The sequence below is a fragment of the Amycolatopsis sp. NPDC089917 genome (assembly GCF_040684635.1).
GTDB lineage: Bacteria > Actinomycetota > Actinomycetes > Mycobacteriales > Pseudonocardiaceae > Amycolatopsis.
On the sequence record NZ_JBFBGL010000069.1, the window covers coordinates 1 to 41,228 of the forward strand.

Below are 41,228 nucleotides of genomic sequence, written 5' to 3' on the forward strand. Positions count from 1 at the left end.
CCTCGACAGATCAGTACGCTACCAACGACTGACCAAACAGAAACTGTTCACGAAGTCCTGAAACACATCTGTTCACGAAGTCCTGAAACATGACACGACGTCAGAACGACACTTACCACTCACGACAGCCGTCAGTCGAACAGCGCGGGGAGCGTCTTCTCCCAGGTTTCGCGGAGCTCGTCCAGCGTGAACTCCGTGATGCCCTGGAGTTCCAGCGAGCCCGACTCCGGGTCCACCACACCGGTCTTGCGCCACGGCAGGCCGCGCGCGGTGAGCATCTCGGTGAACCGCAGTTCCTCGGTACGCGGCACGGCGACCAGCACCCGGCCCGCGGATTCGGAGAACAGCTGCACGAACGGGTCCTGCTCAGAGTCGAGGAAGACGCGGGCGCCGCACTGTCCGATGAGGACGGTCTCGACGAGCGTCTGGATCAGGCCGCCGTCGGAGACGTCGTGCGCGGCGGAGATCATGCCGTCGCGCGAACCGGCGATGAGGATGTCGGCGAGCAGCTTCTCGCGCGCCAGATCCACGCGAGGCGGGCGTCCGCCGAGGTGGCCGTGCAGTTCGCGCGCCCAGGCGGAACCGTCCAGCTCGTCGTGGGTCTCGCCCAGCAGCAGCAGGGTTTCCCCGGCCTCCGCGCCGATCCCGGTCGGGATGCGGCGGGTGACGTCGTCGATCACGCCGAGCACGCCGACCACCGGCGTCGGCAGGATCGCCACGTCACCGGTCTGATTGAAGAAGCTGACGTTGCCGCCGGTGACCGGGATGCCGAGCTCGACGCAGCCGTCGGCGAGACCGTGGACGGCCCGCTCGAACTGCCACATCACACCCGGGTCGGTCGGCGCGCCGAAGTTCAGGCAGTCCGACACCGCGACCGGCTTCGCGCCGCTGGTGGCGACGTTGCGGTACGCCTCGGCCAGCGCGAGCTTCGCGCCCTCGTACGGGTCGAGGTAGACGAACTTGCTGTTGCAGTCGGTCGAGACGGCCACGCCGCGGCCGGTCGACTCGTCGATCCGGATGACACCGGAGTCCGACGGCTGCGCGGACACGGTGTTGCCGCGCACGTAGCGGTCGTACTGGGAGGTCACCCATTCCTTCGACGCCTGGTTCGGCGACGAGATCAGCTTGAGCACGTCGGCGCGCAGTTCGTCCGAAGTGGACGGACGCGGCAGCTTGTCCGAGGTGTCGGCCTGCAGGGCGTCCTGTGTGGACGGTCGCTGGATCGGCCGGTCGTACACCGGACCCTGGTGCGCCACGGTGTGCGCCGGGACGTCGACGACGACCTCGTCGTTCCAGGTGATGACCAGGTGCTCGCCGTCGGTGACCTCGCCGATGTCCGTGGCGATGACGTCCCACTTCTCGCAGACCTTCAGGAACGCCTCGACGTTCTCCGGCGCGACGACCGCGCACATGCGCTCCTGCGACTCGCTGGAGAGCACCTCCGCCGGGGTCATCCCGGTGGCGCGCAACGGAACCCGGTCGAGGTAGATGTGCATGCCGCCGTCACCGGCGGCCGCGAGCTCCGACGTCGCGCAGGAGAGCCCGGCGCCGCCGAGATCCTGGATGCCGACGACGAGCTTCTGCGCGAACAGTTCGAGGCAGCACTCGATGAGCACCTTCTCGGTGAACGGGTCGCCGACCTGGACGCTGGGCAGCTTCTTGCGGCCGCCCGAGCTTTCGTCACCCGAGAACGTGTCGCTCGCTAGCACGGACACACCGCCGATCCCGTCGAGGCCGGTGCGCGCGCCGAACAGGATGATCTTGTTGCCCTTGCCGGAGGCGAAGGCCAGGTGCAGGTCCTCGACGCGCATCGCGCCCACGCACAGGGCGTTGACCAGCGGGTTTCCGGAGTAGCTCTGGTCGAACACGAGCTCGCCGCCGATGTTCGGCAGGCCGAGGCAGTTGCCGTAGCCGCCGACGCCGGCGACCACACCGGGCAGCACACGGCGGGTGTCGGGCGCGTCCGCCGGGCCGAAGCGCAGCGCGTCCGCCACCGCGAGCGGGCGCGCGCCCATCGCCATGATGTCGCGCACGATGCCGCCGACGCCGGTCGCGGCGCCCTGGTACGGCTCCACGTAGGACGGGTGGTTGTGGCTCTCGACCTTGAAGGTGACCGCCCAGCCCTCGCCGATGTCGACGACGCCCGCGTTCTCGCCGATGCCGGCGAGCATCTTCTCCTTCATCTCGGGAGTGGCGGTCTCGCCGAAGTAGCGCAGGTGCTTCTTCGAGGACTTGTACGAGCAGTGCTCGCTCCACATCACCGAGTACATCGCCAGTTCGGCGTCGGTCGGACGGCGGCCGAGGATCTCCCGGATCCGGGCGTACTCGTCGTCGGCGAGGCCGAGCTCGACATACGGCTGGGTCTGCTCGGGGGTCGCCTCGGCGTGTTGAGTGGTGTCAACGGTGCTGGTCACGGTGTCCGCATCAGGGTTCGCCACGGCCCCAAGAATAGGCGAGGGGTCTGTTCACCCTGCTTTCACCCACGGATAAATCGGTCGCGCCCGCGACGGTGATCCGCTTACCGTCGACAATCGTGCTTTCCGCCACATATCCCCTTCCGCGACTGCGGCTGCCCGCCAAGCCGACCGCCTGGCGGTACCTGGTCGCGATGATGCTCGCGCGGCCGGGACTGCTCGTCGTCTCGGCGATCAGCGGCGCGCTGTGGTCGTTGCCGATCGCCCTGCTGCCGGTCGCGATCGGCCGCGGCATCGACGCGATCGGCCGCGGTGACGGCGACTCCGTCTGGCTGTGGGGCCTCGCGGCCGCCGGGCTCGGGATCGCGCAGACGCTCGCGGGCACGGTGCAGCACTTCGCGTCCTACGGCTGCTGGATCCACGGTGCCGGGGTCACCCAGCGCCTGGCCACCGAGCACGCCGCGAAACTGGGCGCGAACCTGCGGGACACGACCACCACCGGTGACGTCGTCGCGATCACCACCAGCGACATCAACCCGATCGGGGACTCCTTCGAGGTGCTCGGCCGGGCCTTCGGTTCGCTGATCGCGTTCGTCGTGTGCGCGACGGCGCTGCTGACGACGTCCCCGCTGCTCGGCGTGGTCGCGCTGGTCGGCGTGCCGCTGGCGGTGGTCGGCATCGGCCCGCTGCTGAAGCCGCTGGAGAAGCGCCAGACCAAGCAGCGCGAGGAGCGGACCGACGTCAACGCGCTGGCCGCGGACATCGTCTCCGGCCTGCGGATCCTTCGCGGCGTCGGCGGCGAGAAGCAGTTCCTCGACCGCTTCCGCCGCTCCAGCCAGCGGGTCCGGACGGCCGGTGTCCAGGTCGGCCGCAGCGAGGCGTGGCTTTCGGCCGCGGAGGTCGCGCTGCCGGGACTGGTCACGGTGGTGATCACCTGGCTGGGCGCGCAGCTGGCGATGAACGGCACCATCGGCGTCGGCGAGCTGATCACGTTCTACGGCGTCTCGGTGTTCCTCGTGGTCCCGGTGACGACGGCGACCGAGTTCGCGGGCGTGCTGAGCGCCGCGCTGGTTTCGGCGCGGAAGGTGTGCAAACTGCTGTCCACCGAGCGCACCCTCGCCGAACCGGAGAACCCGCTGCCGCTGCCGGATGGCCCGCTGGACCTGTACGACGAGACGTCCGGGATCAGGGCCGGGGCCGGGAAGCTGACCGTCATCGACGTCGGGGCCGACGCCGAGGCGGTGGCGTCGCGGATGGCGCGGTTCACCGACCCGGACGAACCCGCGCTCGCCGGCGGGGTCCCGGTGGACCGGGTCGCGCTCGACGAGCTGCGGCGCCGGGTGGTCTACGCGCACAACCAGGACATCTGGTTCTCCGGGGTGCTGCGCGAGCAGGTCGCCCCCGCCGAATCCGGCGACGTCGAGATCGCCGAAGCGCTGTGCGCGGCGGACGCCGAGGACATCGTGGACGCGCTGCCGAACGGCGTCGACGAGGTGATCGGCGAACGCGGACGTGAGGTCTCCGGTGGTCAGCGGCAGCGGCTGAACCTGGCCCGCGCGCTGGCGACCGACGCCGACGTCCTGCTGCTCGACGAGCCGACCTCGGCCGTCGACGCGCATACCGAAGCCCGCATAACCGAACGCGTCGCGAAGCTGCGGCGCGGCAAGACCACCGTCGTGTTCAGTCAGAGTCCACTGTGGACGCATGTGGCCGACGAGGTCGTGAGTACGAAAGTGCCCGCATGAAGAAGCTGCCGCTGGCAGACCGGAAAGACGTTCGACGATGGATAAGGGAGACCGCGCGGGACAACAAGCGCGAGTTCTCCGTGATGCTCGGGCTGTTCTGCGTCGCGACCGCGATCGGGCTGGCCGGGCCGCGGCTGCTGGGCGCGCTGGTGGACCAGGTCGTCGAAGGCACGACGATCACCACGATCACGCTCCTGGCGATCGCGTTCGTGGTCGTGCTGGGCGCGCAGGCCTGGTTCAAGGGGCTGGCGCGGCTGCGCGCGCGGGTGTTCGGCGAGCGGATCCTGGCGAACAACCGCGAGGAGTTCGTCGGGAACGCGCTGAACCTGCCGCTCGGGACGGTCGAGGCGGCGGGCACCGGTGACCTGCTCAGCCGGGCGACCACCGACGTCAGCCGTATCGACCACGCGGTGCGGTTCGGCGCGCCGGAGATCCTGATCGCCGCCGTCACCGTGGTGTTCACGGTGGTGGCGATGGTGCTCACGTCGCCGTTCCTGGCGCTGGGCCTGCTGGTCGCGCTGCCGCTGCTGGTGCCGGTGAACCTCTGGTACCAGCGGCGGGTGCCGGACGTGATGCGGCGGATGCTGGACCGGTGGGCCGAGTTGCAGTCCACCACGCACGAGACCGCCGAGGGCGCGCGGACGGCCGAGGCGCTGAACCTGACCGGCCGCCGGATCCGGGCCGGGAACGACGGTCTCGACGCGGCGATGCTGGGCGAGCGCAGGATCCGAGCGCTGCAGATGCGGTGGATCCCGTCGCTGGAGATCAGCTACGTGCTGCCGGTGCCGGTGATGCTCGGGCTGGGCCTGCTCGCCTACTCGAACGGCTGGGAAGGGCTCGGCACGATCACCGCGATGCTGCTGTATTCGCAGGTCATGACGGGTCCGCTGAACGAGGCGCTGTTCTGGCTCGCGGACATGCAGGTCGCCGGGGCCTCACTGCGGCGGCTGCTGGGCGTGCGGTCCGCTCCGTCTTCGGGTGAGACCTCGGAGGCTCCGCGCGGCCAGGACATCGAGGTCCGCGACGTGCGTTTCGGCTACAACGCGGAGCGCGAAGTGCTGCACGGGATCGACCTGCGGGTGCCCGCCGGTGAGCGGCTGGCGATCGTCGGGCCGTCCGGGGCCGGCAAGTCGACGCTGGGACGGCTGCTGGCCGGGATGTCCGCGCCGACGTCGGGTTCGGTGCGGATCGGCGGGGCCGAGGTGTCGACGCTGCCGGACGACGTCCTGCGCGGCGAGGTCCTGCTGCTGACCCAGGAACAGCACGTCTTCTCGGGGACGCTGCGGGACAACCTCACGCTGCCCGCCGGGGACTGGACCGACTCCCGGTTGCTCGACGCGCTGGCTTCGGTCGGCGCTTCGGAGTGGGTGGCGACCCTGCCGGACGGGCTGGACACGAAGGTCGGGGCCGGGGCGGTCGCCGTCCCGGCGGCGATGGCGCAGCAGCTGGCGCTGGCGCGGGTGGTGCTGGCCGACCCGCACACGCTGGTGCTGGACGAGGCGACGTCACTGCTGGACACGGGCTCGGCGCGGGAGCTGGAGAAGTCGTTGAGCGCGGTGCTGGAGGGGCGGACGGTGATCGCGATCGCGCACCGGCTGCACACGGCGGCCGCGGCGGACCGGGTCGCCGTCATCGAGGGCGGCCGGGTGACCGAGCTGGGTTCGCACGCTGAGCTGCTTGCCGCCGGTGGGCCTTACTCGGCCCTGGTGGCCGCTGCCTCTTGAGATGTCATGAAAGGGTCGTTCAGGACGAAAGATGTCCTGAACGACCCTTTCATGACACTTGGGTCAGGCGGAGACGAGCGCGTCCACGGCGCTGTAGAACATGCCGAGGCCGTCATCGGAAGGCCCGGTCAGGGCGTCGATGGCGTGCTCCGGGTGCGGCATGAGCCCGACGACGCGGCCGTTCTCGCTGCGGATCCCGGCGATGTCGTTGCGCGAGCCGTTCGGGTTGCCGCCGACGTAGCGGAACACCACGCGGCCCTCACCCTCCAGCTCGTCGAGGGTGGCCTGCTCGGCGACGAAGCAACCGTCGATGTTCTTCATCGGGACGATGATCTCGGCGCCCTTGTCGTACCGGGTGGTCCACGCGGTGTCGTTGTTCTCGACGCGCAGCCACTGGTCGCGGCAGATGAAGTGCAGGCCCGCGTTGCGGATCATCGCGCCCGGCAGCAGCCCTGCCTCGCACAGGATCTGGAAGCCGTTGCAGATGCCCAGCACCGGCATGCCCTTGCGGGCGGCCTCGATCACCGAGGTCATCACCGGCGCGAACCGGGCGATGACGCCGGCGCGCAGGTAGTCGCCGTAGGAGAAGCCACCGGGGACGACGACGGCGTCGACGCCCTTGAGGTCCTCGTCCGCGTGCCACAGCGGGACAGCCTCGGCGTCGGCGTAACGGACCGCGCGGGCCGCGTCACCGTCGTCGAGCGTGCCGGGGAAGGTGATGACCCCGATACGGGCGCTCACGCGTCAACCCGCTTGATGGTCCACTGCTCGATGACCGGGTTCGCGAGGAATCCTTCGGCGATCTTTTCGAGCGTCTCGTCGTCGACGGAGTCGTCGACCTCGATCTCGAAGTGCTTGCCCTGACGGATCCCGGTGATCCCGGTGAAGCCGAGACGACCGGCCGCACGGAGCGCGGCTTGGCCCTGCGGGTCGAGGATTTCGGGCTTGGGCATGACGTCGACGACGACTCGGGCCACGGCAGGCTGCTCCTTATTCACGCAGGTCGTGGGTACCGCCCGAGCCTACTTCACTACGGTTGCCGCATGACCTACGGGCAACCGCAGTACGGGTACACCCCTCCGCCGAAGAAGTCGAAGGCCTGGCTGTGGATCACGCTGACGCTGGTCGTGGTCCTGATCGCGGGTGGTGTCGCGTTCACCGGGTTCGTCACGCCGGGGTTCTTCAAGTCCGAGTCCGACACCACTTCGCGCGCGACGCCGGAGCAGCTGAGCCAGTCGTTCGTGAACGGCGTCGGCGAAGACCGCGTCAGTGAGCTCTGGTGCACGATCCGCTCGAAGCGGTCCTACACGTTCGAGCAACTGATGGCCGTCTCCGAAGGCGCACAGCTCAGCACGCCCGCGCACCAGCGTGCGGCGCAGGAGTACTCGGCCGCGTTCACCACCGGGGGTCAGACCGTCGGGATCGCGATGATCCCCGGCGAAGGCGGCTGGTGCGTGCGTGACGCCAAGATCGGCGGCGAGCCCGAGCCGCTTCCGAGCGTCGAAACGCGCCCGGCGCCGCGCCCCGGCGTCAAGACCGGGGAAGAGGCGGGCGCCAAGTTCGTCGACGCGATCAACGCGCGCGACATCCCGGCGGCGTTGTCCGTGCTGTGCGAAAAGGTGCCCGACACGACCCGCGAAGGCGTCCAGCAGATCATCCACGGCGAAGCCCGCTACACCGTCGCGAAGACCGACGTGCTGACCACCGCGAAGCAGACGATCCTGCACCTCGACGGCGAGATCGACGGCAGCCGGGCACCGGGCCGGGTGGAGACCTCGGACGACGGCGAAGGCGGCCCTTGCGTGGCTTCGTTCGCCCCCGACTCCGACTGAGCTCGCACCGATCCTTCGACTGGGGGATGCTCGGAGCGCGGCGTTGGGCCAAGATGAGCCCATTGGCGGGGCGTCAACACCGGGCGAGCAGCAGGAGGCACCGTGGCCGATCAGGACTCCTTCGACTACGTGATCGTCGGCGCGGGCAGCGCGGGATGCGTACTGGCGAACCGGCTGAGCGAGGATCCGTCCGCGCGGGTGCTCCTGCTCGAAGCGGGCGGCGAGGACGACGCCGACGAGATCCACATCCCCGCCGCGTTCCCCGGTCTGTTCAAGACCAAATACGACTGGAACTACGAGACGGTCGAGCAGAAGCACACCGGCAACACGCTGTACTGGCCGCGGGGGAAGACGCTCGGCGGCTGTTCGTCGATCAACGCGATGATCTACATCCGCGGCAACCGCGCCGATTACGACGGCTGGCGCGACGCGCACGGCGCCGAGGGCTGGGGTTTCGACGACGTCCTGCCCTACTTCAAGCGGGCGGAAGGGAATCAGCGGCTCGGCGGGCCGCTGCACGGCACCGACGGGCCGCTGAATGTCGAAGACCGGCGCTTCACCCACGAGCTTTCGCACGCCTGGGTGGATTCCGCGGTCGCCTGGGGCCTCAAGCGCACCGACGACTTCAACGGCGCGTCCCAGGAAGGCGCCGGCGTCTACCAGGTGACGTGCAAGAAGGGCCGTCGCTGGTCGACGGCCGACGCGTACCTGCGGCCCGCGCTGACCCGCCCGAACCTCACCGTGCGGACCCACGCGCAGGCCACCCGCGTGGTCTTCGAAGGCACCCGCGCGGTCGGTGTGTCCTATTTGGACAAAGGTGTCGAGACGACGGTCCGCGCGTCGGCCGAAGTCCTCCTGAGCGGCGGCGCGGTGAACTCGCCGCAGCTGCTGATGCTGTCCGGCGTCGGTCCGGCGGAACACCTGCGGGAACACGGGATCGACGTCGTGGCCGCGCTTCCCGGCGTCGGTGACAACCTGCACGACCACCCGGCCTGCGGGATCATCTGGTCGACCCGCGGCAGCACGGACCTGGTGGACGCGGCGACGCCGGGCGGCCTGGTGCGCTACCAGCTCACCAAACGCGGTCCACTGGCCTCGAACATCGGCGAGGCGGGCGCGTTCTTCCCCGCCGCGGACGGTGTCTCGCCGCCGGACATGCAGATCCACGTCGCGCCGACGTTGTTCTACGACAACGGGATGCGCGAGCCGACGACGCCGGGCTTCACCTCCGCGGCGACACTGGTCGACGTCGCGAGCCGGGGGCGGTTGCGGCTGAAGTCGGGCAATCCCTTGTGGAAACCCGAAATCGACCCGGCTTACTACGCGGAGTCCGTGGACATGGAGAAGATGCTGGCCGGGATGCGCGCCCTGGTGGAGATCGGGAAGTCCGGTCCGCTGGCGCGATATCTGGACAAGCCCTTCCTGCCGGAGCGCCACGACCTGACCGACAGCGAACTGGCCGACTACGTGCGCGAGAAGACGCAGACGCTGTACCACCCCGTGGGGACCTGCTCGATGGGGACGGGAGAGAACGCCGTCGTCGACCCGTCGCTGAAGGTGCGCGGGGTGGACGGGCTGCGGGTGGTGGACGCGTCGGTGATGCCCGTGGTGCCGCGGGGGAACACGAACGCGCCGACGATCATGGTCGCGGAAAAGGCGGCGGATCTCATCCGGGGCGAGTAGCGCTCGGATGTCATGAAAGGGTCGTTCCTGACGAAAAACGTCAGGAACGACCCTTTCATGACATCCGCGAGGCGGGCGGGTCAGCGTTTCCCGTGCAGGACGGTGATCAGCTTCGCCACCAGAGCGTCGGTCTTTTCCTTGCGGGAGAACGAAGTCAGCACGATCGGCGCGGTGAACCGCTGGCGCGCGACAGCCTTCGGGCGGGCGAACTCGCGCAGGCCTTCCGGACCGTGGATCCGGCCGAAGCCCGAATCGCCGACGCCGCCGAAGGGCAGCGAAGCGATACCGGCGAAGGAAAGCGGCGCGTTGATCGACGTCATGCCGGTGCGCAGGCGGGCGGCCAGTTCGAGGCCGCGCGACTTCGAGAACACCGTCGAACCGAGTCCGTACTTCGTGTCGTTGGCCTTCTCGACGGCCTCGTCCATGTCGCGGACCTTGGCGATGGTGACGGTCGGGCCGAACGTCTCCTCCTTGACCGCGCTGGAGTCCTCCGGCACGTCGACCAGCACCGTCGGCTGGACGTAGCGGTCGCCGACCGCGTCGACGCCGCCGACCAGCGCCTTGCCGCCGCGCTCGATGGCATCCGCGATGTGGCGCTTGATCACCGCGAGCTGCGAAGGCATCGTCACCGGGCCGTACTGCGCGGCCTCGTCCGAACCGGCGCGCACGTCCTTCGACTTCTCGACGACCTTCGCGACGAACTCGTCGTGCACACGCTCGTGGACGTACACGCGCTCGACGCCGATGCAGGTCTGGCCCGAGTTGGAGAACGCGCCCCACACGGTCGCGTCGGCGGCGGCTTCGAGGTCGGCGTCGGCGTCGACCAGGACCGCGTCCTTGCCGCCCGCCTCGATGATCACCGGCGTCAGCGTCTCGGCGGCCGCGGCCATGATCTTCTTGCCGGTTCCGGTCGAACCGGTGAAGGCGATCTTGTCGACGTTGGCGCCGACGAGGGCCGCGCCCGTCTCGCCGAATCCGGTGATCAGCTGGAGCACCGGCCACTCGGGGACGACCTCGTTGAAGGCGTCGACCAGCCATTTCCCGACGCCGGGCGTGTACTCGCTCGGCTTGAAGACGACGGTGTTGCCGGCGGCGAGGGCGTAGGCGATGGAGCCGAGCGGGGTGAACACGGGGTAGTTCCAGGGGCCGATCACGCCGACGACGCCGAGCGGCTGGTACTCGACCGTCGCCGCCTGGTTCGACATCATCAGCCCGGCCGCGCGGCGCTGCTTGCCGAGGATCTTGCGCGCGTTCTTGCCCGCCCATGCGATGTGCTCGATGGCGAGGACGCTCTCCAGCTGCGCGTCGGCGATGGGCTTGCCGGTCTCGTCGCGGACGACCTGGCACAGCTGCGGCAGCCTGCGGGTGATGACGCCCTTCCAGCGGCGCAGCCGCTCGGCGCGACCGTCGTAGCCGAGCCCGGCCCACCATTCGGCGGCGTCCTTCGCGCGGGCGACGGCGGCGCGGACGTCCTCCCTCGTGTGCACCGGGTAGGTGCCGACGACCTCGTCGGTCGCCGGGCTGAGGGAATCGAAGGTCTCCCCCACGCTGTGCGCGGTCGGCTTCGGCTGGACTGCGGTCATCGACTTCTCCCGTGTCTCGGCTCAAAGCCCAGGCTACGACGTTACTGACGGCGTGCCAATAGCTCGCCTGGGGCGTGCCACCAGCATTACACAGGAGACGAGAGCCGCAAGGACTCCGAGAAGCGGGGCCAGCCAGATCGGCAGCGCTCCGATCGCCAGCGAGCCCAGCCCGAACCCTGAGGCCTGCACGGTGAAAGCCAGCGAGAAGCCTTCCGAGCGACGACGTTCCGGCAGCAGTTTCTGCAGGTTGACCGACGAAACGGCCATCAGCGGGCCAGTGCAGAGCCCGATCAGCGCGACCCCGGCGAGCAGTCCGGCCCAGCCGAATCCGGCCGAAACCACGATCCCGCCGAGCACGAAACCCGCCAGGAACAGCCGCGGATCACCGACCTTCCCCCGCGCGGCGTAGAGCGCGCTCCCGGTGATGCTGGCGGCGCACAGCACGACGATGACGATCGCCGTCGCCGAATCGGGGGCGCCGAGGCGCTGCACGAGCGGCAGCAAGCCGACCTCGATGGACGACAGCAAGAGCCCCACGGTGAACAAGCCCATCAGCCACGGAACACAAGCGGCGACGGGGATCTTCTGCCGCTCGACTGTCCCTTGTGGATCACGGGTGACGGTCCGCCTCGGCACGAGCAGGGCCGCGAGCAGGGCGACGACGGCCATCGCGAGCACCGGGACGACCGGGCCGGACGTCGCCAGGAGCGCCACCAGCAGCGGTCCGCCGACGATGACGCCTTCCATGATCATCGCGTCGACCGAAACGGCGCGCGGCAGTTCGTCTTCGGTCACGGTCGCGGCGAGCAGCGTCCGGAAGCCGCCGTTCAGCCCGCCCGCGACCAGGCCCGGCGGGATCGCCAGCGCGAGCAGCACCAGGTCCGGGACGCCGGCCGAGGCGACCGCCGCCAGCAGGAACAGTCCCGCGGCGACCAGCGGCAGCAGGACGACGAGACCGCGCGCGGGGCCGACGCGGTCGAGCAGGCGTCCGGTCGGCACGGCGCCGACCATCTCGGCGGCGACGAAGACGGCCATCATGATCCCGCCGAGCCGGTACGAACCGGTCGTCGCGGTGGTCAGCACGGTGAAGGCCAGCGGCGCCATAGTGGCGGGCAGCCGGTTCAGCTGAACCCCCGCCGACCAGCGCCAATACCCGGAATTGCGGAGCAACGTCATGTCAGGAGACGCTGCCGGAGCGACCCTGGCCGGACCAGTGATTAGGGAATAGCCTAATCCGATGCTCGAACTGGTCCTGACCGCGGAGAGCGCCCACCGCGTCCGCTTCGGCATCTCGCCGCTCGACGAGACCATGGGCGCGATGCAGACCCTGCTCGGACGGCGCGGGCATCCGAGCCATCTGCCGTGGCTGCGGGAGGCCGCCGCGAAACTGCCGGACCTCCCCATCGACGGGTTCGCCCGGGTGATGAGCGCGCGGCACTACATCACCGACTTCCTCAGCCCGCCGCCGACCGGACCGGAGACCACCGCGTCGGCCCAGCTCGCCGAGATCCGCCGCACACCGCCGGACCAGGTCGCCCGTGAACTGTCCAAAGTGGACGCCGATCTGAGCGGACTCCCCGGAGACCCGGCCGTGGCGCGGGACCTGCTGGCCGAGCAGATGGAGATCGCCTGGACCGAACTGGTCGAGCCGCATTGGCCGCGGATGCGCCGGTTCCTCGTCGCCGACATCGAGGAACGCTCGCGGCGGCTGGCCGCCGGCGGGATCGCGCTGGTGCTGGAGGACATCCACCCGCGCGTGCGGCTCGTCGACGACGTCCTGGCGATCGAGATGACCGAACGCGGCCGCGTCCACCTCGACCGACGCGGGCTACTGCTGATCCCCGGCGTCTTCGCGTGGCCGTCGGTCGGGGTGATCACGATGGAGCCGTGGCAGCCTTCGCTGCTCTACCCGGCTCGCGGTGTCGCCGAGCTGTGGACGGATCCCGAGCGCCCGCCCGACGCGCTCGCGGGAGTGCTCGGCCGGACGAAAGCCGCGCTGCTCACGACGCTCAACGAGCCCGCGAGCACCACGGAGCTGGCGCGCAGGCTCGGCTTCTCCGCGCCGACGGTGTCGCGGCATCTGACCGCGATGCGGGCGGCGGGCCTGCTGGACGCACGGCGGCGCGGCCGCGAGATGCGTTACCGGCGCACCGAACTTGGCGACGCCCTGCTCCGGGCATAGGCTGGAAAACGATCTACCGTGAAGGAGAGCACCGATGCGTATTGTCCACTTTGGACATGCTTGCACACTTCTGGAGACCGAGGGCGCGCGGATCCTGATCGACCCCGGCACCTTCTCGACGGGGTTCGAAGGTGAGCGTGAACTGGACGCCATCCTGATCACCCACCAGCATTTCGACCACCTCGACGCGGACCGGCTGCCCGCGTTGCTGGAGGCGAACCCCGGCGCGCGGCTGATCGTCGACCCGGGTTCCGCCGAAACCGTGGGGAAGATCGGCGCCGAGTTCCAGGTCGCGAACCCCGGTGACGCCTTCGACATCGGCTCCAGCGGCGTCAACGTCGTCGGCGGCGAGCACGCCGTGATCCACGACGACATCCCGACGATCCCGAACGTCGGCTACATCGTCGATCACGGCGCCTTCTACCACCCGGGCGACTCGTTCTTCGTGCCGGAACAGAAGATCGACGTCCTCGGCCTGCCCACCGGCGCTCCGTGGCTCAAGGCAGGCGAAGCCGTCGACTATCTGCGCTCCGTCTCGCCGCGCGTCGCCGTCCCGATCCACGAAGCCGTCCTCGCGCGGCCGCAGATGCACTACGGCCTGTTCGCCAACCTCGCCCCGGAAGGCACGGAGGTGAAGGTGCTCGACGTCGGGGAGCACGTGAAGCTTTAGGCGCGGTAGGCGAGCTTGCGCACCAGGATCTCCGCAGGTCCCCGATAGGACTTGCGGTGCATCCAGTACGCGACGACGACCGAAAGCAGCCACACGCCGAGCCCGCAGGCGGCCGCTACGAACGTCGGATCCTTCTCCTGGCCGCCGAGGCCCAGCATGAACGGGGGCGCCAGGATCAGCCACGCCACCGACTGGAACAGGTAGGCGCTCAGCGTGCGCTGCCCGAGGGCGGAGATCGCGGTGACGACGAGGCCGCGGCGTTTCTTGCCGACCGCCATGCCGATGAGGCCGAACAGGCTGAGGTAGCCGATCGCGCCGAACACGCCCGCGCCCTCGTACAGCAGCTTGGCGAACCCGGCGGTATCGGCGTCGAACCCGAGGTAGTCGCCGGCGAAGAGGCCCATCGGCAGGGCGCCGGCGATCGCGACACCGAATCCTCCGAACAGGCCGACGAGGAGGATCTTCCGGTTCGGCTCCTCCAGGAAGCGCTTCTTCGCGGCCCAGGCGCCCACCCAGACGAAGAGGATCGACGGCAGCAGGACCATCGTGATGGACGGCCATTCCACCAGGCGCTCTCCCAGAGCCTCGCCGTACGTCGGCGCCAGGGAGGACTTGTCCTCGGGGGACGGCACTGGCGCGCTCCCGGAGTTCCCGCTGAGCACCAGGTACATCAGCACGGAGAGGTAGCAGAGGGCGAAAACCAGGTAAAAGGCCGGAAGCCGGTAGAAACCCTTGCCACGTCGCAGAAGCAGCAGGGTGAACACGACCCCGATGACGCCGTACGCGCCGAGCACGTCACCGGAGAAGAACAGAACTCCGTCGACCGCGCCGAAGACCAGCAGCCACGCGTGCCTCCGGAGCAGGACCCCGCGTGTCCGGGGCCAGGACTCTCCCAGCGCCTGCTGGCGATCCGCGAACTGCACCATCCCGTAGCCGAGCATCATGCCGAACAGCGGCAACGCGCACGCGTGCACGAAGACGAACAGCAGCACGAAGTACGGCCGTTCCAAGCCCTGCGGCGTCTGGTCGACCCCCGGCGAGTTCCCCAGGAAGATGCTCGCGGTATGCGCCAGCGCCACCAGCAGTAGCGCGAAACCCCTGGCCAGATCCGGTGCGAGCACCCGCTCACTGGTCGGCAACGACTTCATTGTTCCCCCTCGGACGCCTTTAGTATCCAACGTACACTAATTAATGTCCGACGGATACTAAAGCACGGGCGGCCGGTCGTCAGTTCGCGGCGATGAGAGCGGCGACGCCGTTGAGGACGACGTCGAGGCCGAAAGCGAATTCGGGGTCGTCGGCCTGGTCGGGCGCGCTCAGTCCGGAAGTCAGAAAGCCCACCGCGTCGGGGAAACGCTCCGGATCGATCAGCTCGGCGAGCCCCTTGCCGTACGCCTGCTCGGCCTGCGCCTGGCTCAGCCCGCTGCCCTTCCTGCCTTCCGCGAGCTGGATGGCCTGCGCGCACGCGAGCCGGACATAACCGCTGATCAGGACGAGTACGCCGCCCTTGGTGCCCCAGTCGAGCCCGGTGTCGCGCAGCGTGCGCAGGATGGCGTCCATCCAGGCGACCGCGTGCGGGCCGGCGGGCGGACCGGACAGCGGCAGCTCGACCAGCCACGGGTGCCGCATCAGCACGTCGCGATTGGCCTCGGCCAGCGTGGTCAGCTCGGCGCGCCAGTCACCGGAGGGCTCCACCGTCGGCGGGTCGCCGATGGCGGAGTCGGCCATCAGTTCCAGCAGTTCCGCCTTCGAACCGATGTGGCGATACAGCGACATCTTCGTGACGCTCAAGTCCTTCGCCACGTTCGCCAGCGTCACGTTCGCGACGCCTTCGCGATCGGCGAGGGCCACCGCGGCCGCGACGACGCTGTCGATGTCGAGCACCGACGGCCTGCCGCGCGTCGCGCGTTCCGACCGGCGCCAGAGCCGCAGCAACGTCGCCTGTGCGTCACCGCGGTCGGCGTCGTCGGTCATCCCGTCAATCTAGTTGCAGCGACTTCGGCCGGGAGAGCGAGCCGTAGGTGGTCCCGAAGGCGCGGTTCTCCAGCGAGACGTCGACGGCGTCGAGGAACGCCTGCCGCAGCCCAGGCCGGGCGAGGTCGGCGGCGTCGATGCCGAGCCGGACGAGCCCGCCGCGGCGCGCGGTCCTGGCTGCGGCCAGCACCAGCGCGAAACACCGGACGGTCTCGGTCCGGTGCGACGGGCCGCCGAACTCCTGCACCCTGGCGCGCCGGACCTCGCCGGACACCAGGTCCCGCACCGAGACCAGGTCCGCGCACAGCTTGAACCCGTGCTCGCGCAGAGCCTGGACGGTGCCCTCCGACGCGATCCAGCGCGGCGGCGCGAAACCGTCGACGGCCATGCCGTTGGCGTCGAGCGCCGCCTTCGCCGCGATCAGCCGCAACCGCGCCTCGTGCGCGGGCAACGCCGCGAACTCGGCGCGTTTGCCCAGGTGGACCGCGCGGTGGGTGGGGGTGATCCGGTGGTCGTAACCGTGCAGGAGGACGGAGTCGCCGTGAGCACGGCGCGTCCGGACCCACTCGGTCACCGGTCCCTCACCGGTCCGGGCCGCGTAGAGCACGGACAACGGGACCTTGCGCCTGTCGAGCTCGGCCGCGAGGTCGGCACAGCGGTGCAACGTCCGGGTGGTCACGCCGGACAGGGAAACCAGCAAACGTGCGTCCACGTTCCTGATTGAGCCAGACCGGCCTTGCGCCGGACTGACGACGGAGTGAACGACGCAGGTCAGCCGGGCGAATCAGGCAGGCCAGTCGTCGAGTGAGCAGCCGGTTATGCGCTCGTAGGCATCGATGTACCTCGCCCGGGTGGCGGTGACGATCTCGTCGGGCAGCGGTGGTGGCTCCGGTCTCTCCAGCCGGTGCCAGCCCGACGCGGGACCGGTCAGCCAGTCGCGCAGCGGCTGCTTGTCGAACGACGGGAGCGGGCTGTCCGGGGTGCGCCCGGCCGCCGGCCAGTAGCGGGAGGAGTCCGGCGTCAGGACCTCGTCGGCGAGCACGAGGTTCCCCTCGGGGTCGACGCCGAATTCGAGTTTCGTGTCCGCGAGCAGGATGCCGCGTTCGGCGGCGTACTCCGCGCCGCGGCGGTACACCGCCAGCGTCGCCTCGCGGACCTCTTCCGCCCGCTCGCGGCCGAGCTGCCCGACGACGTCGGAGAACGCGATGTTCTCGTCGTGCGAACCGTGATCGGCCTTGGTCGCGGGGGTGAAGATCGGTTCGGGGAGACGGGAGGATTCGGTCAGGCCGGGGGGAAGTTCGACACCGCAGACCATGCCGGTGGCGCGGTAGTCGGCGAGCCCGGTGCCGGTGAGATAGCCGCGGGCGACGGCTTCGAGAGGCAGCATCGCCAGGCGCCGCACCAGAAGCGCGCGGCCGCGGACCTCGGCGGGGATACGTTCGTCGTCGTAGGAGACCAGGTGGTTGGGGAGGACATCGGAGAGCAGGGAGAACCAGAACACGCTCATCGCGGTGAGCACCCGACCCTTGTCCGGGATGGGGGTGTTGAAGATGACGTCGTAGGCCGAGATCCTGTCCGAAGTGACGAGCAGCAGATGCTCGTCATCGACGGCGTAGAGCTCACGGACCTTGCCGGCGGCGATCTTCGGGTATTCGAGCGTCGTCACGGCTGCACCCTAGCGAGCAAGGATGATGGCTGGTCATGCCGATCCACTGCGTTTCGTTCACGACCGATTACGGCCTGAGTGACGGTTTCGTGGCCGCTTGCCACGGGGTGATCGCGCGGATCGCGCCGTCCGTCCGGGTGTTCGACGTGACCCACGAGATCCCTCCACAGCAGGTCAGGACCGGGGCCGAGGTGCTCGCCCAGACGGTGCCGTATCTGCCGGAGGGCGTCCATCTCGCCGTCGTCGACCCCGGCGTCGGCACGGCACGGCGCGGTGTCGTGGTGGTGACCGAACGCGGAATCCTCGTCGGCCCGGACAACGGGCTCCTCATTCCCGCCGCCGAAACACTCACGGGGGTGATAGCGGCGTACGAACTCACGGCCCCGGAGTACCGCCTTCCGGTGACGTCTTCGACGTTCCACGGACGCGACATCTTCGCGCCCGCCGCGGCGCATCTCGCGCTCGGCGTCGCCCCCGAGGAGTTCGGGCCGCGCGTCGACGACCTCGTGCGCCTGCCGGACCCGTTCGTCGCGGTGTTCCCCGGCAAACTCGTGACGGAAGTGCTCACGGTCGACCACTTCGGCAACGTCCAACTGGCCGCGAGCCCCGCCGACCTCGACCTGGCCGGGCTGGCGGGCACGGTCTCGGTCAGCAGCGAACACGTCCTGGTGAAAGCGCTGGTCGGCGACACCTTCGGCACGGTCCCGCCGGGATGGAACGTGCTCTACACGGACTCGGCGGGACGGCTCGCGGTCGCCGTGAACGGCGGTTCGGCCGCCGACGTGCTCGGGCTGGGACCCGCCCAGGAGTGCACGATCACCTCGTCGCCGACGGCCAGCTGACCCGGCCCGGTCACCGCCATCTTGATCCCGAACGAGACCCCGCCCTCGGGTTCGCGCCGGTAGTCGGCGAGCGACCGGATCGGCTCGGGACCGGCCTTCTCGCCGGTCTCCTGATCGACCATCGGCACCGTGCAGCGGATGCAGACCTTGGCGTACCCCAGGTCCAGGCCGCCGGCGGTGAGCGCGCGGACGTCGTCCTCGCGATGCGGCTCCGGCCAGCCGGAGACGACGATGTTGGGCCGGAAGCGATCCATCGGCACGGCCTCGGCGCCGCGCGACGCGATGCGCTCGTTCAGACCGTCCAAAGAGGACTCGGAGGTGAGCAGGATCGCGTGCGCGTCGGCGAAGGCCGCGGTGCCCGGGATCTCGCCGTTGGTGACGCGCTCGTGCTCCGGCGCGAGCCCGACGAACACCGACGGCAGGCCCAGGACGCCGGAGAACCACTCGGCGGCCTCGTCACCCTGGTGGACGCCCTTGCCCTGCCAGGTGAACGTCGCCGCGGGGTGCCGCGGCCCGTCCGTGACCGTCTCGACCAGCAGGTCTTCGGCGCCGGGAGCGGTGAGCCGCAGCCGGGCGCCGTCGTCGGTCACCTCGGCCCCGATCGCGGCCATCACCGGATGCTTGCGCTGGCTGCGGAACTCGCCCTCCGGCGACACGACCATCCAGGCCCGGTCGAACCGCAGGCCCGCGGGGGTGACGTCGGCCGTTTCGACCGACGTCCCCGCGCAGCCCTTGACCGGGTAATAGACCAGCTTCGCCACTCTCGCCATGGCCGCAGATTACGCGTGTCGTCCGTCCTCTCGGGTGCCCAAGTCCGTGACCGGCTGAGCGCGAGGGCTGAGCGCGCGGCCAGGCGTCAGAGCACCTGCGACAGGAAGCGCTGCAGCCGCTCGCTCTTCGGAGCGTCGAAGATCGCCTCCGGAGCGTCGTGTTCGACGATCTTCCCGGCGTCCATGAACGCGACCTCGTCGGCGACGCTACGCGCGAACCCCATCTCGTGGGTGACCACAAGCAGCGTCAACCCGCGTTCGGCCAGCCCTGCCATGAGGGTGAGGACGCCCTTGACCAGCTCCGGGTCCAGTGCGCTGGTCGCCTCGTCGAACAGCATGACCTCGGGCTCCATCGCGAGCGCCCGCGCGATCGCGACCCGCTGCTGCTGCCCGCCGGAGAGCGCGCTCGGCCGGTACGGCGCCTTGTCGGCGAGGCCGACCTCGGCGAGGCGGGCGTGCGCGATCTCCGCCGCCTCCTCCTTGCCGAGCTTGCGCACGCTGCGCAGCGGCAGCGTGATGTTGTCCAGCACGCTGCGGTGCCCGAACAGGTTGAAGTGCTGGAACACCATCCCGACCCGCTGGCGCAGCACGTCCGGGTCGGAGGAGATGACGCTCTCGCCGCCGAGCAGCAGGTCGCCCGAGTCGGGCTCCTGGAGGCGGTTCACACAGCGCAGCAGCGTCGACTTGCCGGAGCCGGACGGTCCGACGATGCAGGTCGTGCGGCCCTTTTCGACCTTGAGGTTCACGCCCTTGAGCACTTCGAGGGTGCCGAAGGAGACGTGGACGTCGCGGAGTTCGACGCTGGAAGAACGGGTGGCGGCGGTCATGACATCGGCACCTTTCCGGCGTTCAGCAGTTCCAGATCGCCGCCGTCGTCCTCGGCCCGGACCTTCTTGCCGGTGCGCAGCTTCTTGTCGATGAAGTTCACCAGATGCGTCAGCGGGACGGTGATCACCAGGTAGACGACACCGGCCGCGACCAGCGGCGACAGGTTCCCGGTGTTCGCCGCGAGGTCCTGCCCGATGCGGAACAGGTCGCGCTGCTCGGCGAGGAAGCCGAGGAAGTACACCAGGCTGGAGTCCTTGACCAGCGCGATGAACTGGTTCACCAGCGCGGGCAGCACACGCCGCACGCCCTGCGGGATGACGACGAGCGTCATCGCCTTGGTGTAGGTCATGCCCAGCGCGCGGCTGGCCTCCATCTGTCCTTTTTCGACACTCTGGATGCCGGCACGGAAGATCTCGCCGATGTACGCGGCGGCGATCAGGCTCAGCGCCAGGATGCCCAGCGGGTACGGGTTCCGCGACAGCGACGGGATGAGGATCCCGCCGCCCTGCCCGATCACCAGGATGGTCAGGATCGCGGGCAGGCCGCGGAAGATGTCGGTGTACACCCGGGCGGGCCAGCGCAGCCACGCCTTGCTCGACAGGCCCATCGTGGCCAGCAGCATGCCAAGCACGGTGCCGATCAGCGCCGAGAACACCGACAGGATCAGCGTGTTCAGCAGGCCGGTCCCGAGGAGGTCGGGGAAGACCTCCCAGATGTACTCCCAGTTCAGGAAGGTGTTGAGGAAGTCGTTCACTTACTTCTGCCCGGCCTTGAACTCCGCGGGCACCGGCGCGTTCGGTTCGAACCGCTGGTGCACCTTTTCCCATGTCCCATCGGCGATGACCGCCTTGAGCCCGGCGTTGATCTTGCCTGCCAGCTCGGTGTTGCCCTTCTTGACCGCGAAACCGTGCGGGATCGTCGTGGTGATCGCCTTGACCACCTTGAGTTTCGCGTCCGGGTTCTTCGCCGCGTAGTCCTCGGCGGTCGCCTGGTCGAAGATCGCGCCGTCGATCGCGCCCGATTTCAGCGCGGCGAGGGTGGCGGCGTCCTGCGGGAACCTCACGGCCTGCGCGGTGGGCGCGTTGGCCGCCAGCCAGTTGTCCGAAACCGTGCCCTGGACGACGCCGATCCGCTTGCCCGCCAGGGAGTTCTCGTCGGTGATGGCGACGCCTTCGCGGGTCTCGATGCCGAGCGACTGGTAGTTGTACGGCAACGAGAAGTCGACGGTCTTGCGGCGTTCGTCGGTCTGCGAGATCGCCGAGCTGCCGATGTCGAACCGGCCGTTGGCGACCTGGCTCAGCAGCGTGGCGAACTCGGTGGAGACGAACTCGAGCTTCAGGTTCTGGTTCGCGGCGATGGCCTTCAGCAGCTCGTTGTCGAACCCGGTGAACACGCCGTTCTCCTGATAGGCGTTGGGTTTCGAGTCGCTCAGGGTGCCGACACGCAAAGTGCCCGCGCCGGCGTCTCCACCGCCGCCGCACGCCGCCAGCACTGCCACCAGGACAGCACCGACGACGGCGGCGAGTGACTTCTTCATCGTGATCCTCACGCCTTGAACTGGTCCGGGACCGGCGCCGTCGGCAGGAACTTCTCGTGCAGCTTGACCCAGGTGCCGTCGGCGATGACCTGCTTCAGGCCCTCGTTGATCTTCGTCTGGAGTTCGGTGTTGCCCTTCTTCACCGCGAAGCCGTGAGGCACGTCGGTGGTGAAGGACTTGACGACCTTGAGCTTCGTGTCGGTGCTCTCCTTGACGTTCGTCTCGGCGATCGCCTGGTCGAGGATGTAGGCGTCGACGGCGCCGCTCTTGAGCGCGGCCAGCGCCGGGGCGTACCCGGGGAAGCGCACGGCCTGCGCGTCGGGCACGGTCGAGGTGAGCCACTTGTCGCCGACGGTCGCCTGGATGACCGCGACCCGCTTGCCGGAAAGGGCCTTCTCCTCGGTGATCGGCGAGCCGTCCTTGGTCTGGATGCTCATCACTTCGAAGTTGTACGGGCTGGAGAAGTCGACGTTCTTCTTGCGCTCGTCGGTCTGCGCGATGGCCGAGCTGCCGATGTCGAACTGGTTGTTCGCGACCTGGCCCAGCAGCGACGAGAAATCCGTCGAGACGAACTCCAGCTTCAGGTTCTGCTTCGCGGCGATGGCCTTCAGCAGCTCGTTGTCGAAGCCGGTGAAGTTACCGTTCTCGACGTAGATGTTCGGCGGCGCGTCGCTCAGCGTCCCGACGCGCAGGGTCTTCTCGGTGGCGGATTCGCCGCCACCGCAAGCGGCGAGCACCGCGACGAGACCGGCGGCCAGCGTGGCGAGGAGTGTCTTTTTCATCGTTCAGATCCCCGTGTTCTGCACGGGCAGGCCGGGGCCGCCCTGTTCGAGTTCCTTGGGCAGCGGCTCGGTCTTGAAGAACTGAGCGTGCAGGCGGGCGACGGTACCGTCCGCCACGGCCTTCGCGAGGCCGTCGTTGAGCTTCTTCAGCAGGTCCTTGTTGTCCTTGCGGACGGCGAACGCGGACGGCGTGTCCTTGGTCTCGACCGTGTAGCCGAACTCCAGCGCCAGGTCCGGGTTCTGGTCGATGTACTTCTGCCCGATGTCCTTCGGCACGACCCAGCCGTCGAGGCTGCCCGCCTTCAGCTGCGCGAAACCGGCGTTGTAGTCGGGGAACCGGACGACGTTGGCGCCGGGCACCTTGCCGCTCGCGAAGTCGTCCTGCACCGACGCCTGCACGACGCCGAGCCGCTTGCCGTTGTAGGCGCCGACGTCCTTGAGGCCCGCGCCCTTCTTCGTGATGATCGAGGTGAACCCGGTGCTGTAGCCGTTGCTGAACGCGACGGTCTTCTTGCGGGCCTCGGTGGTGGAGATCGTGGAGCTGCCGATGTCGAACTTGTTAGTGGCGACGGCGGCGAGCAGCCCGGCGAACTCGGTGCCGACGAACTCGACCTCGAAGCCCTCGCGCTTGGCGATGTCGCGCAGCAGTTCGTTGTCGTAACCGGTGAAGGTGCCGTTCTCCAGGTAGATGGACGGCGGCGCGTCGGTCAGGGTGCCGACCCGCAGCTTCTGGCCGGTCGTGCTCGCGTCACCGGAGCCACAGGCGGCGAGGGCGAGGGTGGCCGCTCCGGCCGTGACGACGGCGACGACTTTCGACAGCGTGGATCTCATCGCTTCTTCCGTGGGTTTCGGCGCGCAAGGCGCGATACAAACACGCCAGGCCGCCTCATGGGCGGCCTGGCGCTCCGGGTTCAGCGATCGAGATTAGGCATTTCGCCCGATCGAGTAACTTCGTCCCACTCTGTGAACGCCCCGTGGTGGGGCTGCTCACACGTCAGAGAATCGGTGCCGGCGAGTAGCCCGCGGCCTCCGGGAAACGCTCCAGGATCCCCGCGACACGCGACGCGATCGCGGCCACCTGACGCGGCGCGACACCGGTGAACGAGATCCGGTCGGCGAGGAGTTTGTCCAGCTCACCGCGGTCGAGCGGGATGCGCTCGTCGGCCGCGAGCCGGTCGAGGAGGTCGTTCTCCGCCAGCCCCTGCTCCCGCATCGCGAGGGCGACGCCGACGGCGTTCTCCTTGATGGCCTCGTGAGCGGTTTCACGCCCGACGCCCGCGCGGACCGAGGCCATGAGCACCTTGGTGGTCGCGAGGAACGGCAGATAGCGATCGAGCTCACGTCCGATGACCGCGGGGAAGGCGCCGAACTCGGCGAGCACCGTGAGGAAGGTCTCCAGCAGGCCGTCGAGCGCGAAGAACGCGTCGGGCAGCGCGACCCGGCGGACGACGGAGTCGGACACGTCGCCTTCGTTCCACTGGTCGCCCGCGAGCTCGCCGACCATCGACAGGTAACCGCGCAGCACGACGGCGAGCCCGTTGACGCGCTCGCACGACCGCGTGTTCATCTTGTGCGGCATGGCCGACGAGCCGACCTGGCCCGGTTTGAAGCCCTCGGTGACCAGTTCGTGGCCCGCCATCAGGCGGATCGTCTTCGCCAGGCTCGACGGCGCGGCCGCGAGCTGGACCACGGTGGACAGCACGTCGAAGTCGAGCGAACGCGGGTACACCTGGCCGACGCTGGTGAACACGTTCTCGAAGCCGAGGTGGCTCGCGACCCGCGACTCCAGTTCGTCCAAAGTGGACTCGTCGCCGAGCAGGTCGAGCATGTCCTGCGCGGTGCCGACCGGTCCCTTGATGCCGCGCAGCGGGTACCGGGAGATCAGGTTTTCGAGCCGGTCGAAGGCGACCAGCAGTTCGTCGGCGGCGGTGGCGAAGCGCTTGCCCAGGGTCGTCGCCTGCGCGGCGACGTTGTGCGAACGGCCCGCCATCACCGTGTCGGCGTGCTCGACCGCGATCGAGGCGAGCCGGGCCAGCACCGCGCCGACGCGGCTTCGCATCAGCTCCAGCGAACGGAGCAGCTGCAGCTGCTCGACGTTCTCGGTGAGGTCGCGCGACGTCATGCCCTTGTGGACGTGCTCGTGCCCGGCGAGCGCGTTGAACTCCTCGATCCGGGCCTTCACGTCGTGCCGGGTGACCCGCTCGCGCGCGGCGATCGAGTCGAGGTCGACCTGCTCCAGCACGCGCTCGTAGTCGGCGACGACCCCGTCCGGTACCTCGACGCCGAGATCGGCCTGCGCCCGGAGCACGGCGAGCCAGAGTTCGCGCTCCAGCACGACCTTGCGTTCCGGGGACCAGAGTTCGACCAGCTCAGGCGAGGCGTAGCGGCCGGCGAGCACGTTGGGGATGCGGGGCTTGTCCGTCACGCGGCCAGACTAACCGGGCGCTACGCGAGGGCGGCTTGCAGCATCCGCGCGGCGGCGGCCCGCGGCTCCGGATCGACCTCGATCAGCGCGTTGACCACGGCGCCGTCGACCAGCGCGACCAGCCGCTCCAGTTCGGTGCCGTCCACGGGATTGCCGGAGCGCTCGAAGATCTCGTGGAGCAGTTCGTACAGCTGCGCGGACAGCGTCCGCATCAGCGGCCGAAGGTACGGACGCCGACCGGTCCCGACGAGACGCTCGTAGCGCAGGAGGACCGCTTCGGCGTCGGCCTCGCGATCCGGCCGAAGCGGGCCGAGGAGCATGTCCAGCACCAGGTCGACGGTGGCCTCGACACCGCGGTTGCGGGTCGCGAGCTCGTCGAGACGGCGCCGCCCGGTCTCCAGTTCCTGGTTCGCGTGGTGCTCGACAGCGGCGGTGACCAGTTCTTCGAGTGAATCGAAGTAGTACGTCGTCGAAGCCAGCGGCAGCCCCGCGCGTTCGGCGACCGCACGGTGCCGCACGGCGTCGAAACCGCCCTCGGCCAGCAGCGACGCGGCGGCCTCGATGAGCTCGGCACGGCGTCGCTCACCCTTCGGCGTGGTCGCTGCGGCAGTCATGGCGGGCTATTTTGCCAGGCGCCGTCAGTAACGAGCCGCGAGCACGGCGGCGAACCGGTCGACGTCGGCGTCCGAGAACGCGGGCCCGCCCGAACCGTCACCGAGGCTCACCACGACCACCAGCGATCCCTTGGCGGTGGTCCGCCGCGCCTCGGCCGCCCCGATGGGCATCGCCGGGACGGACGCGCCCGCCGGATAGACCGCGGCGGAAACCGTGCCGCCCGGCATGGGGAACCCCGCGGACCTGGCGCCCGTCGAACAGATGTCGCCGGGCGTCGACTTGGCGACATCCACGGGGACCGGGAGCTCGCCAGCGAGGGCGGTGGCGAGCTCCCGGTCCACCTGGTCGCACCCGTAGGTGCCTTCGGCCGATAGCTGGCCGGTCCTCTCTGGCCCGTCGCCCCCCTGCTGAGGCGGCGGGTTCGAGAAGTTCGTGGACTCCCCGTCTTGAGGACGTACCGAAGCGGCTCCGGGTTGCTTCGGTGCGGCGGCTTGGTCGTCGGATTTGGCGGCGGACCCCGTCTGGAGCTCGGTTCCCCCGAGCACGCCGAACATGCCCACTCCGGCCAGGACCAAAACCACCGCACTACAGGCGACGGCGATACCGTTTCGACGCCGGGCAGTGGCGCGTTTCGACGCGCGGACGACGTCGGCCGTGTCGAAGGAGGGAGACGGCGCGTCGCCGGGAGCGTCACGGAACAACGCCTTCAGGTCATTCTCGTCCATCCCGTGCCACCTCCTCCTTCTCCATGACCTGCCTGAGGTTCGCGAGACCGCGAGCGGTCTGGCTCTTCACGTTGCCTTCGCTGCAGCCGAGCACCTTCGCCGCCGCGCCGACGTCCAGCCCCTCGAAGAACCGGAGCACCAGCACGGCCCGCTGCTTCGGGGGTACTTCGCGCAGCGCGGCCAGCAGGTCTTCCCTGGTGACGACCTGTTCGCCGAGGTCGAAGCCGTCCTGCGGCGGTTCGGGCAGCTCTTCGGTCTGCCACTCCCGCCGCCACGGCCGCCTCGACTCGTCGATGGCCGCCCTGACCAGCGTCTTCCGCACGTAGGCGTCGGTCGCCGCCCGTTCTCTGATCTTCTTCCACCTCCGGTGCAGCGCGACGAACGCCGTCTGCGCGAGGTCGTCCGCGCGATGCCAGTCACCGCAGAGCATGTACGCGGTCCTGCGCACGGAGTCCCGCTTCGCGGCGAAGTACTCCGCGAACTCTTGTTCGTCGCGCTGGTTCACGCGGGTTTTGTCTCCGCTCTTGCCTCGTCGGTGGGTAGGACGGAACCGGGGGCGTCCACGGTTGCATGAGCGGGCGCGGCGGACCAGCCGGGGAGGAGATTCATGGCGGGGCCGTCGATGTGATGTGATCGTACCGTGACCTCTCGCCCTCTCCCGCTGATCGATTTCCGCTCCGACACCGTGACCCGGCCGGACGACGTCATGCGCCAGGCCATGGCGAACGCCGAGGTCGGCGACAACGTCCTCGACGGCGATCCGACCATCGGCGCCCTGGAAGAACGCGCCGCGAAGCTGCTCGGCATGCCGGCGGCGCTCTGGACGCCGACCGGGACCATGGCGAACCTGATCGCGCTGTGCCTCCACCTCCAGCGCGGCGACCGGTTCCTCGCGCCGCGCGGCTCGCACGTGATCACCGACGAACTCGGGTCCGCCGCCTGGCTCGCGGGCGGCATGCCGGAGCCGCTGGAGCACGACGCCGGGCCCGGGCGGCCGACGCCGGAAACGCTTTCCGCCGCGATCGGCAACCCGCGCGGGCCGTACTACGCGCTGCGCACGCCGCTGCTGTGCCTGGAGAACACGCACAACTCGGCGGGCGGCGCGATCACCCCGCCCGACGAGCACGCCCAGCTGGTCGCGGTGGCGAAGGAGGCCGGGCTGACCGTGCACCTCGACGGCGCCCGCCTCTGGCACGCGTCGGTCGCGCTGGGGGTGCCGCCCGCGGCGCTCACGGTCGGCGTCGACACCGTTTCCGCCTGCTTCTCCAAGGGCCTCGGCGCGCCCGTCGGTTCGGTGGTCGCCGGCAGCCGGGAGTTCGTCGAGAAGGCGCGGCGGATGCGCCAGATGCTCGGCGGCGGCGTCCGTCAGGCGGGCGTGCTGGCCGCGGCGGGCCTGGTCGCGCTGGACCGCGTCGGCGACCTGGCCGAGACGCACGAGAACGCGACGCGGCTCGCGGCCGGGCTCGCCGAGCACGGCTGGGAGGTGAACACGCCCGAGACCAACATCGTGCGGGTCACCGCGCCCGATCTCGAAGGCAGGCTGGCGTGGCTCGCCGAACTCGGGATCCAGACGCTGCCCAGTTCGGGCAAGATCAGGTTCGTGGCACATCGGGACCTTTCCGCGGCCGACATCGAGGAAACCCTTCGACGCATCACGACCGGGGGCTGAACATGAACTGGATCGTCTTCGACTACGGCGATGTCATCAGCAAGCACACCGACGCGCTGCCCACCCTTGCCAAGTCCTTCGGCCTCGAACTCGCCGAGTTCGAGCCGCATTACTGGGCCGAACGGAACCGGTACGACTCCGGTGGTTCGGACCTCGAGTACTGGCAGAGCATCGGCCGGGCGCTGGACGTCCCGGTCGACAAGTCCTTCGCCGAGGAACTGACCCGCATCGACGTCACCGGCTGGACGCGTCTCGAACCGGACGTGCTCGAACTGCTGGAAGGACTGCACGAGGCGGGCGCGCCGCTCGCGCTGCTTTCCAACGCGTCGTCGACCTTCGGCCGGTGGGTGCGCGAGCAGGAATGGTCGAACCTGTTCCGCGTGAAGCTCTTTTCGGGCGACCTCGGCTGCATGAAACCCGACGAGAAGATCTACCGGATCCTGCTCGCCGAACTCGGCGCCGAACCGGCCGATTGCCTGTTCTTCGACGACCGCCAGTCCAATGTGGACGGAGCACGGGCGATCGGGATGAAGGCCGAACGGTGGGTCGGCGTGACAACGGCGCAATCCGCCTTCGGCTCTTCGGAGGAATAATTCACCCTCACCGTTCGTCCGCTTACGTGCGGTGAAGTGGATGACCTACGCTGGACCCGTCCGAACCGATTCATCCGGCAGGTGCCCATGTCAGCGAAGCAGCGCCCGTTCGTCCCGGTCGACTTCGACCGGCCGAGCATCGCGCGGGTCTTCGACGCGCTCATGGGTGGCCAGGACAACTACGAGGCCGACAGGGTGGTGCTGCGCCAGATCCTGGAGCTCGCGCCGGAAGCCCAGGTCATGGCCAAGGAGGTCCGGCACTGGCTGGTCCGGACCGTGCGCTACCTGACCGACCGGGAGGGCGTCGACCAGTTCCTCGACCTCGGCTCCGGCTTCCCGACCGTGGAGAACACGCACCAGGTCGCGCAGCGGTACAACCCCGAGGCACAGGTCGTGTACGTCGACCACGATCCGGTGGTCCAGGCGCACGGACGCGCGATCCTCGCGGCGAACGATTTCGCGCACATGCTGGGCGCCGACCTGACCCAGCCCACCGAGGTCGTCGAGGAACTCGCCCGCACCCACCGGCTGGACTTCGATCGGCCCGCCGCGCTGATCCTGTGCGCGATCGTGCACCACATCCAGGACCTCGACGAGGCGCGGAAGGTCGTCCGCGCCTACGTCGACGCGCTCGCGCCGGGCTCCTTCGTCGTCCTGCTCCACCAGCACAACCCCGCCGACGGCTCCGAAGCGGCCGACATCGCGACGTCGCTGGAGAAGCGCTTCGACGGCACCGGGCTGGACACGCGCTACCGCACGCGTGAGGAGATCGAGTCCCTGTTCGAGGGACTCGATCTCATGGAACCCGGGCTGACCTACCCACACCTGTGGTGGCCGGACGGGCCGCGCTTCACCCCGCTGGCGCCCGTCAACTACACGTCGCTCGGCGGGGTTGCGCGCAAACCTTAACGGAGCTGCTTCGGGGTGCCCTTGCCCTTGATGGCGCCATAGGCGGCCGTGCCGAGGAAGACCGCGCCGCCGATGACGGCGATCCAAAAGACGGCCTTCACGAGAAACCCGAGCACGGACCCGAGCACCATGAAGGCCACCCAAGCCAGAATCAGCCCGCCGACGATCTTCCAGAACATGGCATCCTCCGATTGCCTCACCGTGCCCGTGCGGGCCCGGTGAGTCCAGGTTGTCAGGCAGAACTCGCGAGCGCCTTCATTCTGCCCAACGTTCAGGGTGAATTCGGGGTTCCCCCTGACCGTGTGAGCCAGTCGCCGAGTCTGCGGACCCCCTCGTCGATGTCCTCGCGCGAGCCCGCGAAGGAGAATCGCACGAACCTCCCGCCGTCGACGGGGTCGAAATCGATGCCGGGGGCGATCGCGACGCCGGTTTCCGCGAGGAGCCGCTGACACCAGCTGAGGCTGTCGTTCGTGTACGCCGAGACGTCGGCGTAGGCGTAGAAGGCGCCTTCGGCCGGGGCGAGCTTGTCGATGCCGATGCCCTTGAGCCCATCGAAGAGCACGTCGCGGTTTTCGCGGTAGCGCTCGACGTGACCGTTGGCTTCCGAGTAAGACTCCTCGGTGAACGCGGCGGTCGCGGCGTGCTGGGAGACCGCGGGCGGGCAGATGGTGAAGTTGCCGGTCAGGACGTCGATCGCGCGGTGCAGCCGCTGGGGTGCGAGCATCCAGCCGAGCCGCCAGCCGGTCATCGCGAAGTACTTGGAGAACGAGCCGAGCACGAGCGCCTCGTCGCCGTACTGCCAGGCGCAGTCGAGTCCGCTGCCGTAGGAGATGCCGTGGTAGATCTCGTCGCTGATCAGCTGCACCCCGCGTGACGCGCACCAGCCGCTGATCGCGGCGAGTTCACCCGGCGGGAGGACGGTGCCGGTGGGATTGCTCGGGCTGGCCACGATGAGTCCCTTGATCGGCCCCAGTTCGTCGAGCAGCGCCACGGTCGGCTGAAAGTTCGTTTCGGGTCCGGTGGCGAACTCGACGACCTCGCAGCCGAGCACCTTCAGCAGGTTGCGGTAGGCCGGGTAGCCGGGACGCGCCATCGCGACGCGGTCGCCCGCTTCGAAGGCGCTGAGGAACGAGAGCAGGAAGCCACCGGAAGAACCGGTCGTCACGATGACGTCCTGCGGGCCGACGTCGACCGGGTACGTGCGGTTGTAGTGCGCCGCGACGGCTTCGCGCAGTTCGGGGATGCCGAGTTGCTCGGTGTAGCCGAGGTTGTCGTTCCTCAGCGCCCGCTGGGCGGCTTCGAGCACCGGTCGCGGTGCCGGCGCGGACGGCTGCCCCGCGAGCAGGGGGACCAGATCGCCATGGCTGCGCTGCCGCGCTTGTGCCGCCGAAAGGACGTCCATGACGTGGAACGGCGGGACGTCGGAGCGCGCGGCGGGACCGGGGAAGGACATGGGGTGAGGCTAACTCGCCTTCGCCAGGAGGACCGAGAATCCGTCGAGGAGTCGTTGGAGACCGAACTCGAAGAGCGTGTCGAGGTCGTAGTCGAACGGGGCGCGCGAGACGACACCGGCGAAGTTCGGGAAACGGCCCTCGGAGACCAGGTCCCAGAGGATCGGTTCGTGCACGGCGAGCCAGGCGTCGGCCGAAACCGCCGTCCCGGATTCGCTCTCGGCCTCGGCCTCGAAGTTGAGGGCAATGCCGCGGACGTGGTTGAAGATCGTGATGTGCGCGTACATGATCGTCGGCGCCGGGAGGCCGTGACCGTCGAGGGCGCGGGTGGCCCAGTCGGCGTGGCTCAACAGGTTCGGCAGCGGCTGCGGCCGGGTGATCGAGAGCGCCTGCGCGAGCCAGGGATGCCGCCGGAACAGGGCCCATTGCGCTCTGGCCATCAACTCCAGCTGTGCCCGCCAGCCCGCCGGCGGTTCGGGCGGGAAGCGGATCTCGCCGAGTGCCGTGTCGGCCATCTCGAGGATCAGCTCCTCCTTCGCGGTGACATGGCGATAAAGCGCCATCGTCGCGACGCCGAGGCCGGACGCGACGCGGCGCATCGACAGCGCGCGGATGCCCTCGGCGTCGGCGATCCGGATCGCGGCCTTCACCACCCGCTCGCGTGACAGCTCCGGCTCAGCCCTGGGCACGGCCTTCCGGGTGCGGCTCGCGACCACCGTGCCCGCGCCGGGTTTGGCGATGACCAGGCCGTCCCGTTTGAGCGTGGTGAGGACCTTCGTCGCCGTCGCCATCGCGACTCCCCACTCCGCGATGATCTGCCGCGTCGACGGGACCTTGTCGCCTTCGCGCAGCTCGCCGGAGACGATCCGGTGGCGGATCTCGGCGGCGATCCGCAGGTAGGGCGGCTCGGCCATGGTCGCCTCCTCGCAGTAGTGCACTCTGCTTCGTTTCGGCTGCCGCACTACCTTAATCGCACTAGTGCGGTGAAGTAAATCAGCTCGTTTTCCTGGTCTTTCGCAGTTGTGCTCATACGTTGTACGCAGTGCTTCACAACACCGTACACAGGGAGTTCGGATGCGAAAGGTCCTGATTTCGGGCGCGGGAATCGCCGGTACGACGCTGGCGTACTGGCTGCGGCGGCACGGTTTCGCGCCGACGGTCGTCGAGCGGGCTCCCGCGCCCCGCGTCGGCGGGCACGCGGTCGACATCCGCGGCACGGCGCTCGGCGTCGTCGACCGGATGGGCGTGCTCGGGCGGCTTGCCGACCTGCGGACGGACATGCGCGGGATGTCGTTCGTGAACGGCGCGGGCAAGACGCTGGCGAAGGTCACCGACCACACGCTGACCGGTGGCCTGACCGACAGCGACGACGTCGAGATCCTGCGGGACGACCTCACGGACACGCTGGCGTCGATCTCCCAGGACGGCGTCGAGTACGTCTACGGGGACTGGATCACCGGAATCGCGCAGCGAACCGACGGCGTCCGGGTCGCCTTCGCCCGCGGCGAGGCGCGGGACTTCGACCTCGTCTTCGGCGCGGACGGCCAGCACTCGGCCGTGCGATCACTGGTTTTCGGGGCGGAGCAACGGTTCTCGCATCACATGGACACCTATCTCGCGGTGTTCACCGTGCCGAACTTCCTCGACCTGGACCGCTGGCAGACGTTCCATCTGACGCCGGGGAAGCTGGCCGGTCTTTACAGCGCGCGAAACAACACGGAGGCGCGGGCGATGCTCGGCTTCCAGTCGGCGGAACTCGGCTTCGACCGGCATGACCTCGATCAGCAGCGGAAACTGATCGCCGGCCGGTTCTCCGGCCAGGGCTGGGAAGTGCCGCGGCTGCTGCGGGAAATGGAGTCGAGCGAGCTGTACTTCGATTCCATGACCCAGATCCGGATGGACCGGTTCACCGAAGGACGGGTCGCCCTGGTGGGTGACGCGGGCTACGGGCCATCGCCGCTTTCGGGACAGGGCACCAGTTTGGCGCTCGTCGGGGCTTACGTGCTCGCCGCTTCACTGGCGGCTTCCGCCGATCATCGCGCCGCTTTCGCCTCGTACGAAAAGGAAATGCGGCCGTTCGTCCGGCTGAACCAAGCGCTGGCTTCGCTGAACCAGAAGAAGCAGACGCGGTTTCAACAGTGGAAACAGATCCAGTCGATGCGCGTGCTGCCGTACCTGCCGTTCCGGGACCGGGTACTGAAAGCCGCCATGCGCCCGCTGACGGAGGCGGCGAACGCGTTGGTGCTGTCGTGAGCGGCGAGGACGGTTCTCTTGAAGGGCAAGGCAAAGGTGTCGCGCCCTCACCGCTCGCGCCTCCCGCCTCCGAGTGTCGCGAAAGCCACTTTCGCGACATCGGACGTCCCGAAAGTGGCTTTCGCGACACCGGGCGCTACCGGAGAACACCAGGCCAAGTGGGTCGTGAGTGGCGATTCGGGTTCTAACGGACTCGCATTTGCCTACCCACTGGCGTGATGGGCGGTCGAGTGAAGCCGGTGCTGGGGGCCGGTGTGGTCGACGGGGAATCCTCCCCTGTCACTTCGTCTGCGATCGGTCCTGACCGATATGACCTTGGTGTCCCTGGTGACGATGTAGGAATTGGGACGTCTGACGTCCCAATTCCTACATCGTCGCGCCCGGCAGCCGCGGAGCCACACTCTCGTCCAGTTCAGGCGTGGGTAGCTGAATACCGGTCCGCTCTAACCCGAATCGCCACTCACGAGGTCGCTAGTAGCCCTGGTACCCGCCGCCACCGGCCATGGACTTCAGCCCCGGGTGTCCCTCGAACCCGCCGTACCGCGAGAACGTGTACCGCACGCCCGCGATGATGTTGTCGACCGGGTTGTAGATGTTGTCGTGCCCGGGAAGCTTGTGCGAGTTGAAGGTCGGGTCGATGCACTGCATCAGCCCCTTGGACGGGGTCCCCTTGGCCGCGTTGGAGTCCCAGTTGTTGATGGCGTTGGGATTTCCGCCGGACTCCTTCTCGATGATCGTCCAGATCTTCTGGATGTCCGCGTCGGTCACCGGGATCCCGTTGGCCTGCAGGATCTTGATGGCCTCCTGGATCCACTGCTGGACGTTGCCCGGCGGGGTCGTCGACGGCGGGCCGCCGCTCGGCCCGAGGCCGCCGCCCCCACCGCCACCGCCGCCGCCCCCTCCACCGCCACCTCCGGCGTGGAGACCGCCGGTGCGTTTGGGGACGGTGCCGTCCTTGCCGGGCATCGGGACCTTGGAGTAGCCGTCCTGGATGTCCTGCTTCATCAGCGCCTGGGACTTCTGGATCATCTGGTTGGCCTGGTCGAGCAGCCCCTTGACCCTGGTGTCGGCGTCGCCGGCGATCTTGTCGATGTCGGTCTTGGCCTTCTGGATGATCTCGGCGGCCGAGGGGCTCGGCGCCGGCTTGTGATCCTTCTCGGCCTGCGCGGCGGCCTGGGTCGCCGCGTTCTTGTCCGACTCCGCCTGGGTGTTCCGCTTGTTGACCGCTTCTTCGGCGCCCTTGTAGGCGTCCGCGACCTGGGTCTTGATGTTACCGAGGTCGGTGTGGACGCGGTCGAGGTCGTCCACGACCTTGCCCAGCTGATCCTCGACGTTCTTCCCGGCCGTGGTGATCGATTTGACGTACTTGAAGAATTCGTCCGCGGCGGGCCCGACCCAGACGCCGCCGTTCAACGCTTCGGTCGAGCTCGACAAGGCCGCGCTGTGGTCGCCCGCGTTGTCGGCGGCCTTCTTGAACTGGACCGAAGCGTTGTGAATAGCGTCGAGGTTCACCTTGTCGATCTGATCGGCCTTCTTGACCAGTTCGCCCCAGCCGGCCGGCTCGCCGGCGCCGACGTTGTTCAAACCCACTGCTCAAGCCCCCTTGGTCTGCGGCCCCCAGGCCTGCCGAATCGTCACAGGTCCCCGTGCACCTTCAGGTTGTCCACGTGGACCGCTTCGGTCTCCTTGATCAAGCCTGCCGCCTTTCGCAGCACGAAGGCGGTGGCCTCCATCAGCTGACCGGCCGAATCGAATTCATTGTGGACGCCCTGCTTGAACTTGCCGACCGCGCCGTGCGCGTCGCCGTGCTCGTCCACTCCGCCGAAGGGGCTTTCCTTCTCGTCATCCATACCGGTGACGCCTTTTTTGGTCTTCTCGAACTCGTCCTTGAGCTTCTCCACCTGACCGGCGGCGATCCCCATCGAATCCGGGTCGTACACAGGCACGGTTCGTCATCCCCTTCGCGGAAAACTCGTATCCGCCCGATCAGACGCGCGGCCGATCAGGACGGTTCCCGCGCATACTTTAAGACCTCGACCGCGGGTGATGTGCGCATCCACGCCAACTTCCACCCCGCCGATATCCACTTCCCGAAACGGCCGAATCGGGGTAAACCCGATTAAGTCGGACGTGAACTCAGAAGTCGGCGACTTCCCGGATCCGGGTCGCCAGCAGCTGGCTGTCCGCCGGGGTGATGGTCGCCCAATCCCGCCCGTCCCGGTTCCGCGCGACCTGGAACAGGTACCGGCCCGCGTCCGTGTCGTAAAAGGCGACGACGTTGTCCGCGCGGCGAGGCCGACCGTCCCGGCCAGCACGTTCGATGCCGAACTGGCCGCGGGCCTCCTGGCCGAGCAGCATGCCCGCCACCTCCTGGGCCTGCCACAGCGGCACGTCCAGGTCTTCCAGGGCGGTGACCAGGGCTTTCGCGTCGCCACGGGCAGCGGCGTCGGCCTGGACGAGGAGGTCGTGCGGGAGGCTGATCGACTGGCCGACGCCGGGGCCGAGGTCACCCGCGACGGAGACGGCGGCCTCGGCGAGGGAGCTTTCCCTGGCCGGGATCAGCCACACCTGGCCGTCGTCGATCACGCCGAGCAGGGCCTGGTTGCCGACGCTGACCGCCTGGCCCTTGATCTCGCGGTCGGTCCACACCCAGACGTCGATCGCGAACCGGGGGTGCGCGAACAGGTTCAGCATGTCGACCAGTTCGCCCGACGCCTGGTGACCCCGCGCGAGACCTCGCGCGCGCAGGGATTCCCAGGCCTCTTCGATCAGTGTCGCCCGCTCCGTATGGGTCGTTCCGGGACTCGGCACGTCGAGTGCGACATGGCGGCGGGGCAGCCGTTCGGCTTCCCAGAGCATTTCGAACTCGAGTGCGGACAGCACCAGGCTGCCGTTGTCGTTCGGCACAGGTTCAGCGCGCTTCGGGGTTGCCGTGGTCACCGATCACGTCGGGCGACACCATGCGCTCGTCGGTGAACAGGTCCTTGTCGTCGACGCCGTAACGCCTGATGTGCTCGGCGTCCTCCTCGACGTCCTGGGTCGCCGCGCGCTCCATGAACTTCGACTCGGCCTTCGGCTGCTTCGCGCCGATCTTCTCCGAGCGGCGCATGGCCTCCTCTTCGGGAAGCTCGCCGATCGGCAGCTGGCGGGTCGGTTTGACGGCGCCGCCTTCCTGGCGGGGACGGCGGTCGCGTTCCTTGTCGCCGCTCAGCGCACCGCCCGCGACACCGGCGCCGAGCGCGGCCGCGCCGGCGCCCAGATCGCCCGCGGGCGGACCGGTGACCTTCGGGACGGCGGGGAAACCGCGGCCGGACTCGTTGCCGGGCACCATCGGCGCCTGCGGTCCGGCGCCGACCGAGCGGCCCTTGCCGAGTGCCTGGTCGCCGCCGCCCGTGCCACCGCCGACGCCGCCGAAGACGCCCGGGCCCGACGTGGAGCCGAGGCCCTTGCCCAGTGCGCTTTCGACCCCGGGGCCGGGGCCGAACGACTTGCCCACCGGCTGCGCCGACGTGGTGCTGCTCGGCGGCAGGCTCCCGGTGGACTGGCCCGGCGGGATGTTCGTGGAGCCGGGCGGCAGGTTCGGCGCACCCGGCGGGACGAACGGCGGCGAGGTGGGCGAACCCGTGACCGGGTACGACGGCCTCGACGTCTCGGGCTGCGGAGTGGGCCGGTTCGGCGCCACCCAGCCGCTGCCCGGGGCGGGCGTGGGCCGCGACGTGCCGGACGGCGTGGTCGGGGCGGCGGCCGCGGGCACGGTGGCACCGGCGTTGGGCGCCGACGCACCGGTCTTCCGGGCGACTCCGCCACCCATCGCGACGCCGTAGGCCGGGGTCGGCGCGTCGTAGGACGGCGCCTTCGGGTTGCTGACGGTCTGCACCGGCGGCGGCACGTACTTCGACTCGACGGCGGCCGACGCGGGCCGCACGCTGCCGTCCGGGGTCAGGTCGGTGGCCGTGCCCGCGAGGTTGAGCGGGCCGGGACCGCCACCCGCTCCGGCGGTGGTGGTGTTCTGGGTCAGGTTCATCGCCTGCGGATCGGCCAGCGTGTCGGTCGTCAGCAGGTTCTCGCCGCTCGTCTTGGCGTAGTCGTTCAACGCCTCCTGCGCCTGCGCCCGCGCGTTGTTCGCGGCGCCGACGCTCTTGGCGTGGTCGGTCTCGAACCCGATGAGGCTCAGCACGACGTCGCCGAGGGTCAGCCCGCCCGCGCCCTTCCGGACCACTTCGGGATCCGGGAGCTTGTGCAGCGTCCGGTTGAAGGCCTCACCCTGGGCGAAGATCATCTCCGCGGAGTGCGAGACCTTCGAGTTCGCGTCCTGGGAGAAGCCCGCCTGCTCGGTGAACACCTGGCCGGCGGCGCCGCCCGCCTCACTCTGCCATTCCACGCCGAGCTTGCCCAGCTCGTCACGCAGCGTCTTGTCGGTGTCGGCGAGCGCGCCCGCGACGGACTTCAGCGCCTCGACGGCGATGCCGATGCTGCCGGTGCCGTCGCCGCTGCGGAAACGCTCGATCTCGGTCGCGATCCCGGTGTCGGTGTAGCCGTCGAACCGAAGATCGCGGAGCCTGCCCGCGAGGTCGGAAACGTTCACGGCGCCCTCCCTAGTTGCGTGCTTTCAAGGTCTGCAAAGCCGAATCGGCCGCGTGCGCGGACATCTCGCACAGTTGCGGCATGGTGAACGCGCCAGCGGTGACGGCGACGGCCCGCACCGCCAGCGTCTGCCCTTTCGCGACACCGACGAGCGTTTCGCAATCGCCCGGTTTCCCGGCGTCGCGGTAGTTCGTGACGGCGGGAAACCCGCCGACCGCCTTCGGTTCCGTCGTCATGCTGTTCTTGCGGCGCTTGCCGGTGAACCACTCTTCGACGTCCGCGGCGACCGCGCGGACGTAGTAGGTGTGGAACGGCTCCGCCGCGTCCGCGTCGAAGACGCAGGTCGGACCGTCGATCGGTTCCGCGGCCGCGCGCGGCTTGCTGTTGATCTTGAGCTGGTCGAGCTGCGGCTCGGTGAGCAGGGCGCACGGATCGGCCCCTTGCAGCTTCAGCTCGGCGGGCCTGGCGGGCAGCGCGGACGCCTTGGCGCCCTGCGTGGCCGAAGCCAGCGCCGGTTCGTCGGGAAACGCCTGTCCGCCCGTGTCCGTGGCGCATCCGGCCAGCACGAGCGTGAGCACCCCGCCGGAGACCAGCACACGAGGCCTACGCCCGGTGTACACCACGGTCCCCGAACGCGGCGGCCTTGTCCGCATCACTGGTCTTGTACTCCTTGGCCGCCGTGCGGAGCTGGTTGACGAGTCCCCTCAGACCGGCCACGTACGCCTTGACCTGCGCGGCGTACGACTGGTCGCCGTCGGCCACGAGCTCGTTCCAGACGCTGGTCGAGTGCACGCTCACGGTGTCGTTGGCCGGAGTGTCGATGCGCAGCTGGTCGAGCCGCGTCAGAAGCTTGTCCTGGAGCGCGTCGACCTGCTCCTCGACGATCTTCGCGACTTCGAGCAGTTTCGACGGATCCACCCTGATGTCGGCCACCGACGGCGGCGTCGGGACCGCCGACGTGAGGTCCTGGATCTTGCCCGATGCTGCCATCCCCACCCCTTTGGAAACACGCACGGTGACCGTTCGCCCTGCCGAGGCTACCAACGCGGATGTATCGGCTGCCTAAGCTTTGCAGGAAATACCGGGTTAGACGCACCCGGGACGGGGACGGTTCCGTCCGGAATTCACAAGACCGGGGTGGCGATCTCTCCCTTGGCGGCGAGCAGGGCGATGTCGGTGCGGTGGTGCGAGCCGGCCAGGTGGACCTTCTCGACCGTCGCGTAGGCGTCCTTGCGAGCGGCCTTCAGGTTCTTGCCGGTGCCGACGACCGACAGCACGCGGCCGCCGGAGGAGACCACGGCGCCGTCGTCACGGCGGCGGGTGCCCGCGTGGAGCACGCCTTCGAGCTCACCGCCGGTGATGACGTCGCCGGTCCTCGGCTTGCCGGGGTAGCCGTCCGCGGCCAGCACGACGGTGACCGCCGCGCCCGAATCCCAGTCCAGCGGCGGCAGGTCGGCGAGCTTGCCGGTCGCCGTCGCGTGCAGGACCTGGCCGAGCGGGCTGCGCAGCAGCGCCAGGACGACCTGGGTCTCCGGGTCGCCGAAGCGGCAGTTGAACTCGATGACCTGCGGGCCCTCGGACGTCAGCGCGAGACCGGCGTAGAGCAGGCCGGAGAAGGTGGCGCCGCGCTCGTCGAGCTCGTCGACCACGGGCTGGACGATCCGCTCGACGACGTCGTCGACCAGGTCCTTCGGCGCCCACGGCAACGGCGCGTACGCCCCCATGCCGCCGGTGTTCGGGCCCGCGTCGCCGTCGCCGACGCGCTTGAAGTCCTGCGCGGGCAGCAGCGGGACGACCGTGCGGCCGTCGACGAAGCAGAAGAGTGAGGCCTCGGGGCCGTCGAGGAAGGACTCCAGGAGCACCGGGTGACCGCCGTCGAGCAGCATCAGGGCGTGCTTGCGCGCGACGTCGACGTCCGTGGTGACCACGACACCCTTGCCCGCGGCGAGACCGTCGTCCTTGACCACCCAGGTGGGGCCGAAGCGGCCGAGCGCGGCGTCGAGGCGGGCCGGGTTGTCGACGACCTCACAGTGCGCCGTCGGCACCTTCGCGGCCGCCATGACGTCCTTCGCGAACGCCTTCGAGCCCTCGATCCGGGCCGCGGACGCGGACGGGCCGAAGCAGGCGATGCCCGCCTTCCGGACCGCGTCGGCGACGCCCGCCACCAGCGGGACCTCGGGACCGACCACGACCAGGTCCGCCTGCCACTGCTTGGCGAGGGCGGACACCGACTCGGGGTCGGCCGCGTCCACACCGAGCTGCTCGGCCACCGAAGAGGTGCCGGCATTGCCCGGGGCACAGGCCAGCGCCGTGACGGAAGGGTCTTCCGCGACCGCGAGGACGAGTGCATGCTCACGGGCGCCGGACCCGATTACCAGTACGCGCACGACGCACAGGGTAACCGTGCCGGTGAGGCCCGAACACGTCGCCGTCCTCGAGCGGGTGGTTCCATCCGGCGTTCACCCGGCGGTCAGCGCTCCGCCGGTCCGACTTCGCCGTCCGGACGCCTCCTGCGTCAAGGGTGGCGCGGTACCCCGAGTTCAAGCGAAAGAGGTTACCCACCATGCGAAAGCGCCTGGGCGTGCTCGCCCTGTCCGGACTCGCCGTACTCAGCGTCACGGGGATGGCCGGCGCCGCCGAGCCGGGCGCCCGAGATGTGTCGGCGCTGGCGAAGGGCCACGATGGGCCGGTGATCGTCGGACACCGCGGCGCCCCCGGCTACCGCCCGGAGCACACGCTCGCCTCGTATGAGCTCGCCTACCGTCAGGGCGTCGACTGGGTCGACGTCGACCTGGTGCCCACCAAGGACGGCCGGCTGGTCGCCCGGCATGAGAACGAGATCGGCGGCACCACCGACGTCGCGAAGCACCCCGAGTTCGCGAACCGGAAGACGACCAAGGTCATCGACGGCACGTCGTTCACCGGCTGGTTCACCGAGGACTTCACGCTCGCCGAGCTGAAGACCCTGCGCGCGACCGAGCGGATCCCGCAGCTGCGGCCGAACAACAAGGTCTACGACGGCCGCTACCAGATCGCCACCTACCAGGAGGTGCTCGACCTGACGCGCCGCTTGGGCCGCGAATTGCGCCGTGAGCTGGGGACGTACCCGGAGGTCAAGCACTCGACGTACTTCTCCTCGATCAAGAACCCGACCGAGCCGAAGCTGGTCGAGCTGCTCAAGCGCAACGGGCTCAACCACCCGAAGGCGCCGGTGATCATCCAGTCGTTCGAGGTGTCGAACCTGATCGAGCTCTCGCGCCAGGTGCGGGTGCCGCTGCTGCAGCTGACCTCGGCGACCGGCGCTCCGGCCGACTTCGTGGCGAAGGGCGACCCGCGCACGTACGCGGACCTCGTCACGCCGGTGGGCCTGAAGGAGATCTCGAAGTACGCGGACTACCTCGGCCCGGAGAAGGCACAGGTCATCCCGGTGGTGAACGGCGCGCTGGGCAAGCCGACCGCGCTCGTGGCCGACGCGCACAAGGCCGGGCTGAAGGTCGGGCCGTACACGTTCCGCAACGAGAACAACTTCCTCCCGCAGAACCTGCGCTCGTCGGCGAACCCCGCCGAGTACGGCGACGCGTTCGCCGAGCAGGAGGCGTTCCTCAAGGCGGGTGTCGACGGGTACTTCTCGGACCAGCCGGACACCGCGCTGGAGGCCGTGAAGGCCTTCCGGGGACGCTGACCTCGCTCTGAAGTGTCATGAGGGGTCCCCATGGGACGGGTTTCGTCACCAGGGGACCCCACCAGAAAAACAGGGGGCGGTGATGTAAGG

The 41,228-nt window shown here is 69.2% G+C and carries 41 protein-coding genes; 12 read left to right on the forward strand and 29 right to left on the reverse strand.

The genetic code is table 11. The features are described from left to right. Positions 1–131: 131 nt before the first annotated feature. Positions 132–2,414 (reverse strand): phosphoribosylformylglycinamidine synthase subunit PurL, encoded by a 2,283-nt coding sequence (gene purL, locus AB0N89_RS34195; RefSeq protein ID WP_364213636.1) that lies wholly within the window; start codon positions 2,412–2,414, stop codon positions 132–134. Between the two features lie 119 nt (positions 2,415–2,533). On the opposite strand from purL, the gene AB0N89_RS34200 reads away from it, so the two are divergent. Then, positions 2,534–4,159 carry an ABC transporter ATP-binding protein gene (locus tag AB0N89_RS34200; protein WP_364213533.1) on the forward strand — a complete coding sequence of 542 codons (1,626 nt, stop codon included), beginning with the start codon at positions 2,534–2,536 and terminating at the stop codon, positions 4,157–4,159. Further along, positions 4,156–5,883, forward strand: a complete 1,728-nt coding sequence (locus tag AB0N89_RS34205) for an ABC transporter ATP-binding protein (RefSeq protein ID WP_364213536.1) — start codon at positions 4,156–4,158, stop codon at positions 5,881–5,883. The genes AB0N89_RS34200 and AB0N89_RS34205 overlap by 4 nt, the downstream gene beginning before the upstream one ends. Before the next feature lie 63 nt (positions 5,884–5,946). On the opposite strand, the gene purQ is transcribed toward AB0N89_RS34205, so the two are convergent. Both purQ and purS read right to left on the reverse strand, forming a co-directional pair. Further along, on the reverse strand, positions 5,947–6,624 hold the full coding sequence (purQ, locus tag AB0N89_RS34210; RefSeq protein ID WP_364213539.1) for a phosphoribosylformylglycinamidine synthase subunit PurQ: 678 nt from the start codon (positions 6,622–6,624) through the stop codon (positions 5,947–5,949). Next, entirely contained in the window at positions 6,621–6,860 is a 240-nt protein-coding gene (gene purS / locus AB0N89_RS34215; RefSeq protein ID WP_364213542.1) for a phosphoribosylformylglycinamidine synthase subunit PurS, read from the reverse strand. Before purS ends, purQ begins: the two co-directional genes overlap by 4 nt. A 66-nt stretch (positions 6,861–6,926) precedes the next feature. Here purS and AB0N89_RS34220 point away from each other — a divergent pair, with 66 nt between their 5' ends. After that, on the forward strand, positions 6,927–7,715 hold the full coding sequence (locus tag AB0N89_RS34220) for a hypothetical protein (protein ID WP_364213545.1): 789 nt from the start codon (positions 6,927–6,929) through the stop codon (positions 7,713–7,715). 102 nt (positions 7,716–7,817) lie between these two features. Next, positions 7,818–9,398 (forward strand): GMC family oxidoreductase N-terminal domain-containing protein, encoded by a 1,581-nt coding sequence (locus tag AB0N89_RS34225; protein WP_364213548.1) that lies wholly within the window; start codon positions 7,818–7,820, stop codon positions 9,396–9,398. Between the two features lie 80 nt (positions 9,399–9,478). Here AB0N89_RS34225 and AB0N89_RS34230 read toward each other — a convergent pair whose 3' ends face one another. Next, entirely contained in the window at positions 9,479–10,981 is a 1,503-nt protein-coding gene (locus AB0N89_RS34230; RefSeq protein WP_364213551.1) for an aldehyde dehydrogenase family protein, read from the reverse strand. A 33-nt stretch (positions 10,982–11,014) separates the two neighbouring features. Then, positions 11,015–12,157 (reverse strand): MFS transporter, encoded by a 1,143-nt coding sequence (locus AB0N89_RS34235; protein WP_364213554.1) that lies wholly within the window; start codon positions 12,155–12,157, stop codon positions 11,015–11,017. 61 nt (positions 12,158–12,218) lie between these two features. Between AB0N89_RS34235 and AB0N89_RS34240 the strand changes: the two genes are divergently transcribed. Both AB0N89_RS34240 and AB0N89_RS34245 read left to right on the forward strand, forming a co-directional pair. Continuing rightward, entirely contained in the window at positions 12,219–13,163 is a 945-nt protein-coding gene (locus tag AB0N89_RS34240) for a DUF5937 family protein (protein WP_364213557.1), read from the forward strand. A gap of 34 nt (positions 13,164–13,197) precedes the next feature. After that, positions 13,198–13,833 carry an MBL fold metallo-hydrolase gene (locus AB0N89_RS34245; RefSeq protein ID WP_364213560.1) on the forward strand — a complete coding sequence of 212 codons (636 nt, stop codon included), beginning with the start codon at positions 13,198–13,200 and terminating at the stop codon, positions 13,831–13,833. Here AB0N89_RS34245 and AB0N89_RS34250 read toward each other — a convergent pair. From AB0N89_RS34250 to AB0N89_RS34265, 4 genes are all read right to left on the reverse strand, one after another. After that, the gene (locus AB0N89_RS34250; protein ID WP_364213563.1) at positions 13,830–14,981 is read right to left on the reverse strand and encodes a DUF418 domain-containing protein; all 1,152 of its coding nucleotides are present in this window, start codon (positions 14,979–14,981) and stop codon (positions 13,830–13,832) included. The genes AB0N89_RS34245 and AB0N89_RS34250 overlap by 4 nt on opposite strands. Positions 14,982–15,060: 79 nt before the next feature. Further along, positions 15,061–15,807: a TetR/AcrR family transcriptional regulator C-terminal domain-containing protein gene (locus AB0N89_RS34255; RefSeq protein ID WP_364213566.1), complete on the reverse strand. Its 747-nt coding sequence runs from the start codon at positions 15,805–15,807 to the stop codon at positions 15,061–15,063. Between the two features lie 4 nt (positions 15,808–15,811). Continuing rightward, the gene (locus AB0N89_RS34260) at positions 15,812–16,519 is read right to left on the reverse strand and encodes a DUF2334 domain-containing protein (protein ID WP_364213569.1); all 708 of its coding nucleotides are present in this window, start codon (positions 16,517–16,519) and stop codon (positions 15,812–15,814) included. Between the two features lie 72 nt (positions 16,520–16,591). Next, entirely contained in the window at positions 16,592–17,473 is an 882-nt protein-coding gene (locus AB0N89_RS34265) for a phosphoribosylaminoimidazolesuccinocarboxamide synthase (RefSeq protein ID WP_364213572.1), read from the reverse strand. Positions 17,474–17,508: 35 nt separating this feature from the next. Between AB0N89_RS34265 and AB0N89_RS34270 the strand changes: the two genes are divergently transcribed. Next, entirely contained in the window at positions 17,509–18,315 is an 807-nt protein-coding gene (locus tag AB0N89_RS34270; RefSeq protein ID WP_364213574.1) for an SAM-dependent chlorinase/fluorinase, read from the forward strand. Here the strand turns inward: AB0N89_RS34270 and AB0N89_RS34275 are convergent. The 10 genes from AB0N89_RS34275 to AB0N89_RS34320 all read right to left on the reverse strand — a co-directional run bounded on the left by AB0N89_RS34275 (position 18,198) and on the right by AB0N89_RS34320 (position 26,502). Then, on the reverse strand, positions 18,198–19,085 hold the full coding sequence (locus AB0N89_RS34275; RefSeq protein WP_364213577.1) for an MOSC N-terminal beta barrel domain-containing protein: 888 nt from the start codon (positions 19,083–19,085) through the stop codon (positions 18,198–18,200). The genes AB0N89_RS34270 and AB0N89_RS34275 overlap by 118 nt on opposite strands. Positions 19,086–19,171: 86 nt before the next feature. Continuing rightward, positions 19,172–19,912 (reverse strand): amino acid ABC transporter ATP-binding protein, encoded by a 741-nt coding sequence (locus AB0N89_RS34280; protein WP_364213580.1) that lies wholly within the window; start codon positions 19,910–19,912, stop codon positions 19,172–19,174. Continuing rightward, entirely contained in the window at positions 19,909–20,667 is a 759-nt protein-coding gene (locus AB0N89_RS34285; RefSeq protein ID WP_364213583.1) for an amino acid ABC transporter permease, read from the reverse strand. The genes AB0N89_RS34280 and AB0N89_RS34285 overlap by 4 nt, the downstream gene beginning before the upstream one ends. Then, positions 20,668–21,450 carry an ABC transporter substrate-binding protein gene (locus tag AB0N89_RS34290; protein ID WP_364213586.1) on the reverse strand — a complete coding sequence of 261 codons (783 nt, stop codon included), beginning with the start codon at positions 21,448–21,450 and terminating at the stop codon, positions 20,668–20,670. It abuts the gene before it with no gap. A gap of 8 nt (positions 21,451–21,458) precedes the next feature. Further along, positions 21,459–22,232, reverse strand: coding sequence for an ABC transporter substrate-binding protein (locus AB0N89_RS34295; protein ID WP_364213589.1), 774 nt, complete (start codon positions 22,230–22,232; stop codon positions 21,459–21,461). Between the two features lie 3 nt (positions 22,233–22,235). After that, on the reverse strand, positions 22,236–23,063 hold the full coding sequence (locus AB0N89_RS34300) for a transporter substrate-binding domain-containing protein (protein WP_364213591.1): 828 nt from the start codon (positions 23,061–23,063) through the stop codon (positions 22,236–22,238). A 163-nt stretch (positions 23,064–23,226) separates the two neighbouring features. Further along, positions 23,227–24,657: an adenylosuccinate lyase gene (gene purB / locus AB0N89_RS34305; protein WP_364213593.1), complete on the reverse strand. Its 1,431-nt coding sequence runs from the start codon at positions 24,655–24,657 to the stop codon at positions 23,227–23,229. Between the two features lie 20 nt (positions 24,658–24,677). Continuing rightward, positions 24,678–25,271: a TetR family transcriptional regulator gene (locus AB0N89_RS34310; RefSeq protein WP_364213596.1), complete on the reverse strand. Its 594-nt coding sequence runs from the start codon at positions 25,269–25,271 to the stop codon at positions 24,678–24,680. A gap of 24 nt (positions 25,272–25,295) precedes the next feature. Next, a complete protein-coding gene (locus AB0N89_RS34315; protein ID WP_364213599.1) occupies positions 25,296–25,997 on the reverse strand; it encodes a hypothetical protein in 702 nt (233 codons plus the stop codon). Then, the gene (locus AB0N89_RS34320) at positions 25,984–26,502 is read right to left on the reverse strand and encodes a SigE family RNA polymerase sigma factor (RefSeq protein WP_020632335.1); all 519 of its coding nucleotides are present in this window, start codon (positions 26,500–26,502) and stop codon (positions 25,984–25,986) included. Before AB0N89_RS34320 ends, AB0N89_RS34315 begins: the two co-directional genes overlap by 14 nt. A gap of 135 nt (positions 26,503–26,637) precedes the next feature. Here AB0N89_RS34320 and AB0N89_RS34325 point away from each other — a divergent pair, with 135 nt between their 5' ends. From AB0N89_RS34325 to AB0N89_RS34335, 3 genes are all read left to right on the forward strand, one after another. Continuing rightward, positions 26,638–27,666: a threonine aldolase family protein gene (locus AB0N89_RS34325; protein WP_364213602.1), complete on the forward strand. Its 1,029-nt coding sequence runs from the start codon at positions 26,638–26,640 to the stop codon at positions 27,664–27,666. Positions 27,667–27,668: 2 nt separating this feature from the next. Further along, positions 27,669–28,259, forward strand: a complete 591-nt coding sequence (locus tag AB0N89_RS34330) for an HAD family phosphatase (protein WP_364213605.1) — start codon at positions 27,669–27,671, stop codon at positions 28,257–28,259. Positions 28,260–28,346: 87 nt separating this feature from the next. Continuing rightward, the gene (locus tag AB0N89_RS34335; RefSeq protein ID WP_364213608.1) at positions 28,347–29,168 is read left to right on the forward strand and encodes an SAM-dependent methyltransferase; all 822 of its coding nucleotides are present in this window, start codon (positions 28,347–28,349) and stop codon (positions 29,166–29,168) included. Here the strand turns inward: AB0N89_RS34335 and AB0N89_RS34340 are convergent. From AB0N89_RS34340 to AB0N89_RS34350, 3 genes are all read right to left on the reverse strand, one after another. Further along, on the reverse strand, positions 29,165–29,347 hold the full coding sequence (locus tag AB0N89_RS34340) for a hypothetical protein (protein ID WP_005152523.1): 183 nt from the start codon (positions 29,345–29,347) through the stop codon (positions 29,165–29,167). The two genes, AB0N89_RS34335 and AB0N89_RS34340, sit on opposite strands and share 4 nt — an antisense overlap. A 92-nt stretch (positions 29,348–29,439) precedes the next feature. Next, positions 29,440–30,621 (reverse strand): pyridoxal phosphate-dependent aminotransferase, encoded by a 1,182-nt coding sequence (locus AB0N89_RS34345; RefSeq protein WP_364213611.1) that lies wholly within the window; start codon positions 30,619–30,621, stop codon positions 29,440–29,442. 9 nt (positions 30,622–30,630) lie between these two features. Continuing rightward, positions 30,631–31,533 carry a TetR/AcrR family transcriptional regulator C-terminal domain-containing protein gene (locus AB0N89_RS34350; protein ID WP_364213614.1) on the reverse strand — a complete coding sequence of 301 codons (903 nt, stop codon included), beginning with the start codon at positions 31,531–31,533 and terminating at the stop codon, positions 30,631–30,633. Between the two features lie 160 nt (positions 31,534–31,693). Here AB0N89_RS34350 and AB0N89_RS34355 point away from each other — a divergent pair, with 160 nt between their 5' ends. Beyond that, positions 31,694–32,872 (forward strand): FAD-dependent monooxygenase, encoded by a 1,179-nt coding sequence (locus AB0N89_RS34355; RefSeq protein WP_364213617.1) that lies wholly within the window; start codon positions 31,694–31,696, stop codon positions 32,870–32,872. A gap of 471 nt (positions 32,873–33,343) precedes the next feature. Here the strand turns inward: AB0N89_RS34355 and AB0N89_RS34360 are convergent, their stop codons facing one another. The 7 genes from AB0N89_RS34360 to purD form a co-directional block, all read right to left on the reverse strand. After that, on the reverse strand, positions 33,344–34,462 hold the full coding sequence (locus AB0N89_RS34360) for a transglycosylase SLT domain-containing protein (protein ID WP_364213620.1): 1,119 nt from the start codon (positions 34,460–34,462) through the stop codon (positions 33,344–33,346). A gap of 44 nt (positions 34,463–34,506) precedes the next feature. Further along, complete coding sequence (locus AB0N89_RS34365; RefSeq protein ID WP_026467133.1) at positions 34,507–34,818, reverse strand: hypothetical protein; 312 nt, start codon at positions 34,816–34,818, stop codon at positions 34,507–34,509. A gap of 190 nt (positions 34,819–35,008) precedes the next feature. Beyond that, positions 35,009–35,779: an ESX secretion-associated protein EspG gene (locus AB0N89_RS34370; protein ID WP_364213624.1), complete on the reverse strand. Its 771-nt coding sequence runs from the start codon at positions 35,777–35,779 to the stop codon at positions 35,009–35,011. 4 nt (positions 35,780–35,783) lie between these two features. Continuing rightward, the gene (locus AB0N89_RS34375; RefSeq protein ID WP_364213627.1) at positions 35,784–37,457 is read right to left on the reverse strand and encodes a hypothetical protein; all 1,674 of its coding nucleotides are present in this window, start codon (positions 37,455–37,457) and stop codon (positions 35,784–35,786) included. 10 nt (positions 37,458–37,467) lie between these two features. After that, a complete protein-coding gene (locus tag AB0N89_RS34380) occupies positions 37,468–38,109 on the reverse strand; it encodes a DUF3558 domain-containing protein (RefSeq protein ID WP_364213629.1) in 642 nt (213 codons plus the stop codon). Beyond that, complete coding sequence (locus AB0N89_RS34385) at positions 38,060–38,446, reverse strand: PE domain-containing protein (RefSeq protein ID WP_020632344.1); 387 nt, start codon at positions 38,444–38,446, stop codon at positions 38,060–38,062. Before AB0N89_RS34385 ends, AB0N89_RS34380 begins: the two co-directional genes overlap by 50 nt. A 134-nt stretch (positions 38,447–38,580) precedes the next feature. Next, on the reverse strand, positions 38,581–39,843 hold the full coding sequence (gene purD / locus AB0N89_RS34390; RefSeq protein ID WP_364213631.1) for a phosphoribosylamine--glycine ligase: 1,263 nt from the start codon (positions 39,841–39,843) through the stop codon (positions 38,581–38,583). A gap of 176 nt (positions 39,844–40,019) precedes the next feature. Between purD and AB0N89_RS34395 the strand changes: the two genes are divergently transcribed. Continuing rightward, positions 40,020–41,138 (forward strand): glycerophosphodiester phosphodiesterase, encoded by a 1,119-nt coding sequence (locus AB0N89_RS34395; RefSeq protein WP_364213633.1) that lies wholly within the window; start codon positions 40,020–40,022, stop codon positions 41,136–41,138. Positions 41,139–41,228 lie beyond the last annotated feature (90 nt).

What these genes read in the sequence shown, in the direction of transcription:
- AB0N89_RS34235 (WP_364213554.1), bottom strand. Translation starts at nt 12,157, where the DNA reads ATGACGTTGCTCCGCAATTCCGGGTATTGGCGCTGGTCGGCGGGGGTT.
- AB0N89_RS34255 (WP_364213566.1), bottom strand. Translation starts at nt 15,807, where the DNA reads ATGACCGACGACGCCGACCGCGGTGACGCACAGGCGACGTTGCTGCGG.
- AB0N89_RS34380 (WP_364213629.1), bottom strand. Translation starts at nt 38,109, where the DNA reads ATGCGGACAAGGCCGCCGCGTTCGGGGACCGTGGTGTACACCGGGCGT.
- AB0N89_RS34355 (WP_364213617.1), top strand. Translation starts at nt 31,694, where the DNA reads ATGCGAAAGGTCCTGATTTCGGGCGCGGGAATCGCCGGTACGACGCTG.
- AB0N89_RS34330 (WP_364213605.1), top strand. Translation starts at nt 27,669, where the DNA reads ATGAACTGGATCGTCTTCGACTACGGCGATGTCATCAGCAAGCACACC.
- AB0N89_RS34290 (WP_364213586.1), bottom strand. Translation starts at nt 21,450, where the DNA reads ATGAAGAAGTCACTCGCCGCCGTCGTCGGTGCTGTCCTGGTGGCAGTG.
- AB0N89_RS34310 (WP_364213596.1), bottom strand. Translation starts at nt 25,271, where the DNA reads ATGACTGCCGCAGCGACCACGCCGAAGGGTGAGCGACGCCGTGCCGAG.
- AB0N89_RS34245 (WP_364213560.1), top strand. Translation starts at nt 13,198, where the DNA reads ATGCGTATTGTCCACTTTGGACATGCTTGCACACTTCTGGAGACCGAG.
- AB0N89_RS34280 (WP_364213580.1), bottom strand. Translation starts at nt 19,912, where the DNA reads ATGACCGCCGCCACCCGTTCTTCCAGCGTCGAACTCCGCGACGTCCAC.
- AB0N89_RS34240 (WP_364213557.1), top strand. Translation starts at nt 12,219, where the DNA reads ATGCTCGAACTGGTCCTGACCGCGGAGAGCGCCCACCGCGTCCGCTTC.
- AB0N89_RS34275 (WP_364213577.1), bottom strand. Translation starts at nt 19,085, where the DNA reads ATGGCGAGAGTGGCGAAGCTGGTCTATTACCCGGTCAAGGGCTGCGCG.
- AB0N89_RS34340 (WP_005152523.1), bottom strand. Translation starts at nt 29,347, where the DNA reads ATGTTCTGGAAGATCGTCGGCGGGCTGATTCTGGCTTGGGTGGCCTTC.
- AB0N89_RS34345 (WP_364213611.1), bottom strand. Translation starts at nt 30,621, where the DNA reads ATGTCCTTCCCCGGTCCCGCCGCGCGCTCCGACGTCCCGCCGTTCCAC.
- AB0N89_RS34220 (WP_364213545.1), top strand. Translation starts at nt 6,927, where the DNA reads ATGACCTACGGGCAACCGCAGTACGGGTACACCCCTCCGCCGAAGAAG.
- AB0N89_RS34335 (WP_364213608.1), top strand. Translation starts at nt 28,347, where the DNA reads ATGTCAGCGAAGCAGCGCCCGTTCGTCCCGGTCGACTTCGACCGGCCG.
- AB0N89_RS34295 (WP_364213589.1), bottom strand. Translation starts at nt 22,232, where the DNA reads ATGAAAAAGACACTCCTCGCCACGCTGGCCGCCGGTCTCGTCGCGGTG.
- AB0N89_RS34350 (WP_364213614.1), bottom strand. Translation starts at nt 31,533, where the DNA reads ATGGCCGAGCCGCCCTACCTGCGGATCGCCGCCGAGATCCGCCACCGG.
- AB0N89_RS34205 (WP_364213536.1), top strand. Translation starts at nt 4,156, where the DNA reads ATGAAGAAGCTGCCGCTGGCAGACCGGAAAGACGTTCGACGATGGATA.
- AB0N89_RS34230 (WP_364213551.1), bottom strand. Translation starts at nt 10,981, where the DNA reads ATGACCGCAGTCCAGCCGAAGCCGACCGCGCACAGCGTGGGGGAGACC.
- AB0N89_RS34300 (WP_364213591.1), bottom strand. Translation starts at nt 23,063, where the DNA reads ATGAGATCCACGCTGTCGAAAGTCGTCGCCGTCGTCACGGCCGGAGCG.
- AB0N89_RS34395 (WP_364213633.1), top strand. Translation starts at nt 40,020, where the DNA reads ATGCGAAAGCGCCTGGGCGTGCTCGCCCTGTCCGGACTCGCCGTACTC.
- AB0N89_RS34315 (WP_364213599.1), bottom strand. Translation starts at nt 25,997, where the DNA reads ATGGACGAGAATGACCTGAAGGCGTTGTTCCGTGACGCTCCCGGCGAC.
- AB0N89_RS34250 (WP_364213563.1), bottom strand. Translation starts at nt 14,981, where the DNA reads ATGAAGTCGTTGCCGACCAGTGAGCGGGTGCTCGCACCGGATCTGGCC.
- AB0N89_RS34385 (WP_020632344.1), bottom strand. Translation starts at nt 38,446, where the DNA reads ATGGCAGCATCGGGCAAGATCCAGGACCTCACGTCGGCGGTCCCGACG.
- AB0N89_RS34270 (WP_364213574.1), top strand. Translation starts at nt 17,509, where the DNA reads ATGCCGATCCACTGCGTTTCGTTCACGACCGATTACGGCCTGAGTGAC.